Here is a 41,127-nt window from a genome sequence, read left to right as displayed (position 1 = left end):
GTCCGACGGTTTCGACAGGCTCAACCGGCGAGCGGGGCCTTCTGGCTATGTGGGCGTGGCCTGCTCGGCGGCGGCGACGGTCGCGGCCAGCTCGGCGCGCATGGCCTCCGTGCCGGGGTGCAGCTCGAGCGACGCCAGGTGCTGGCGCGCCTCGTGCACCCGCCCCGCGTCGAGCGCCGCGAGCACGAGCTGCCGCCCGACCTCGGGGGTGTGCTCCCGCGCACGCCAGTGCCCGATGCCCAGCCCCAGCGCCTCGGTCGGCATGCCGGCGTCGCGCAGGATCTGCAGCCCGTCGGCGAGCGCCACGCCGTCGGGGTCCCGCTCCGCCGCGGTGGCCAGCCGCCGCACCGCGCCCTCGGGGTCGTCGGAGAGCGACAGGCGGCCGAGCTCGAGCAGCGGCCGCCACCCGCGCGGGTGGCCGGCGAGCTCCTCGGCCAGCGACCAGACCGCCAGGTCGGCGGCACGCTGCTTGGCGACGTCGTCGACGGGCGCGGTCAGCGGGTCGTCGGCGTGCGGCGACTCGGCCGCGCGCCGCCGCACGATCTCCGCCAGCGCGTGGAAGGCGCGCTCGTCGTTCGGGTCGTCGGAGAGCATCGCGCGCAGCGCGTCCTCGTGCACGGTGTCCCCCTGGCGCCGAGCCGTCGAGGGCCGCCGCGCGCCGACCGTCGACGCCGAGAACGGTCGGCGCAACAGCTGGCGGAGTCGCGGCATGAGTGCCATGACCTCGACCCTATCCAACGACCTCGTCGCCGGTGTCGGCGCGACGCCCTTTGTGCACTCTCGACAACCCGGGCCGTATCCTCGGGGCATGGCAACCTCATCCAGCCCGGCCGCGGCGCGCTCCCGGGGCACGTCCTCGGGCGCACGAGGGGCCGAGCCGGTCTCGCGCGGGGAGAACGTGCAGCGCGTCCGGGAGGGCCTGGGGATGCTCACCGCCGCCGCGATGCGGCGCCTCGACGAGGAGGTGCCCTGGTACCGCCAGCTGCCGGCCGAGGACCGCTCGTACGTGGCCCTCGTCGCGCAGTCCGGCATCAACGCGTTCGTGAGCTGGTTCGCCGAGCCGACGACCACGCCGCACGGCGTGGGCGAGATGTTCGCCGCCGCCCCGCCGGAGCTGACACGCTCCATCTCGCTGCAGCACACGCTCCAGCTCGTGCGCCTCATGGTCGACGTGGTCGAGGAGCACTCCGACGAGATCGCCGCGCCGGGCTATGAGCGCGAGCTGCGCGAGGCGGTGCTGCGCTACTCCCGGGAGATCGCGTTCTCGGCCGCCGAGATCTACGCGCGGGCCGCCGAGGTCCGCGGCGCGTGGGACGCGCGCCTGGAGGCCCTGGTCGTCGACGCCCTGGTCCGCGGCGACGGCGACGACTCGCTGCGCTCGCGCGTGTCTGCGCTCGGCTGGAGCGGTCGCGGGCAGGCCCTCGTCGTGGTGGGCGAGGCCGCCTCCCGGCTCGACGACGTCCGGACGGCGGACCTGCGGCGTCAGGCCCGGCGCGCGGCGGGGGACGCGCTCGTCGGCATCCACGGCGACCGGCTCGTGCTCGTGCTCGGCGGCGAGGGTGACCTCGTGTCCGCGGCGACGTCGCTGCTCGACCGCTTCGGCCCCGGACCCGTGGTGATCGGCGCGATCGTGCCGGACGTCTCGGCCGCGGCCACCTCCGCCCGGGCCGCGCTGGCCGGCCTCGCGGCGGCGCCCGCCTGGCCGCACGCGCCGCGGCCGGTGCTCGCCGACGACCTGCTCCCCGAGCGCGTGCTCACCGGCGACGTCACGGCGCGGCGAACCCTCGTCGCGCAGGCGTACCGCCCGCTGCAGGAGGCGTCCGGGTCGGTGCTCGAGACGCTGTCGGCCTACCTGGGCACCGGACGGTCGCTCGAGGCGGCGGCGCGCCGCCTCTACGTGCACCCCAACACCGTGCGCTACCGGCTGCGCAAGGTCTCCGAGATCACCGGCTGGGACCCCCTCGACGCGCGCGAGTCGTTCGTCCTGCAGGTCGCGCTCGCCCTCGGTCAGCTCGACGGCGGAGACCCGGCGCCCTGAGCGATTAGAGGATTCCCACAATCGACCCACGGCAGGTTGGTGCGGGTCACGACGCGCCGCCCACCCGCCGGGATGACACCGTGGGTCCGTGCTCGCCGTCGTCTGCCCTGGACAGGGCTCTCAGACCCCCGGAATGCTCGCCCCTTGGCTCGAGCTGTCCGGCATCCCCGACCTGCTCGACGCGTTCTCCGCCGCCGCCGGTACCGACCTGGTGCAGCACGGGACGACGTCGGACGCGGAGACGATCCGTGACACCGCGGTCGCCCAGCCGCTCATCGTCTCGACGTCGCTGCTCGCGCTGCGCGCGATCCTCGACGGCCGCGAGGTGTCGGACGTCGTGGACGTCACCGCGGGGCACTCCGTCGGCGAGCTCAGCGCGGCCGCCGTGGCCGGGGCGCTCGACGACGCCGGCGCCGTCGGCCTGGTCTCGCACCGCGCGCGGGCCATGGCGGAGGCGGCCGCGGCCGCGGCGTCGGGCATGAGCGCCGTCGTCGGGGGCGACCCCGAGGAGGTCCTCGCCTCGATCGAGGCCGCCGGGCTGTACCCCGCCAACGTCAACGGCGGCGGCCAGGTCGTCGCCGCCGGCGGGCTGGAGGAGCTGAAGGCCCTGGCCGAGCAGCCGCCGGCGCGGGCCCGCGTCATCCCGCTGCAGGTGGCCGGCGCGTTCCACACCCCGTACATGGAGCCGGCCCGCGCCGCCTTCGCCCAGGTCGCCCAGGGCTGGCTCGCCACCGACCCCCGCCTGCCGCTGCTGTCGAACGCGGACGGCGCGTCCTACGACTCGCTGGCCCCCGGCTCGCACGGCCACGGCTCCGCCGCCGACGTGCTGACCCGCCTCGCGGCGCAGGTGACGGCCCCCGTGCGCTGGGACCTGTGCCAGGCGACCCTCGCGGAGCGCGGCGTCACCGCCGTCCTCGAGCTCGCGCCGGGCGGCGTCCTGACCGGGCTGGCCAAGCGCGCGCTCAAGGGCGTCGAGTCGGTCGCCGTGAAGTCGCCCGACGACATCGAGGCCGCGCGGGACCTGATCGCCCGCCACTCGGACGCCGCGCGGGGCGCCGGCGAGGCGTCCGCGTGAGCGCACGCAAGGCGCTGCGGCAGGCCGAGCCGGTCCGCCACTCCCGCATCGTCGCGATCGCGGGCGAGCGCGGCGCGAACGTGGTGACGAACGACGACATCGCCGGCCCGATCGACTCCTCGGACGAATGGATCCGCCAGCGCACCGGCATCGTCACGCGCCGGCGCGCGGACGCCGGCACGGACGTGCTCGACCTCGCGGAGGCGGCGGCCCGCAAGGCTCTCGACGCGGCCGGCCTCGCCGGCGCGGACGTCGATGCGGTGATCCTGTCGACCGTCACGTACTTCCACCAGACCCCCGCCGGCGCGGCCGTGCTCGCCGACCGGATCGGCGCCACGCCGGCCGCGGCCTACGACATCTCGGCCGCCTGCGCCGGCTACGCCTACGGGATCGGCCAGGCCGACGCCCTCGTGCGGGCCGGAGCCGCGCGGCACGTGCTCGTCGTCGGGGCCGAGAAGATGTCGGACTTCGTCGACCCGACCGACCGCTCCATCTCGTTCCTGCTGGGCGACGGCGCGGGCGCCGCGATCGTGGGCCCGTCCGACGAGCCCGGCATCGGCCCCACCGTCTGGGGCTCCGACGGCGCCAAGGCGCCCGCCATCCGCCAGACGCACGCCTGGTCGGACCTGCGCGACGACCCGTCCGCCGGCTGGCCGACCCTGCGCCAGGACGGCCAGTCGGTGTTCAAGTGGGCCGCGTTCCAGATGGCCCCCGTCGCGGCGAAGGCCATGGCCGAGGCGGGCGTGGAGCCCGGCGACATCCAGGTCTTCGTGCCCCACCAGGCCAACATGCGGATCATCGACCAGATGGTCAAGCAGCTCGGCCTGCCCGAGTCCGTCGTCGTCGCCCGGGACATCGCGGACACCGGCAACACCTCCGCCGCGTCGATCCCGCTGGCCACGGAACGGCTCCTCGCCGAGGGCCGGGCGTCGTCCGGCGACCTGGCGCTGCAGATCGGCTTCGGCGCCGGGCTCGTCTACGCGGCGCAGGTCGTCGTGCTGCCCTGATCCACCGCCCCGGACCGGGCCCCCCCGGGCCGGTCGTGGCGGGCGACCCTCGCGGTGCGGGAGAATCGCACCGCAACACCCCATCGGTGCCGGCCGGCCGGTACCCCGTTCAAGGAGAAACGCACCCCATGGCTTACACCTCCCAGGAGATCCTCGAGGGCCTCGCCGAGATCGTCGCCGAGGAGACCGGTCTGCCGACGGACGCCGTCGTCACCGAGAAGTCCTTCACCGACGACCTCGACATCGACTCGCTGTCGATGATGACGATCGTGACCCACGCCGAGGACAAGTTCGGCGTGCGCATCCCGGACGACGAGGTCAAGAACCTCACGACGGTCGGCGACGCCGTCACCTACATCGAGGGTGCGCAGGCTGCCTGACCTCGCGGGGCAGCGTGCTGCCCGCCGCGCGGGCGGGTCGGCGACCCCGGCCCGTCCGCGCACCCCGTCCCACCATTCGACCCACAGGAGTCACCCATCATGAGTGCCGCACCCGCCTCGCGCGACGTCGTCGTCACCGGACTCGGCGCCACCACGCCGCTGGGCGGCGACGCCCCCAGCACGTGGGCGGCGGCCCTGGCGGGCGAGTCGGGGGCCCGGACCCTCGACAACGACTGGGCCGAGAAGTACGGGATCCCGGTCACGTTCGCCGCGACCATCAAGGTCACGCCCGACCAGGTCCTGTCGCGGCCCGAGACCAAGCGCATGGACCCGTCCACGCAGTACGCGATGGTCGCCGCCCGGGAGGCCTGGCAGGACGCCGGCGCCCCCGAGGTCGACGGCGAGCGCCTCGGCGCCGTGGTCTCCTCCGGCATCGGCGGCATTTGGACGACGCTGGACGGCTGGGACACGCTCAAGGAGCGCGGCGCGCGCCGCATGCTCCCGATGACGGTGCCGATGCTCATGCCGAACTCCCCGGCGGCGTACGTGTCGCTGGAGCTCGGCGCGAAGGCCGGGGCGCACGCCCTCGTCTCCGCGTGCGCGTCGGGCGCCGAGGCGATCGGCTACGGCCTCGACATGATCCGCGCCGGCCGCGCCGACGTCGTCGTGTGCGGCGGCACGGAGGCGACGATCCACCCGATGCCGATCGCGGCGTTCGCGGCCTCGCGCACGCTGTCGCTGCGCAACGACGACCCGCAGCGCGCGTCGCGTCCGTACGACGTCGACCGCGACGGCTTCGTCATCGGGGAGGGCGCCGCGATCGTGGTGCTCGAGAGCGCGGAGCACGCCGCGGCCCGCGGCGCCCGGGTCTACGCGAAGATCGCCGGTCTCGGCCTGTCCGCCGATGCCTACCACATCACCTCCCCCGACCCCGAGGGCACCGGGCAGGTCTCGGCCATGCGCCGGGCGCTGCAGGACGCCGGCGTGACGTCGCGGGACGTCGTGCACGTCAACGCGCACGCCACCTCGACGAAGGTCGGCGACCTCACGGAGACCGCGTCGATCCGCACCCTCATGGGCGGCGAGGCCGACCACGTGCGGCTGTCGGCGACCAAGTCGATGACGGGTCACCTGCTGGGCGGCGCCGGCGCGCTGGAGACGCTGTTCACGGTCAAGGCCGTCGCGGAGCGCCTCGCCCCGCCGACCATCAACGTCGACAACCCCGACCCGGACCTGCAGGTGCCGCTCGTGCGCGCCACGCCCGAGAAGCTGCCGGACGGCGACGTGGTCGCGATCAACAACTCCTTCGGCTTCGGCGGGCACAACGTGGCCCTGGTGGTCACGAACGCCTGACCCCCGGGCCCGGAGCCCGAGACGCCGGTTGAGCCTGTCGAGACCCTGTGTGCGGGGTATCGGCGGGCTCAACCGGCGTTCGGGCTCCTGCTCGGGCTCAGCCGACGCGGTGCAGCCAGCGCACCGGCGCGCCGGCGCCGGCGTAGCGGAAGGGCTCCAGCTCGTCGTCCCACGCCGTGCCCAGCGCCAGGTCGAGCGCGTCGCGCACGGCACGGGGGTCGTGGGCCGACTCCAGCGCCGTCCGCACCCGGTCCTCGGGCACCACGACGTTGCCGTGCACGTCGGTCATGGCGTGGAAGATGCCGAGGTCGGGCGTGTGCGACCAGCGGGCGCCGTCGGCGCCGTGGCTCGCCTCCTCGGTGACCTCGTAGCGCAGGTGATCCCAGCCGCGCAGGGCAGAGGCGAGCTGGGCACCCGTGCCCTGGGCGCCCTGCCACGAGTACTCGGCACGGAACAGTCCGCGCGCCGCCGGCTGGGGTGTCCAGTCCGGCGCCACGCGGCCGCCGAGCACGTTGCCCGCCGCCCACTCGAGGTGGGGGCACAGCGCACGGGGTGCCGAGTGCACGAACAGCACACCGCGGGTGATCGCACCAGCCATGTTGTCCTCCCTGGTTCCGAGGTCCGTCTTCCCCTACGTCCTCGAGCACCAGGCGTCACATGGTCTTTGGCGTTCCTGCGGCGTGTCGCGTTGTGTTCTCGTCATATCCTGCCCGACCCGCTCGGCGGGCGCGAGAGGAAACGCGCGAGTTGAGCCAGATCAGAGCCTCTCGCGCAGCTCGCGCATCGCCTTCTTGCGCGCCGAGCGCTCCAGGCGGTCGAGGTAGAGCTTCCCGTCGAGGTGGTCGCACTCGTGCTGCAGGCAGCGCGCCATGAGCTCCGTGCCCTCGACGACGACCTCGTTGCCGTCGAGGTCCGTGCCCTCCACCCGCGCGTACCAGGCGCGCGTGGTCGGGTACCACAGGCCGGGGACGGACAGGCAGCCCTCGTCGCCGTCCTGCGTCTCCTCCGAGAGGTCCACGATGCGCGGGTTGAGCACGTACCCGATCTCGTCGTCGACGTTCCACGAGAACGCCCGCAGGTTCACGCCGATCTGGTTCGCCGCCAGCCCTGCGCGACCGTCCGCGTCCACAGTGTCGACGAGGTCGTCGACCAGGGCGCGGACACGGTCGTCGACCGTGGTGATCTCGTCGCAAGGGGTGCGCAGCACGGGGTCGGGCAGCACCCGGATCTCTCGCATCGCCATGGGCGGCATTCTCCCACGTCGGTGACCGTGTCGACCGCCGCACATCACGGTTTGGTAACGTGCCCGGCGATGCCCTCCCGGACGACGCCACCTGCCCTGACGCCCGCCCAAGCCCTGGGTGGCGGCGCCCCGACGGCGGCTCGGCCCCGCCTCGCCGTCCTCGACGGCCTCCGGTTCCTCGCCGCCATGAGCGTGCTGGCCTACCACTACGTGGCGGTCAACCACGAGGCGTGGGGCGGGCGGACCGTGGAGGAGTTCCCCAACCTGCAGCCGGTGGCCGTGTTCGGCTCGTTCGGGGTCCAGCTCTTCTTCGTGGTCAGCGGCTTCGTCATCCTGCTGTCGGCGTGGGGCAAGGACGTGCGGTCCTTCGTCGCCTCCCGCGTCGGGCGGTTGTTTCCCGCGTACTGGCTGTCGATCGCCCTGGTGCTCGTCCTGCTGCTCGTGGTGGCGCCCGGCAGCAAGGACGTCGGACTGCCCGAGACCGCGGCCAACCTCACGATGGTGCAGCGGGCCTTCGGGGTGCAGGACCTCGAGCCGGTGTACTGGACGCTGTGGGCCGAGCTGCGGTTCTACCTCCTGATCGGCGTGCTGCTCGCGGTGGGGATGACGCGCAACCGGCTGGTCGCCTTCGCCGCCGTGTGGCCGGTGGCGGCCGCCGTCGCCGTCCGGTCGGGCAACGAGCTGTGGTCGACCCTGCTCGTCGGGTCTGACGCCCCGCTGTTCGCCGGCGGCATGGTGCTGTACCTCCTGGTGCGCGAGCGGCGCTCGCCGACGCTGTGGCTCGTGCTCGGGCTGAACGTCGCGCTCGCCGGCGTCGTGTCCGGCCACAGCCAGTCCCTGCGCATCGAGAACAGCACGACGCTCGTCGTCGGGCCGGTGACCTACTGGGCCGCGATCGCCGTGTGCTTTGCGCTCGTCGCCGTCGTGGTGCTCACGCCCGTCGGCCGGCCGTCGTGGCGCTGGCTCACGGTCGCCGGCGCGCTCACCTACCCCCTGTACCTGCTGCACTCGTCGTGGGGGCAGTGGCTCATCGGGCAGACCCACCCCCACCTGCCCCCCGCGGCCACGTTCGCCGTCGTCACGGCCGTCATGCTCGCGGCCGCCTATCTCGCGCACCGGTTCGTCGAGCGGCCGCTCGGCCCGCGCCTGCGCCGCGCCGTCGCGCGCGACCTGGAACGCACCACCCGTGCGGTCGGACGGTCGCCGCAGGGCGTCCGGCCCGCTCAGGCGCCCGAACCGGACGCCGTGTCGTCCAGGTAGCCCCGCAGTACGTCGCGCAGCACGAGGGCGTGGTTGTGCTCGGTGTCACGGGCCGCGTACAACAGCGTCAGCCGGGAACCGTCGACCCCCAGGGCGGCCACCTCCGAGACGGCAGGGTTGCCCTCGAGCTCCGCGACGTAGCGGCGCGCGAACTCCTCGAAGCGGCCGGGCTCGTGACCGAACCACCTGCGCAGGTCGGACGACGGCGCGACGTCCTTGCGCCACTGGTCGACCTGCGCGTCCTGCTTCGTCAGACCTCGCGGCCACAGCCGGTCCACCAGCACGCGTGTGCCGTCGTCGGGGCCGGGCTCCTCGTAGACGCGCTTGACGTCGACCGACATCAGTCCATGACACCGCGCGCGCCGCGGGCGCGCACCCGCTGCGCGCGGGCGGCGGCCGGTATGCTCGCCGCGCGCCCCGTTAGCTCAGCTGGTCAGAGCAGGAGACTCATAATCTCTCGGTCGCGGGTTCAAGTCCTGCACGGGGCACCGTCACCGTTCCGCTCCCCCGGTCCGGGGTCTGCTGGCGCTCCGCCCTGCACCGATACGGTGTGGCCATGTGGTTCCGCCGCTCCCCGCTGCCCGATGACGTCCGCCAGGCCCTGCCGCTCGCACGCGGCGAGCGGGTGCTCGCGTCGGCGGAGCTCGGCGACGGCTCGTGGGCGGTCGCGACGACGTCCGACCTCGCCGTCGTCCCCACCGGGCAGGGAGCGGGCGCCGACGTCCGGCTGCGCCGCCCGTGGGCGGACGTCGACCGGGCCGCGTTCGACCCCGAGCGCGCGGAGCTGACCGTCGAGTGGGTGGACGCGGCCGCCGACACGAGCCTGCACCTGGTCGACGCGGAGCGGACGGTGTTCCCGCAGACGCTGCGCGAGCGGGTGCAGTGGTCCGTCGTGATCTCCGAGACCGTCGCCGTCCCCGGCGGGGGCGAGGTGCGGGTCGCGGTGCGTCGCACCGGCGCCGGCGCGACGTTCTCCCAGGCCGTCGCCGGGCCCGGCGTCGACCTCGCCCGCCCGGACGTCGCCCGGGTGGTGGACGCCGCCGAGTCCAGGGTGCGGGGGGCGTCCGGACTACCCCTGTGAGCCTGGTATTGTTCTTCCCGGTCCAAGGCCCAGCGCCTGGTGACCGCGCGATCCCGCGTAGCTCAGCTGGCAGAGCATCCGACTGTTAATCGGACGGTCGTTGGTTCAAGTCCAACCGCGGGAGCCACAGAGCGAAGGCCCCTGACCTGCGAGTGCGCAGGGCGGGGGCCTTCGGCGTGCCACGACGCGCCGTCGGCGCGCACCTCACCCGCCCAAGGCGCGTCACGATCGTTGCCCGGAGCCGTCCCTCTCTGTGACGGAAGGAATCCGTGGCGATGAGGCCTCTCCTGCTCGGCATCGCGCTCACCCTGTACGCGATCGCGGCGTTCTACCTGCTCACGATCGTCGCGTCGTGGCGGGGCCAGATCGACCCGGCCGACGGCGTCGCCGGGGGCGTCCTCGCCGCGGTCTTCAGCGGGGCCGCCTTCGCCGTGCAGAGGACGTCGCGCCACTTCCGCGAGCCCAGGCACCGGACGACCGGAGCGGGCGCGGCGGCGCACCGTCCGGCCGAGCCCGCTCACGGCAGGTCGTCGACCTCCCACGGGTACGACGGCTGAGCCCCGGACCCACGCACCGCGAACGCACCGACGCGCGCCGCGAACCGCGCCGCGTCCACAAGGCCGGCGCCACCGGCGAGCGCGCACGCGAGCGCCCCGACGAACGCGTCCCCCGCCCCCGTCGTGTCCACGGCCTCGACGCGCGGTGACGGCACGTGAACGACGTCGTCCCCCAGGCCCACCAGCGCGCCCCGCGCGCCGAGCGTGAGCACCACGGACGGCACACCCAGGGCACGCAGCCGGACGACGATCTCAGCCTCGGGCGCGCCGGCGGCTCCGGCACGAGCGCCGCTCTCGCCGTCGACTTCGCCGTCGACATCGCCGTCGACATCGCGGTCGAGCAGTCCCCAGGCCGCGAGCGCCTCGTGCTCGTTGACGACGAGCGGGTCGGCGCGACGCAGCACGGTGAGGTCGACGGGGATCACGGGCGCGAGGTTGACCACGAGCCGGCCGGCGGCCAGCCGGGCGGCCTCCTCGATCCCGTCGCGCGGGATCTCACCCTGCACGACGACGACCGCCGCCCCGCCGACGAGCCCGGCGTGCCGGCGCACGAGCGCCGCGTCCACCGTCGCGTTCGCGCCGGGGATGACGACGATCGAGTTCTCGCCGTCGGCGGCGACGGTGACCACGGCGATACCGGTGCTGCCCCCCGCGCTCGAGAGCGCCTCCAGGCCGACGCCGGCGTCCCGCAGCCCGGAGGTCGCGGCGTCGGCGAACTCGTCGTCCCCGACGGCCCCGACGAACGCCACCGCGGCCCCGAGGCGCGCGGCGGCCACCGCCTGGTTGGCGCCCTTGCCGCCTGGCAGGACGGCGAGGTCGCGGCCCAGCACGGTCTCCCCCGGCGCGGGGTGCACGTCGGCGCGGGCGAGCAGGTCGGCGTTGGCCGAGCCCACGACGACGATCGTCGCGGGCCGCGCCTGACCCGCCTCTGACGTGCCGGCGGGGTCGCCGGGGACGGACGGGATGGGCATGGTGCCTCCGGGTTCGGGTCGGTCTCGGGTGGTCGGCTGCCGGCGGGCACCGCCCGCCGCCGGGCGGGGGCTCAGAGCCGCAGCAGCCTCTCGACCAGGTGCGGCGCCAGCGGCCGGTCGGTCGCCAGCACGACCCGGCAGCGGGCGCCGGCCTGGTCGGGGTGCCCGGCGTACAGGCCGCGCAGGTCGCACAGGGTCTGCCCGCGGCCCGGCCCCTGGGAGACGTCGACCTCGACGTGCACCCGCGGCGCGACGGTCGGCGTCACGCCGCCGACGGCGATCGCCGCGGCGAGCGGGTCGTGCAGGGCCGAGCAGCGGCGGCCGAACGTGGTCACGTAGAACGCGAAGTACAGGTCGAGCAGCTCGCCGAGCCAGGGCGCCAGCGCGGTGCCCGACTCGAGCAGCGTCTTGCGGTCGGACTCCTCGAGCACGTTCACCATCGTCACGTCGAGCGGCACGAGCGTCACGTCCCAGTCGGCGCCGAGCACGGCGGCCGCGGCCTCGGGGTCGCCCGCGATGTTGGCCTCGGCCACGGGCGACACGTTGCCGGGGTGCAGCCCGGCGCCGCCCATGATCGTCACGTCCCGGACGCGGGACGGCAGCGTCGGGTCGGCGCGCAGCGCGAGCGCCAGGTTCGTGAGCGGGCCCACGGCGACCACCCGCAGCTCGCCCGCGTGCTCGTGCGACAGCCGCAGCAGCAGCTCAGGGGCCGTCTCCGGCGCGGGAGTGCGGCCCGACGGCGGTAGCACGACGTCGCCCACGCCGTTGCGCCCGTGGACGTGCGGCGCGCCCCCGTGGAACGGGCCCACGAGCGGTGCCGCAGCGCCGACGGCGACGGGGACGTCGTCCCGGCCCGCGAGCGCGAGGAGGTCGAGGGTGTTCACCGCGCCTTGCGCGGCGTCGATGTTCCCGCTCACCGAGCCGATGCCGACGAGGTCGACCTCGGGCGAGGCGAGCAGGTAGCCCAGCGCGAGGGAGTCGTCGATACCGGTGTCGCAGTCGAGGTACAGCGGCCGGGGTGCGGGAGCGGTGGGGGTGGAGAGCGTCACGGTGGTCCTTCGCAGTTCGTGGGGTGCGGGTTCAGTGTGGTGCATGGGCGTGCTCACGCCCGGCCTCCGGCCTCGCCGCCGGTCGCCGCGGCCGGCCGGGCGACGAGCAGCAGGCTGACCAGCAGCGCGAGGCCGGTGATCGCCACGGAGATCCACAGCGCGGTGGTGTAGCCGCCCAGGGTCCCCTGGGCGACGAAGGGCGCGACCATGCCGATGCCGAGGCCTGCTCCGATGCCGAACGCCGAGCTGTTCAGTCCCGGCAGCGCGCCCGGGGCGTCGGACGGGGACTGGAGCACGCCGAGGCCGTTGGCCGTCGTCAGGAAGAGCCCGTTGTACGTCACGCCGAGGCAGGCGATCATCGCGAGCACCACCCACGGGTCGGTCGGGACGAGGGCCACGACGACGAGCAGCGCGAGGCACAGCGCGAGTCCCCACCGCAGGACGACGACCCAACCGCGCCGCCCGGCGAGCCACCCGGACAGCGGCGCGGCGAACAGCCCGATGAGGGCGGGCGGGGCGAGGAAGGCGAGGGCCGACACCGACGCCGACATCCCGAACCCGACGGTCTCGTCCTGGCTGAGCATGACGACGGTGAAGTTGATGACGGCGAAGACGCCCGACAGCGTGAGGAGCGTCGTGAGGACCAGCGGCCACACCTCCCGCGAGCGCAGGTGCTGCAACGGGAACAGCGGCGAGGCACGACGGCGCTCGACGGCCCAGAAGCATGCCGCGCCGGCGACGGCCCCGGCGACGAGCCCGAGCGTGCCCGGGGCGGCCCACCCCCGGCTCGGCCCGGCGTCGACCGCGAGGGTGAGGCACACCAGCGTGATCGACAGCGCCGCGGCGCCCCACCAGTCCATCGAGCCGGCGTCGGCCGGCCGCAGGGTCCGGGGCACGACCCGCACCACGCACACGAGTGCGACAGCGCCGACGAGGAGGATCACCAAGAAGACCGACCGGTAGCCGAACCTGTCGGTGAGCAGCCCGCCGAGGTATCCGTCTACCCCGCCGACGCCGCCGTTGATCGCGGTCACGACCCCCAGCGCCGTGCCGAACGCCCGGGCGGCGAGGCGCTCGCTGAGGATGATGTACGAGAGCTGGAAGAGCGCGCTGGAGGTGCCCTGCATGACGCGACCGGCGAGCAGGAGGGGCAGGCTCGGCGCGAGGAGGCACACGAGCGTGCCCGTCAGCATGATCGCCAGCGTGAGCAGCATGACGCGACGGCGCCCGACGTAGTCGCTCCACCGGCTCAGGACCACGCCCGCCACGGCCCCGGCGAGGAAGAAGTAGGACGACACGGCGGCGACGTCGTCGGCGCCGACGCCGAGCGTGTCCGCCATCGCGGGCAGCGCGGGGGTGACCATGCTGGCGCCGAGCTGGAACGCGATGACGGCGACGAGCAGCGAGCCGACGAGGGCGGCGGCCTGCCGGCCGACCAGGCCGGTCGCGGGGCCGGTCGCGGCGTCGGACGCGGGCGAGGCAGCGGGCGTCGTCGCGCCGGCCTCGGCTCGTGAGGTGGTTGCTTCCACGGAGACTCCTTCGTCGGGGACCGCAGCCCTGCGGGCCATCAGTGCGACATCATACGACCTTGTATGACGTCCTAGCGCAACGTTCCGACGTGCTTGAATGAGCCGACCGAGCACACCGACCACCGCCGGAGGCCTGCGTGGACCAGCCCGTCGCCGAGCTCCTCAGCCGCCGCGTCGCCGCGCCGGCCGGCCAGCCGATGCGCGTCGCGGTCTACTCGCGGCTCGCGGACGGCATCCGCCGCGAGGTCTTCCCGCTCGGGTCCGTGCTGCCCAACGAGACGGAGCTCGGAACCGCCCTCGGCGTCTCTCGCACCGTGGTCCGCGAGGCGCTCATCCTCCTCGAGGAGGACGGCCTCGTACGGACCCGACGGGGCATCGGGCGGTTCGTCGCCACCTCGCTCCCCCGCGTCGGCCTCGAGCAGGTACGACCCTACGAGGAGGTGTTCGCTGACGCCCGCGGCGACGTCGAGGTGCGGCGGGTCGGCGTGCGCTCCCAGCCGACCACCGACTTCGTCACCGGGGCCCTCGGCCTCGACGCCGACGCCAACACCTGGTTCGCCGAGCACGTCCTGGTGCGCGACGGCGAGCCCGTCGCCCTCGTGCAGGAGCACCTGCCCGCCGGCCGCTACCTCTCCGACGTCAGCCACGACGTCGCCGACGCCCTCCCCCGTGCCGTCGACGGCCCGGGCACGCTGCTCGCCAACCTGGTCGCGATCCTCGGACCCGTGCTCAGCGCCGGCGAGTGCGAGTTCGTCGCGGGCGTGCCCGGTGACACTCGCGCCGGGCACCTCGACGTCGACCCGTCCGATCCCGTGCTGATCCTGACGCAGGTGGGCAAGCACGGCCACCAACCGCTGTACCTGGCGAAGGTCGTCGTGCCGCCGCGGGCCGGGCACCTGCGCGTGATGCAGTCCGTCACGGGCTGAACCTGCGCAGGGTCGGTCACGGGGACGGTGGGGCGCCCCGTCCGGGAATACCCGACGGTTGCTCGCGGCTTGTCCCTGTGTGCCCCGCAACGTCGCCGTCTCTGTCGGCCTGCGCTCCGAGCGCGGTCCGATCCTGCTGTCCCTCATGCTCGCGACGGCGCTCGTCGCGCTCGACGCGACGATCATCGCCACCGCGTCCGCGACCATCGCGCGCGAGCTCGGCGGCTTCGAGCAGCTCCCCTGGCTGTTCTCGACCTATCTGCTCGCCCAGGCGGTCAGCACCCCCGTCTTCGGGCGGCTCGCCGACGTGCTGGGGCGCAAGCGCCTCATGCTCGCCGGGGTCGGCCTGTTCTTCCTCGGGTCGGTGCTGTGCGGCGCGGCGCCGACGATGGAGCTCCTCATCGCCGGCCGGGTGCTGCAGGGCCTGGGCGCGGGCGCGGTGATGCCCGTGTCGATGACGATCGCCGCCGACATCTACACCCTGGAGGAGCGGGCGAAGACCCAGGGCTACCTCGCGTCCGTGTGGGCGATCTCCGCCGTGGTCGGGCCGACCCTGGGCGGCGTCTTCTCCGAGTTCACGAGCTGGCGCTGGATCTTCCTCGTCAACGTCCCCCTGTGCGCGCTGGCGGCGTGGATGCTGGCGCGCCGGTACCACGAGCCCGCGCGCGAGGGCTCCCGCGAGCCGATCGACTACATCGGGGCGGGCCTCCTCGCGGGCGGCAGCACCCTGCTGCTGCTGGGCCTGCTCGAGGGCGGCACCCGGTGGGCCTGGGTCTCGCCCGCGTCCGTCGCGATCTTCGCCGCCGGCCTGCTGCTGCTCGCGACGTTCGCCCTGCACGGGCGCCGCACGCGGCACCCGATCGTGGACGTGTCGATCCTTCGCCGCCGCGTCGTCGGCGTCTCCACCGCGATCTCGCTGCTCGTGGGCGTGGTGGTGCTCGGCCTGTCCACCTACGTCCCGATCTACGCGCAGGGCGTGCTGGGCACCGGGCCGCTGGTGGCCGGCTTCGCGCTCGCCGCGATGACGATCGGCTGGCCGCTGTCGGCGTCGAACGCCGGCCGGCTGTACCTGCGGATGGGCTTCCGGCTGACCGCCGTCGTCGGCACGTGCCTCGTCGTCGTCGGGACGGCGCTCACGCTGCTGCTGGGCGCGTCGTCGTCCGTGCTGGCCGTGGCCGCGGCGTGCTTCGTGATCGGCGCGGGTATGGGCCTCACCGCGGTCCCGACGCTCATCGCCGCGCAGTCGCAGGCGTCGTTCAGCGAGCGCGGCGCCGTGACGGGCACGAACATGTTCGCGCGCTCGCTCGGGTCCGCGGTGGGTGTCGCCGTGTGCGGCGCGATCGTCAACGCCCGTACCACGCTGGGGCCGGACGGGACGCCTGCCGGGCCCGGCCTGATGTCGGCCGTCCACCTGGTGTTCTGGCTCCTCGCCGCCGTGGCCGTAGCGCTCGTCGCGCTGGCCGCGCTCATGCCCGCCGACCGCCAGGCGGCCAGGCAGCGCCGGGCCGAGACCGCCGCGACGCAGGCCGCGGCGGCCTGACGCCAGGCACGGCTCAGGGCAGCGGGGGCGGGCGCCAGCCCATCACGGCGCCCGCGCCCCGGGTGACGGCGGCCGCCGGCATGCGCCGCATCAGCGCGTTGCGCAGCCCCTGCCACCGGGGCCCGAGGTGCGACCCGAACCGGCCCGACGTCACCGACGCCCGGGCGAGCGCGCGGCACCGAGGCCGCCGGGCGGCGTCGAAGGCCGCGAGCGCCTCGGCCAGCGGAGCGCCGGCGCCCGTCCGGGCCGCCAGGATCCGCCCGACGCACGCGCCGTCCTCCAGCGCCGTCGCGGCGCCCTGCCCCATCGTGGGCAGGGTGGCGTGCGCGGCGTCCCCGACCATGACGACCCGCCCGCGGGCGTACCCGGGCAGCCCGCCGGGCAGGTGGTGCACGTCGTGGCGCATCACCGCCTCGGGCGGGGTCGCGGCGAGCACCCGGAGCACCGGCGGGGCCCAGCCGGCGAACCGCTCCCGCGCCGCGGCCAGCTCCGCGTCGGCACCGCCGAGGACCGTCCCCTCCGGCATCCGCACGTACCCGTACCAGTAGGTCGCCGCCTCGCCCACGGGCATGATCCCGAACTCGGCGTGCGGACCCCAGAACTGCAGCAGGCCGGGATCCGCGGCCGCGACGGGCAGGACGGCGCGCCAGCTGGAGTAGCCGGAGTAGGCGGTGCGGGCCCCCGGGAAGAGCGCGGCGCGCACGGCGCTGCGCACGCCGTCCGCCCCGACGACGAGGTCGGCCGCGCGCTCGTCCTCCCCCGCCCCGCCTCCCCCGGTCCCGCGGACGGTGTGCCGGACGACGGCCGGGGCGCCGCCCGGCGCGCCCGGGTCGACGGAGGTCACGCGCGCGCTCGTGACGACCTCGACCCCGAGGTCGCGGGCGCGCTCCAGCAGCGCGGCGTGCAGCCGCCCGCGGTGCACACCGCGCAGCGTCGTCGCGGCACGCACGCCCGGGTCGTCCGGGAGCCGCAGGATGGGGCGCCCGTTCCACTCCCAGGTGCCGGTCGCCCAGGTCTGCGGCCCGAGCCCGGCGACGTCGTCGCCGTCGAGGCCCAGGGCGCCGAGGGCCGCCACCGCGTTCGGCGTGAGCGCGACGCCGGCGCCGACCTCGCCGAGCTCGCGCGCCCGCTCGAGCGTCGTGGTGCGCCAGCCGGCCGACGCGAGCGAGATCGCGGACGCCAGCCCTGCGATGCCTCCGCCGACCACGACCGCCGTGGGTGTCATGCCGTGCCTCCGAGGGGATCGATACCACTACGTGCGTTGTGCTATTCATCTTGTCATACTGACCGCGTGCCCCGGACCAACCCCGAACGACGCCGCGCCCTGACCGACGCCGCGATCGCGCTGCTCGCCGAGGCGGGCGTCCACGGGCTCACGCACCGGTCGGTCGAGCGCGCGGCCGAGCTCCCGGCGGGGACGGCCGCCAACTACTTCAGCAGCCGCGAGGAGCTGCTCGTCGCCGCCGCGGAACGGATCGTCGAGCGGCACCTCGCCGACGCCCGCGCGGCGACGGAGGCGTCCGTCGCCCCGGCCCGGAGCGCCGCCACGCCGGGCGCCGCCACGCCGGGCGCCACGACCCTGGACCTCATGACCGACCTGCTCGCCGCATCGCTGCTCGACGCGGCCACCCGGCAGCGCGAGCGCTACCTGGCGATCGCCGAGCTCCAGCTCGAGGCGCGGCGCCGCCCGGCCCTCGCGGCGACGATGGCGGGCCTGGCCACCCAGGCCTCCGACCTCACGGCCCTCATGCACGCCGACAACGGGCTCGACGTCGACCCGGCGGCCGTGCCGACCCTGGTCGTCCTGTACGGCGGGGCGCTGCTGACCCTCGTCACCGGCTCCGTGCCCGTCGACGACGCCACGACACGACGCCTGGCGCGCGCGATCGTGCACGGCTCGCTCGCGACACCCCCGAGAGAGGATGACCATGGAGCACCGTGAGACCACCGTCACCGAGGAGGACCTCGTCCACCTGCGCCGCTGCGTCGAGCTGGCACGCGAGGCGCTCGACGCCGGCGACGAGCCGTTCGGCTCCGTCCTGGTCGACGGGCGCGGGGTGGTGCGGTTCGCCGACCGCAACCGGGTGGCCGACGGCGACGCCACCCGGCACCCCGAGCTCGAGATCGCTCGCTGGGCGGCCGCTCACCTCACGCCGGACGAGCGCCGCGGAGCCACCGTCTACACCTCGGGGGAGCACTGCCCGATGTGCAGCGCCGCCCACGCCTGGGTCTGGCTCGGCCCGATCGTGTACGCCGTGAGCACCGAGCAGCTCACCGGCTGGCTGCGGGAGTGGGGTGTCGCCCCCGGGGCGGTCGCGCCGCTGCCCGTGCCGGCCGTCGCGCCCGGCGTCGCGGTGCGTGGCCCGGCCCCCGAGCTGGCGGACGAGGTCCGCGCCCTGCACGCCCGGTTTCGCGGCGTCGACGGCGCCTGAGCCCGCCGACCGCCGTCAGGCGCTGTCGCGCAGCGTCCGGCGCTGCTGCTCGACCGCCAGCAGCTGCTCGAACGCCAGCCGGTAGGCGTCGGGGTCGGCCGCGGGGTCCAGCCGCTGCAGGCGGCTCTTGGCGTCGGCCACGCGCCGCGTCAGACCGAGGTCGACCAGCGCCCGCACGACGTCCGCGACGTAGGCCCCGATGACGTTCTCCCGGTCCTCGGGCACCGGCGCCACGGCGAGCTCGGTGACCAGGGGCAGCACCGCCTCCGGCGCCTGCTCCACGACCTCCTCGACCCAGCGGCCGCCGCCCAGCTCGCGGCCCGTCGCGGCGCCGCCGGCGGCCCGCACCGCGGCGTGCACGGCGCGCCACGCGGGCACCCCGAACGCGTCCTCGCCGAGGTCGTCGAACGCCGGCGGGACGTGCTGCGGGTACTGCAGCACGACGATCAGCGCCTGGCGCTCCAGCCGCGCGACCGGGTCGCGCGGGTCGGGCGCGGCCAGCACGGGAACCGTCGACGTCCCGTCCGCCGCGCCCGGGGCGGACGCCTCGCCGGGCCGCCGCTCCGAGCGCCGGTCCGGCCCCGCCGCCCGGGACGGCGTCGACGCCGCGCGCCCGACCTCGCGCCGCACCTCCTCGGTGTCGATGCCGATCCAGCGCGCGAGGTTGCGCGCGTACCCGAGCTGCATCGACCGGTCGCGGATCCCCGCGACCAGGGGCGCGGCCGAGCGCAGCGCGCCGACGCGCCCCTCCACGGTCTCCAGGTCGAACTGGTCCAGCGTGGTGCGGATGACGAACTCGAACAGCGGCACCCGGCCGTCCACGAGGGCACGCACCCCCTCGGGTCCGCGCGCCATCCGCAGGTCGCAGGGGTCCATCCCGCTCGGCTCGACCGCGACGAACGTCTGCGCGTGGAAGCGCTGGTCCTCACCGAACGCCCGTACGGCGGCCTTCTGGCCGGCCGCGTCGCCGTCGAACGTGAACACGACCTCGCCGCCGAGCGACGTCCCGGACGCGAGCTGCAGCCCGCCGCCCGCCGTCGTGTCGCCGAGCAGCCGCCGCACCACCTTCGCGTGGTCGCCGCCGAACGCGGTGCCGCAGGTCGCGACCGCCGTCTCGACGCCCGACAGGTGCGCCGCCATGACGTCCGTGTACCCCTCGACGATCACCACGCGCTTGGACTGCGCGATGGCGCGCTTGGCGAGGTCGATCCCGTACAGGACCTGCGACTTCTTGTAGAGCGTGGTCTCGGGGGTGTTGAGGTACTTGGGGCCCTGGTCCTCGTCGTACAGGCGGCGCGCGCCGAAGCCGATGACGGCGCCGGTGACGTCGCGGATCGGCCAGACGAGGCGGCCGCGGAACCGGTCGTAGATGCCGCGCTGCCCCTGGCTGACCAGCCCCGACGCCACGAGCTCCGCCTGCGTGAAGCCGCGGCCCTGCAGGTGCCGCAGCAGGGCGTCCCACCCGGTGGGCGCGTAGCCGACGCCGAACTTCTCCGCGTCGGCGCGGTCGAAGCTGCGCTCGGCGAGGAAGGCGCGCCCGGCCTGCGCGCCGGAGCCGAACAGCTGCTCGGAGTAGAACTCGGCGGCGACGCGGTGCGCCTCGAGCAGCCGCTGCCGCTTGCCGGGCTCCTCGCGGCGGCCCGGGGCGGACGCCGCGCCCGTGCGGGAGTCCTCGTACCGCAGCTGGACGCCCACCCGGTCGGCGAGGTACTCGACGGCCTCGGCGAAGCCCATGCCGTCGATCTTCTGCACGAACGAGATGACGTCGCCGCCCTCGCCGCAGCCGAAGCAGTGCCAGCGGCCGACGCCGGGGCGCACGTGGAACGACGGCGAGCGCTCGTCGTGGAAGGGGCACAGCCCCTTGAGCGAGCCGACCCCGGCGGGCTTGAGCGTGACGTGCGCCGAGACGATCTCGTCGATCCGTGCGCGGTCGCGCACCGCCTCCACGTCCTCGCGCTTGATCAACCCCGCCACGGGTCGGAGTCTATGCCCGCCCGCCGGCCGGCAGGACGCCGCGAGCGGGGCCCGCGGACGCTGCACCGACGAGCGCCTCGCGGGACGCTGCGCACCGCCGGGCGTAGGCGGCTGGCGTGGAGCCGAGGGCCCGCGCGAAGTCGGTGCTCAGGTGCGCCTGGTCGTAGTAGCCGACGGCGGCCGCCAGCGCCGCGAGGTCGTGTGCCGGGTCGGCGGCGAGGAGGTCGGCGGCCAGGTGCACGCGATGGCGCTGCAGCACCCACTTGGGGCTCACGCCGACCCAGCCGGCGAACAGCCGCTGCAGCGAGCGCGTCGACGTGCCCGCGACCGTTGCGAGCTCGGCGACCCCTGCGTCGGGGCCGAGCTCGCCGGAGACGACCGCGGCGAGAGCCCGCGCCACGCGCGCCAGCGCGTCGGCCGACCGGCGCGTGCGGCGACGCTCGGCCACCGCGCGCAGGAGCGGCGTCACTGCCGCGACCGCGCCGCCGTCGTCGCCCGCCCGGGCCGCGGCCACCGCCAGCCGCCCGGCGTCCTCCACCTCGCCCGCGCCGCCGGCCGCCGTCCCCGCGAACGACTCCGCCGCGGGCACGACCAGGCCCGGCCGCACGGCCTCCGGGTGCCCGAGCAGCAGGCGCAGCGCACCGGGCCGCAGCTTGGTGCCCAGCACCGCGCCGGAGCCGCGCAGCGTGCGTGAGAAGAGCCCGGCCGGGATGCCGTGGACGGCGAACCCGCCCGCCTCCGCCACGATGTTCGCGTTCGGGTGCGGGATGACGACCTGCGTGAACTCGGCCCCGGGCGGCAGGTCCCAGCGGACCACCCAGTGCCACTCGACGAGGTCGGCGAGGTCGGGCGCCGGCGGCAGGCGCACCAGCTCGAACCCGCTGCGCGCCGCGCCCGGGTCGACGAGCCCGCGCGTCGACGCGGTGGGCGCCGGCCCAGACTCCGGTTCGAACACGTGTCGCATTCCTCCAAGACTGGCACCGCCCACCGACACGAGCATGGTGGGTGTCCACCACCAACGCCAGGACGACCCCGGAGGGACCTCATGGACCTGTCACCGCTGCACCCGAACCTGACCGTCGCCGACCCACGCGCCGCGATCGACTTCTACGTGGCCGGCCTCGGGGCCGAGGTGATCGACGAGATCACCGCGGGCGACGCGATCATCCACTCCGACCTGCGGATCACCACGCCGGCGGGGTCGTCCACCTTCACGGTGGCGGCCGCATTCCCTGCCGAGGGCGCGGCGGCCCCGGAGCCCGACGGCGCGACCACGGGCTCGTTCACCCTGAACGTCGACGACGCCGACGCCGCGCACGCCCGCGCCGTCGCCGCGGGGGCGACCAGCACCCAGGAGCCGGGCGACTGGTTCCCCGGCTTCCGGCAGGCGGCCGTGCGCTGCCCGGCAGGGCACCGGTGGTTCTTCGCGCAGGTCGCCGAGCACGTCACCGCCGACGACGTCCAGCGCGCCAGCGACGCCTGGGTGGCGGCTCAGGCCTGAGGGGTCACGGCCGGCGCACGAGGCGCGCATGCACGGGAAGGGTCATGCGCGCCGGCGCACGAGGCGTGAATGCAGCTGCGTGGCCGACACGTCCGTCAGCGACGCGACCTGGTCGACGACGACGCGCAGCCGCGCGCCGTCGTCGGCCGCCTCGCGCCAGTCGGCGGCGAAGGCCGGCTCGAGCGCGACCGGCGCGCGGTCGGCGAGCACGTCGACGAGGTCCGCGATGATCTCGCGCTGCGCGGAGTACAGCGGCTCGGACTCCCGCGGCGCCATCACGTAGGTCACGGCGACTCCCTTGAGCGCGAGGATCTCCTCCGCCGTCTCGTGCGGCACCACCAGCTGCGCGGCGTACCGGGTGAGGGGACCATCGCCGAAGACCTCGCGCGTGGCGTCCTGGGCCGCGCCGCTGAAGCGGCCGATGAGCTGGCTCGTCGCGTCCTTGAGCCGGGCGAGCGCGCGCCGGGAACCGTCGAAGTCCGTGACGAGGTAGCCCGTGTCGCGCAGCCGGACGAGGGCGTCGTCCAGCGCATCCGGGTCGTGCCAGTCGCCGTACCAGGCCCGCACGTGCTCGGCGACGCGGGCCCGCTCCTCGGCGTCGTCGAGCACCCGCAGGTCGAGCCGGCCGCCCACGACGGCGTCCTCGACGTCGTGCACGGAGTAGCTGATGTCGTCGGCGAGGTCCATGACCTGCGCCTCCATGCACCGCAAGGGCCCGGCGGGCGCGCCCCGGCGCAGCCACGCGAAGACGGGGGCGTCGTCGGGGTACACGCCGAACTTGTGCGTGGCCGCCCCGTCCGGGCGCGCGGGGCCGCGCCGGTAGGCCCACGGGTACTTGACGCTCGCGTCCAGGCTGGCGCGCGTGAGGTTGAGCCCGCGCGGGGTGCCGTCGGCGGCGAAGATCTTGGGCTCCAGGCGGGTGAGCAGCCGCAGGGTCTGCGCGTTGCCCTCGAACCCGCCGATCGGCTCGGCGATCTCGGCCAGCGCGCGCTCGCCGTTGTGCCCGAACGGCGGGTGCCCGAGGTCGTGGGTGAGGCACGCGGTGTCCACGAGGTCGGGGTCGCAGCCCAGCGCCCGCCCCATCTCCCGGCCCACCTGCGCGACCTCGAGCGAGTGGGTCAGCCGGGTGCGGACGAAGTCGTCGCTGCCGGGACCGAGCACCTGCGTCTTGGCGCCCAGGCGTCGCAGGCCGGAGGAGTGCACCACCCGGGCGCGGTCGCGCTCGAACGCCGTGCGGTGCTTGGACTTGGGCGGCTCGGGGAACCACCGCGCGGTGTCGGCGTCGGTGTACGACCCGAGCCACTCCTCGCCGGGGCGCGCCATCTGCCCGATCACGGTCGGGTCGAACGCGCCCTGCTCGAAGGTCTGCACGCCTTGAGCCTAGCGACCGCCGCCGACGCCCGGGCTCACGACCCGGCCGGCTGGAGCCCCCGGTACAGGCCCGTGCGGAGCTCCCGCTCCCAGGGTCCGTACTGCGGCATGTCGGCCTCGCGCGCGACGGCGAGCTCCGCCTCGACGTCGTACGGCACACGCACGTGCTGCAGGGCGAACGGCCCCGGGTCGGGCGAGTCGAGCACGCCCTCGAGAATCACGTAGGACGGCACGGGTTCGTCGATCGGGTTGCCGACGCTGCCGGTGTTGAACAGCGTCCGGCCCCGGTAGACGTCCGCGAACGCCTGGTGGATGTCGCCGTACCCCACCACCACCGGCTCCGGGCCGGGGCCGGTGAGCTCCGTCGTCGCGAACATCCCGTGGAACTCCTCGCGCGAGTGATACCGGCGTACCCGCGTGTGCACGTCCGTCGCCGAGGCGTGGAACAGCCGGATGCGCCGGCCGGACAGCAGCAGGTCGTGGCTCAGCGGCTTCGACGCGAGCCACGCGCGCTGGTCCGCGCGCAGCTCGTCGCGCCACCACACCAGCCCGCCGTCCCCGTCGTCTGGGATCGCAGGGAGGAAGTCGTCCCAGTTGCCGCGGACGTCGACGTCGCACACCTCGCGCAGGCGGTCGACGACGGCGCTCCCGCGCGGGCCCTTGCCGGCGTCGTCGCCGAGGTTGATCACCCGGGCGATCCCCCGGGCGGCGACGTCCGCGAGCACGGCCTCGAGCGCGCCGAGGTTGCCGTGGACGTCGGAGATGACGGCGATGCGTCCCAGGTCGCGGCTCACGGGCCCGATGCTGCCATGCCGAACACGGGATCGGGATCGCTTTCCGCCCGCTTTCCGACCCGAACCCCGTGTTCGGCGACCGGGGTGGACGGCGACCGGGGTGGACGGCGCTCAGGAGGGCGGCCGGTCGTCAGGCGAGGCGGAAGACGCCCACGCCCGGGCCGTCACCGGCGACCTCGAGCCCCGAGCCCGTGACCGTCAGCGCGACGTCGCCGTACAGGACCTCCGGGTGCGCGCCCGGCGCGAGCAGGTGCCGCGGCAGCCGGGTGCCCGGCCACGGCGCGCGGGCGAGGACGACGAGCACGCGCTCGCCGGGCGTCTCGCGCAGGTAGGCCACGGCGTCGTCGTGCACGAGCGCCCAGCGCAGGCCGCCCGCGCGCAGGGCGCCCGACGACGAACGCAGCGCCGACAGCCGCCGGTAGACGCCGAGGGTGGCGGCGTCCCAGCGCGGGCCGCCGCCGCGGGACGCCTGGTCCCATGCCATCGTGACCCGGCCGTGCTCGCCGTTCGTGCCGGTCGCGCCGACCTCGTCGCCCGCGAGGACGACCGGCGTTCCGGGGTAGGTGAACAGGAGCGCCGCCGCCACCTCCACCAGGTCGCGGGAGCCGACGAGGCTGCGCAGCCGCGGGGTGTCGTGCGAGCCGAGCATGTTCCACTGCGCGGCCGTGACCTGCCACGGCACGGCCGCGGCGAACTCGCGCATCGTGGCGACCATCGCGGACGCCGGCCGCCGCGGCACGGGCACCGGGAGGTCGAGGGACGGCACCGTGGACGCCGCGGGGACCAGCCACGACCAGGCCGGCCGGGTGAACCCCGCGTAGTTCATGTTGGCGTGCCAGCCGTCGCCCGCCAGGTCGGCGGAGGCGTCGTGGAAGTGCTCGGCGACCAGCGCGCCGTCCGGCCGCTCGGCCACGATCCGCGCGCGCACGGCCCGCGCGACGTCGAGCGCGCGGTCGGCACTCCCCCGCCGGCCGGTCATGTTCGCGACGTCGACGCGCCAACCGTCCAGACCGAACGGCTCGCGCAGGTACCGGGCGACGACGGCGTCGTCCCCCGTGACCATGCGCCGCCACGTCTCCCGGGTGGCCCAGTCCAGCTTCGGCAGCGACCCGTGCCCGAGCCACCCGACGTACGGCGGCACGCCGTCAGCCCTGTGCACGACGTCCGGTCCGGCGTCGGCCCACACGTACATCTCGTGCTCCGGCGACGCCGGGTCGGCGAGCGCGCGGGCGAACCACTCGTGCCCGTCGCCGGTGTGGTTCGTCGTGATGTCGCCCATGAGCCGCATGCCGCGCGCGTGCACCGCCCGGGACAGGGCCCCGAGGGCGGCGTCCCCGCCGAGCAGCGGGTCGACGGCGTCGAAGGTCGCGGCGTCGTACCGGTGGTTGGACCGGCCCGGGAAGACGGGCGTGAGGTACAGGGTGCGCACGCCGAGCGCCTCGAGGTGGTCCAGCCGCTCGCGGATCCCGGCGAGGTCACCGCCGTAATACTGCGTGCCGGCCAGCGGGCCCGAGCCGGCGGGCTCGTCGTCCCACGCGGCGGGCACGGCCCACGACGGGAGCTCGCGCGCGTCGGCGGCGGCCGAGCGCGCGAACCGGTCCGGGAAGACCTGGTACGCGAGCCCCTCGGTGAGCCAGCCGGGCGCCGGGGCGTGCGTGGTGAGGCGGAAGCTCGCGGCGTCGGGCACCTCGCGGTCGTGGACCCCGCGCCCGTCGAGCCAGCGGTACCCGCCGGGCACGTCGAGGAAAAACCGGTAGGAGGTGACCGGGTGGTGCACGACGACGTCGGCGGCGAACCAGTCCTCGTGCGCGTCGCCGCCGTCCGGCCGGGCGGCGGCCATCCGCGGCTCGCCGTCGCGGACGGTGCGCAGCCAGACGCCGCGCGCGCCGGAGCCCTTCGGCACCCGCACGCGCACGGGAACGGGGTCGCCGAGCGCCGGCGTGCCGGGCGTCACGAAGACCTCTGACCCGTCGTGGTGCGGCTGGTCGAGCAGGTGGTCGTGCGTCGTCATGTCGTCCTCTCGTCCGGCGCCCACCCGCCGGACCGACGACCTGACGGCGTCCCTAGCGGCGGCGGCGCCCGATCGCCCACCCGAGGGCGAGCGCGATCGCGATCCCGACGGCCTGTCCGCCGAGGATCACTCTGTTGAGATCCAGCACGGGCTGGAAGCGGGTGCCCTCGGCGGAGACGACGACGACACCCAGCGGCTTGACGCGCAGGCCGTAGCCGCCGCCCCCGCCGCCGCCCTCGCCCTGCCCCTCGCCGTGGAGCTCGGCGTTGGCCTCGCCCTTCGCCTCGCCCTTCGCCTCGCCCTTGGCGTCGCCCGAGGCGTCACCGTGCGCGGAGCCCTGCGGCGCCCCGGCGGCGGGAGACCCCGCGTCGTCCGGGGCCGCGGCCTCGGCGCCCTCCGCGGGCGCCGAGAGCGCCGCATCGCCGGAGCCGAACCGGAAGGAGCGGCTCCATCCGCCGGCGGCGCCCTGGCCGGTCCCCCGGCCGGACCCGCCGGCGGTGCCGCTGCCCGTCCCGCTGCCGGCGCCGGTGCCGGCCCCGTGGCCGGTGCCGGTGCCCGCGCCCCCTCCGGAGCCGGTGCCGATCCCACCCCACACCTTGGCGACGGGGATGACGAGCTGGCCTTGGTGCTCATAGGGCTCGCCGTACGCACGGCGCACGGAGAACGAGTCGTCGGCGGCGTCGGAGAGCCGCGCGAGGTCCGGGGCGTAGGTGCGCGTGTCGTCGGTCATGACGCTCAGGCTAGGACCCGGCTGTGACCGCCGCCACAAGGACGGCGGTCACCTCGGCGCGCCGCCCCCGGCGTGTCGGCGCCCCGGCGGCGCGCCCCGGTCCGTGGCAACGGACCGGGGCTCGGACCAGGGCGCGGGCGTCAGCCCTTGACGGAGCCCGCGGTGAGCCCGCCCACGATGTACCGCTGCAGGAAGAGGAACAGCGCCAGCACCGGGAGCGCGGACAGCACGGCCCCGGCGGCGAACAGCCCCCAGTTGGCCTCGAGCAGCGACGACACCCATCCGTACAGGCCCACGGCCAGGGTCCAGTTCGACTCCGACTGCAGCACCACCCGGGCGATGATGAACTCGCCGAACGTGCTGATGAAGCTCAGCAGCGCCACGACGGCGAGGATCGGCGTCACCAGCCGCAGGATGATCGTCCAGTACACCTGGGCGTGCGAGGCGCCGTCGATCTTGGCCGCCTCGTCGAGCTCCCGCGGGATCGTGTTGAAGAACCCGTACATGAGGAACGTGTTCACCCCGAGCGCCCCGCCGAGGTAGACGCAGATCAGCGCGAGCCTCGAGTTCAGACCCAGGGCGGGCACCACCTGGCCCAGCGAGATGAGCAGCAGGAAGATCGCGACGAACGCGAGCATCTGCGGGAACATCTGGATGATCAGCAGCGACGTGAGCCCCAGCCGCCGGCCCGTGAACCGGAAGCGCGAGAACGCGTACGCCGCCGCCGCGCCCATGAGCACCGTGCCCACGGAGGTGGCGACGCCGATGACCAGCGTGTTGCCCATCCAGGTCCAGAACCTCGTGTCGCCGAGGGCCGCGTAGTTGGTGCCGCTCACCTCGGCGAACAGCTCGTTGGACCCCGTGAGCGTGCCCGTGGGCGACAGCGACGCCGAGAGCACGTACACGAGCGGGAAGACGGCGAACGCCACGGCGAGGACGCCGACCACGTGCCGCCAGCCCAGCTCCCGCGCCCAGCGGCCCGGGCGCATGCGCGTGCGCAGCTGCTGGCTCTGCCCCTGACCGTGACCCGGCAGCGCCGGGGCCTGCGTGTGCGTCGTCATCTCAGCTCAGCTCCTCGAGCTTGCGGGTCTGGCGGAACGCGATCGCCGAGATCGCCCCGACCACCACGAAGATCACGATGGACAGCGCGCTGGCGAGCCCGTAGTCCCGGGGCGCCGAGCCGTCCAGCCCCGACACGTTGTAGACCATCGAGATGAGGATGTCGGTGTGCCCGAGCGGCACGGACGCGTCCTCGAACCGCGGCCCGCCGCCCGTCAGCATCTTGATCAGGGTGAAGTTGTTGAAGTTGAAGGCGAAGCTCGAGATGAGCAGCGGCGCCGTGGCCACCAGCAGCAGCGGCATCGTGAGGGACCGCCAGGTGCGCCATCGGCCCGCGCCGTCGATCTTCGCCGCCTCGTACACGTCGCCCGGCAGGGACTGCAGGGCGCCCGTGCAGATGAGGAACATGTAGGGGAAGCCCAGCCACAGGTTGACCAGCAGCACCGACACCTTGGCGAGCCACGGGTCGGTGAGCCACGGGATGCTCACGCCGCCCAGCAGCACCTGGTTCACCACCCCGAAGCTCTCGTTGAGCATGCCGGCCCACAGCAGTGCCGCGAGGAACCCCGGCATCGCGTACGGCAGGATCGTCAGCGTCCGGTAGATCTTCCGGCCGCGCAGGCGCGGGTCGTTGAACACCATCGCGAGGAACATCCCGAGGGCGAACGTCGTCGCGACCGACAGGGCCGCGAACACGAACGTCCACGCGAGGATCTTGACGAACGGCTCCGCGTAGCGCGGGTCGCCGAACGCGGTCGCGAAGTTCTCGAACCCGACCGTGACGCGCCAGCCCACGGGGAGCGTCGTGCCGTCCGCGGCCTCGAACTGCCCGTCGTCGTTCGGGGTGTAGACCACCCCGGTCGACGTGTCGGTCATCGTGTCGGCGCCGGCGTCGTACTCCAGCACCGACTGGAACACGTACCCCGTGCGGGCGTCCTGCGTGCGCACCGAGCCGTCGGCGGGGTCGTCCGAGACGGGCACGCGCAGCGCGGTGACCTCGTCCTGGCGCTCCAGCACCTGCTGACGGTCCAGCACCGTCCAGCCGGGCAGCGCGGTGACGACGCCGTCGGACACGGTGGCGTCGGGCGCCTCGGCGAGCGGCTCGTCGGCCGTGCCGACCTCGGCCTCGCCGGCCTCGTCCGTGACGGCGAACCCGAGGTCCCCGCCGTCGGAGGCCACCACCGTGAGCGGCGCGGAGGGCGAGCCCTCGACGCGGCGCTCGTTCTGCACGAGCAGCGCCTCGATCGCCTGCTCCTTGGTGGAGTTGTGGCCGTCGCCGTAGTTGGTGAACGCGACGTAGCCGGTGTAGCCGATCACGTAGACCTGGTAGACGAGCAGGAACGCCAGGCCGGGCAGGATGTACTTCAGCGGCAGCGCGCGCTTGGTGAAGTAGACCCAGTTCGCCGCGACGAGCAGCGCGACCATGGCCGCGAGGATCCCCCACGACCCGGCCTTCCAGGCGGCGAGGACGCCGAAGACGCCGAGGGCGTCCACGAGGGCGATGAGCACGAGCTTGACGGCGAAGCCGGCTCCGGAGAAGCTCCCGGAGCCGGCCTCGGCGCCCCTGTAGCGGGGACGGGACATCAGCCGAGCGCGCCCTCGATGTCGGAGACCATCTTGTCCCACGCCGCCACCGGGTCCTTGGCCTTGCCCGAGAAGATGTTCGCCTCGGTCACGCCCCAGAAGGACCAGACCGAGCCCATCTCCGGGATCGACGGCATCGGCACGGCGCTGGCGCCGACCTCACGGAAGCCCGCGACGATCGGGTCGGACGACGCGGCGTCCGCGGCCGCGGTGAGCGCCGGCGGGCGGCCGCCTGCCTCGAACAGCGCGGTCTGGGCCTCCTCGGTGGCGAGGTAGTTCACGAGGAAGTCGTTGGCCAGCAGGGCGTTCTCGCTCTGCGCGCTGACGTAGAAGCCCTGCACGCCGACGAACGGCTGCGCGGGCTGGTCGCCGGGCGCGGGGACCGGGTCGATGGCGAGGTCCAGGTCGGCGAACTTCTCGAGCATCCACGGTCCGCCGATGATGAACGGCGACTTGCCGTTCGCGAACGCGTTGACCGCGATGTCGTAGGTGATGTCGACGCTGAAGTGGCCCGCGTCGCCCTCCTCGGCGAGCCAGGTCGCGAAGGCCTCGCCGTTCTCGCCTCCGAGCATGAGCTCGGGACGGTAGGAGCCGTCGTCGTTCTGCGCGAAGACCGGCGCCCCGAAGGACGTCTGGAACGGGTAGAACGTGTACGGGTCGCCGTTGCCGCCGTCGGACTGGATGAGGAACGGGAACTTGGTGCCCGCCTTCTCGCCCGCGGCGACCATGTCGTCGTAGGTGGCGGGCGCCTCGGGCGCCAGCTCCGTGTTGCGGATGAGCGCGATGTTCTCGATCGCGTACGGCAGGCCGTAGACCTGGCCGTCCTGCGTGAAGGCCTGGACCGAGACCTCCTCGAACTCGGCGGCCTTGTCGCCCAGCTCGATCGGCGCGACGACGCCGTTGGTGGTGAACTCGCCCAGCCAGTCGTGCGCACCGACGGTGATGTCGGGGCCCTCGCCGGTGGGGACCTGCGCGAGGAAGTCGGCGCGGATGTCCTCGTAGTTCTTCTGGACGAGCTCGACGTCGACGCCGGACTCTTCCTCGTACGCCTCCGCGGCCGCCTGGACGGCCGCCTCGCGAGTCTCGTCGACCCAGACGGTGAGCGAGCCGGTCGCCTCGGGCGCCGCGCTCGACGCCTCGCCCGTGGGCTCCTCGGTGGCGTTGCCGCCCGTGTCGCCGCTGCCGCACGCCGTGAGGGCCAGCGTGCTGGCCAGGGCGGTGGCGAGAAGGATGCTCCGTCGCATCGTGAGTACTCCCAGCTGTCATCGGTGGACGGCCCGCCGGCGACGCTTGCCGCCGGGCCCTGCTGGCCACAACGTACGGACCGGCTGCACGGATTGCAAGATCTTGCGATAACTTTTCAGCAACGTGCTTGCAGCATCGCCGGCACCCACGACGACGCGCCCGTCCGCGCGGCGTCGATCATCCAGGACGAGGAGGTCCGGTGTCCCATACGATCACTCGGGTGCGCACCCGACTGAGCGACCTGGCCGAGCAGGCCGGCGTCTCCACCGCGACGGTCTCGCGCGTGCTCAACGGCAAGCCCGGCGTGGCGAGCTCGACGCGCCAGGCCGTGCTCACGGCGCTGGACGTGCTCGGCTACGAACGCCCGTCGGCGCTCCGGGGCCGCTCGGCCGGCCTCGTGGGGCTGATCGTCCCCGAGCTCACCAACCCCGTGTTCCCGGCGTTCGCCCAGGCCATCGAGTCGTTCCTCGCCCAGCGCGGGTACACGCCGCTGCTGTGCACCCAGGCGCCCGGCGGCACCACCGAGGACGAGTACGTGAGCACGCTCGTCGACCACAGCGTCGACGGGATCGTCTTCGTCTCGGGGCTGCACGCCGACAGCCGCGCCGACCACACGCGCTACGAGCTGCTGCGCAGCCAGGGCGTGCCGATCGTGCTGGTGGGCGGCTACGCGGCCGGGATCGACGCCCCGTTCGTCTCCCCCGACGACGCCGAGAGCGTGGACGTCGCCGTCCAGCACCTGGTCTCGCTGGGTCACTCGCGGATCGGCCTCGCGATCGGCCCGGAGCGGTACGTGCCGGCGCAGCGCAAGCTCGCCGCCTTCCTCGCCGCCCTCGTGCGCCACGGGCTGGCCGACGACGAGGCCGCCGCGCGGGAGCACGTCCGCTCGACCCTCTACACGCTGGAGGGCGGCCAGGCCGCCGCGGCGGAGCTCCTCGACGCGGGCCACACCGCCGTCGTCTGCGCGTCCGACCTCATGGCCCTCGGCGCGATGCGCGCCGCGCGCTCGCGCGGCCTGACGGTGCCGGACGACGTGTCCGTCGTCGGGTACGACGACGCGCCGCTGATCGCCTTCACCGACCCGCCCCTGACCACCGTGCGGCAGCCGGTGGAGGCCATGGCCCGGGCGGCCGTGAGCGCGCTGCTCACGGAGATCCACGGCGAGCGGGCGCCGCGCACCGAGCTGCTCTTCACCCCCGAGCTGGTCGTGCGCGGGTCGACAGGCGCAGCGCCCAGGGACTGAGACGTTCTGCAACGGTTGCTGCAAGGCTTACACTCGTCGGTCGTACCAGGACACCGCCCGACCAGGTGAGGAAGCCGCCGATGACCTCCACCCAGCCGACCACCCCCACCCTCGACCCGACGCGCGCCGGCGCCGTCGTGCACGCCGGGAGCGACGCCGCAGGCCAGTGGTGGCGCGACGCCGTCATCTACCAGGTCTACCCGCGGTCGTTCGCCGACGGGAACGGCGACGGCATCGGCGACATCCCCGGCGTGACGTCCAAGCTCGACCACCTCGCCACGCTCGGCGTGGACGCCGTCTGGCTCTCGCCGTTCTACCGCTCCCCGCAGAAGGACGCGGGCTACGACGTCGCCGACTACCGCGACGTCGACCCGCTGTTCGGCACGCTCGCCGACTTCGACGAGATGCTCGCCGGCGCCCACGCCCGCGACATGCGCGTCGTCGTCGACCTGGTGCCGAACCACACGTCCGACCAGCACGTATGGTTCGCCGCGGCGCTCGCCGCCGCGCCCCGCTCCCCCGAGCGCGCCCGGTACGTCTTCCGCGACGGCCGCGGGCCCGCCGGCGACGAGCCGCCGAACAACTGGCAGTCGATCTTCGGCGGCCCGGCCTGGACGCGCCTCGCTCCGCGGGACGACGACGGCCCCCTGGGGCCGCAGTGGTACCTGCACCTGTTCGACTCCTCCCAGCCCGACCTGGACTGGACGCACCCCGAGGTGCGCGCGGAGTTCGAGGAGGTGCTGCGGTTCTGGCTCGACCGTGGCGTCGACGGCTTCCGCGTCGACGTGGCCCACGGCCTGATCAAGGCCGAGGGGCTGCCCGACTGGGACGGGCACGTCGAGATGGTCGCCGGCTCGAGCGAGGGCGGCGCCCCCGCCTCGTTCGAGAAGGACGTCGAGCCCGGCGCGCCGGAGGACGGCTCCACCGGCGCCGGCAACGCGGGGCCGATGTTCGACCAGGACGGCGTGCACGACGTCTACCGCGCGTGGCACCAGGTCCTCGCCGAGTACGACGGCGACCGCTGCCTCGTGGCGGAGGCGTGGGTCGAGCCGCTCTCGCGGCTCGCGCGGTACGTGCGCCCGGACGAGATGCACCAGGCGTTCAACTTCTCGTTCCTCACCACCGGCTGGGACGCGCCCGCGCTGCGCACCGTCGTCGCGGCGTCCTACCGGGCGAACGACGAGGTCGGCGCCCCCACCACCTGGGTGCTGTCGAACCACGACGTCGTGCGGCACCCGTCGCGCCTCGGCGCCGCCGACCCGTCGGTGCGGCCGAACGGCATCTTCGCCACCGACCCGCAGCCCGACGAGGAGCTCGGCCTGCGCCGCGCCCGGGCCGCGACGCTGCTGATGCTGGGCATGCCCGGCTCCGCGTACCTGTACCAGGGCGAGGAGCTCGGCCTGCCCGAGCACACGTCGCTCCCCGCCGAGGTGCGCCAGGACCCGGCGTTCTTCCGCACCGAGGGCGCCGAGGCCGGACGCGACGGCTGCCGCGTGCCGCTGCCCTGGTCGGCGGCCGCGCCGGGCTACGGCTTCGGGGCGACGGCCGAGACCTGGCTGCCGCAGCCCGAGTCGTTCGCGCGGTACGCGGCCGACGCGCAGTACGGCGTCGAGGGCTCGACCTTCGAGACCTACCGGGCCGCGCTCGCGACCCGGCGCGCCGAGGGGCTCGGCCACGGCGGCCTCGCCTGGCTGGACGCCTGGGCCTCGTCGCCGGACGTCGTCGCCTACCGCAACCGCGGCGTCGCCGTGATCGCCAACCTGGGCACCGAGCCCGTGGTCCTTCCGGCCGGCGCCGAGGTGCTGCTCGCCTCCGGGCCCGTACTCTCCGACCGGTCCGCCGTCCCGCAGGCGCGCGTCCCCGCCGACACGACGGTCTGGCTCCGCGCCTGACCCGTTCGTCGGTCGAGCTTGTCGAGACCCACGAACGGAGTCTCGACAAGCTCGACCGACAAGGTCCGGTCAGCCGCCGCTGACGCTCAGCTCGGCCTCGCGCAGCCTCGCCTCGAACTCCGCGTCGAGGTCGCGCGAGTCCAGCCAGCCGTACGGCAGGTGCGGCTGCTTGGGCGACCCGGCGCGCCCGCGCGGGCCCTCGGCGTCCTCGCCGGGGTAGCCGAGCGTGAGGTCCAGGGCGTCGAGGCGCTCGCGCAGCTCGGCGAGCGTGGACACCATCGCCAGCGCGTGCCGGGTCTCTCCCCCGACCGCGTACCCCTTGAGGTACCAGGCCATGTGCTTGCGCAGGTCGCGCATGCCCTTGCCCTCGTCGCCGTCGAAGTAGTCGATCATCAGCTCGCCGTGGCGGTAGATGGTGTCGGCCACCTCGCGCAGGCCGGGGCGCACGCGGGTCTCGGCGCCGTGGAACGCCGCCGCGAGGTCGGCGAACAGCCACGGGCGGCCCTGGCAGCCGCGCCCGACGACGACGCCGTCGGCGCCGGTCTCGCGGACCATCCGCACGGCGTCCTCGGCCGACCAGATGTCGCCGTTGCCGAGCACGGGGACGGTCGTCACGGCCTCCTTGAGCCGCGCGATCGCGGTCCAGTCGGCGGTGCCGGAGTAGTGCTCGGCCGCGGTGCGGGCGTGCAGGGCGACGGCTGCCGCGCCCAAAGACTCCGCGATGCGGCCGGCCTCGAGGTACGTCAGGTGGTCGTCGTCGATGCCCTTGCGCATCTTCACCGTCACCGGCACGCCGTGCGGCTCGGCGGCCTCGACGGCGGCGCGCACGATGTCGGTGAAGAGCTGACGCTTCCAGGGCAGCGCGGCACCGCCGCCCTTGCGCGTCACCTTGGGCACCGGGCACCCGAAGTTGAGGTCGACGTGGTCGGCGCGGTCCTCGCCCGCGATGATCTTCACCGCGGCGCCCACGGTCGCCGGGTCGACGCCGTACACCTGCGCGGAGCGCGGGGTCTCGTCGTCACCGAACGTCACGATGCGCAGCGACTCGACGTTGCGCTCCACCAGCGCCCGGCTCGTGACCATCTCGGCCACGTACAGCCCCGGGTCGAAGCCCTGCGACGCCCCCGCCTCGCGGCACAGGGTGCGGAACGCCCGGTTGGTCACGCCGGCCATCGGCGCCAGCACCACGGGGGTGTCGACGGTGATCGGCCCGATCTGCAGCGGCGGCAGCACCCGGGTCTCGGACGGCGGCACGCCGGGTGCGCGGTCGGGCCGCGGCGTCGTGCTGACGGGATCGAGGGTGGAAGTCACGTCCCCCATTGTCGCAAACCGGCGGGGTCCCCCCGGGGTCAGGTTCGTCACGCCCCGCCGCGGCATCGCCGTGGCCGTCGTGCCGTGCCGGTCCCGGGCCTGGCACCCCTCGATCGAGCCTGCCGGGACCGCGGTCCGGTGCGGCGGTCTCGACAGGCTCGACGGGCGACCCTCGGTCAGCCGAAGTTGACCCCCTGGGCGAGGGGCAGGTCGGTCGAGTAGTTCACGGTGTTCGTGACGCGCCGCATGTACTGCTTCCACGAGTCGGAGCCGGACTCGCGCCCGCCGCCGGTGGACTTCTCGCCGCCGAACGCGCCGCCGATCTCTGCCCCGGAGGTGCCGATGTTGACGTTGACGATGCCGCAGTCGGAGCCCGCCTCGGACAGGAAGACCTCGGCCTCGCGGCCGTCGAGGGTGAAGATCGCGCTGCTCAGCCCCTGCGGGACGTCGTTGTGCAACGCGATCGCCTCGTCGAGCGTGTCGTAGGCCATGACGTAGAGGACCGGGGCGAACGTCTCGCGCCGCACGACGCCCGTCTGCGCGGGCATCCGCACGACCGCGGGCGACACGTACGCCGCGCCGGGCGCCCCGTCCACGGCCACCGCGTCACCGCCCACCACGACCGTGCCGCCGTCGGCCCGCGCCTCGTCCAGCGCGGCCGCCATGCGCTCTCGCGCGCCGGCGTCGGTGAGCGGCCCGACGAGCGTGCCGTCCGCGCGCGGGTCGCCGACCGGCAGCCCGGCGTACGCCCGCTCGAGGCGCGCGACGACGTCGTCCACGACCGAGGAGTGCACGATCAGGCGGCGCAGCGACGTGCACCGCTGCCCGGCCGTCCCGGCCGCGGCGAAGACGATGCCGCGCACGGCCAGGTCGAGGTCCGCCGACGGCGCGACGACGGCCGCGTTGTTGCCGCCGAGCTCCAGCAGGTAGCGCCCGCCGCGGGCAGCGACCACGGGCGCGACCTGCTGCCCCATGCGCTCGGACCCGGTGGCGGACAGGAGCGCCACCCGACGGTCGGCGACGAGCGCCTCCCCCGCCTCGCGCCCGCCCACCACGACGGTGCTCACGGCCGCCGGGTGCCCGGCCTCGGTCAGCGCGCGACGCAGCAGCGCGTTCGACGCGAGCGCGCTCAGCGGCGTCTTCTCGCTCGGCTTCCACACCACCGTGTCGCCGCAGACCAGGGCGATCGCCGTGTTCCACGACCACACCGCGACGGGGAAGTTGAACGCGCTGATCACGCCCACGACGCCCAGCGGGTGCCATTGCTCCATCAGCCGGTGGCCGGGCCGCTCCGACGGCATCGTCCGCCCGCCGAGCGTCCGCGACAGGCCCACGGCCAGGTCGCAGACGTCGATCATCTCCTGCACCTCGCCGAGCGCCTCGGAGGTGATCTTCCCGGCCTCGATCGTCACGAGCTCCGCCAGGTCCGCCTTGTGCTCGACCAGGAGCTCGCCGAGGCGCTTGACCACCGCGCCGCGGGCCGGGCCGGGCACCGAGCGCCACGCGCGGAACGCCTCTGCCGCTGCCGCGACGGCGGCGTCGACGTCGGTCGCCCCCGCCTCGGGGAGCGTCGTGATCGCCTCCCCGGACAGCGGCGAGACGACCTCGAGGGTCGAGCTTGTCGAGATCCCTGGGGTGGTTTCGACAGGCTCAACCAGCGGGAGCGTGACGCCGAGGCGTCCCAGCGCCGCCGACGCGGCGTCGCGCAGCTCGGCGGTGAGCGGGGTGGTGCGGGGCGTGGTGGACGTGTCGGTGCCGGTCATGCCTGGGCTCCCTTGCTGACGGGGGTGGTGTCGAGGGTCTCGGGGTCGACGCCGAGGCGGGTGGCCGCGGCGTCGCGCGACGCCGCCACCTGGGCGGCGTACAGGTCGAAGGGGTCGTGCAGCTCGCGCCCGAGGGCGCCGGACATCCAGTCCGCGTCGCGTTCCGCGCCGGCCTGGCTGGCGTCCTTGGACCCCTCGTCGGTGAGGTTGGACTGGAAGATGCCCGCCGCCGAGCGCGGCAGGAAGTCCTCGTAGACGACGGGCTCCCGGCGCACCATGGTGGACAGACCCGTCGTGGTCTCGACAGGCTCGACCGACGACGCGACCTCGTAGGTGAACCAGCCCAGGCCCTGCTCCACCAGCCCGGCCTCGGTGTCGGGGAACGTCTCCCGCCAGACGCCGGGTGTCGCACCCTGCGCGATGGCGGCGTCGTACCGCGCCCGCCCGGTGCGGGTGAGCGCGATGCCCCGCGCCTCGACCTCGCCGAACCGCACGCGCAGCGAGTCCCGCACGACCTCGCCGGTCGGCGTGCGGAACGTGCGCGGCTCCGCGAGGGCGCGGAACGACGTCTGACGGAGCAGGACGTCGGGCCCCTCCCACAGCGGCGGCCCCTGGATGGCGTCGATCATCGTGATGCCGCGCGCCTCCATGCGGGCGTACAGGTCGTCGATGTCGAGCACACGCGGGGTGAGGTGGTTGATGTGCGTGGACGGCACGCCGCCGATGTCGGCCGCGACGGCGGAGACGGCCTCCAGCTCGCGGTACCACGCCTGGTCGACGGGCTCCCGGCCGAGCTCGAACGCCCCGGTGGCCAGGCGCAGGAACTCCCGCGCCTCGGCGGTCGGCAGCCCGCCGTCGGCCTCGGCGCGGTCGGCGAGCGCCAGCAGCTCGGGCCGGAACAGCGTGCGCGCGCCGAGGAAGTTCTCGAGCCGCGCCTGCAGGTCCGCGCTGAAGAACCGCCGGTCGCCCGGCACCAGCATGGAGGTGAAGACGCGGAACGGGTTGCGCGCCAGCTCGGCGCGGTCGATCGGCCGGAACGCCGTGGAGATCACCGGCACGGACGACGACGAGGCGTCGCGCAGGTCGTAGAAGCCCACGGGGTGCATGCCCATCGCGCCGAAGACCCGTGCCACCTGCGCGATCTCGGCCGGCGTGCCGACGCGGATGGCGCCGTGCCGCTCGGCGGTGACGCGGTCGATGGAGCCGAGCCGCTCGGCGTCGGCGCCGCGGGCGCGCACGACGTCCGCGTTGACCTCGTGCGACACCTCCAGCAGCGTCGTGTAGGCCGGCACCTCGTGGCCGTACATGTCGGACAGGGAGCGCGCGAACGCGGCGCGCAGCTGCCACGGCGCGTAGAAGTCCGGCGCGTCGAGGTCCGGTGTGTCGAGGTCCGGTGTGTCGAGGTCCGGTGTGTCGAGGTCCGGTGGCTGGTCGTTCACGGTCTCTCCGTCGAGTCGCTGGGTCGGGTCGGTCCTGGTCGCGGGTCAGATGATGTTGGCCTCGGCGTGCCCCTCCCCGCCGGCCCCGACGACGGCGAAGCGGTCGGCGGTGAAGGCGGACACGTCGACGGCGGCCGACGCCGGGCCGGCGCGCCCGGCGTACAGGTCGCGCACGGCCTCGCCCACGGCCGGGGCCTGCAGGAAGCCGTGCCCCGAGAAGCCGCACGCGTACAGGACGCGACCGGACGGGGCGGTGGCCTCGCCGATCAGGGCGTCGTGGTCGGGCGTCATCTCGTACAGCCCGGCCCACCCGCCGGTGAGCGGGGCGGCGGCGATGGCCGGCGTGCACCGGGCCGCGGCCGCGCGCAGGGTCGGCTCCCACGCGGGATCGTAGGCGGTGTCGAACCCGACGGGCGTACCAGGCTCCGACATGCCGAGCAGCAGCTCCCCGGGCTCGCGGCCGTCGTGCAGGTAGAACGTCGTGCCGAAGTCGATGGTAAACGGCAGCCCCGCAGCCGGGACGCCGGCCGGGCGCTCGAGCCGCGTGGTGAACGCGATCTGCCGCCGCACCGGGTCGACGGGCAGGTCGAGGCCCGCCATCGCCCCCAGCGGGCGCGACCACGCGCCGGCGCACAGCACCACGGTGCGCGCCCGCACCCGGCCGCGCGACGTCGTCACGACGAGCCCGTCGGTGCCGCCGGGGCCGCCGGGCTCGGCGTCCGGCTCGATCCCGGTCACGGCCGCACGGGTGCGCACCCGCGCCCCGTGCCGCTCGGCGCCGTCCGCGTACCCGGCGACGACGGCGCCGGGATGCGCCCAGCCGTCGCGCGGTGCGTACGCGGCGCCGGCGTACCCCTCGGCCGCGAGGTACGGGTTGAGGCCGCGCGCCTCGGCGAGCGTGAGAAGGCGCGCGTCGACGCCGAGCCCGCGCTGCATCGCCGCGGACGCCGCGAAGAGCTCGACGTCGTCGTCGGTCGGGAGCACGAAGAGGTAGCCCGGCTGCCGGAGCCCGATGTCGGCGCCGGGCCGTCGCCGGAAGTCCTCGAACAGCTCGAGGCTGCGGTGGCCCAGCGCGACGTTCGCGGCCTGCGAGAACTGCGCCCGGACTCCCCCGATCGGCTTGCCGGAGCTGCCGCCGGCCAGCTCGCCGGCCTCGACGAGCAGCACGTCGGCACCGTCCTCGGCGAGGTGGAACGCCACCGACGCACCCATCACCCCGCCGCCGACGACGACCACGTCGGCCCGCGCGGGCAGCGGCAGCGTGCCCCGCGCCCCGCGCTGTGGCGCGCGATGCCGGGGGGCGCCATGTCGCGGGACGCCCAGCCCTGCCGCCACCCGACCTCCTCGTCCGCGCAGCTCGCCCGTGCTGTCGACCGGCGGTTCCGCCGTCGTCGTCATCGTGGCGCGCTCGAGTGTCCAGCACCATCGAAGATTTGTCGCCGAAACCGTTCAGGTCTCCTGAACGGTTGTAGCCTGGCGGGATGGGAATCCTCTCGTCCGACCCACGCACCGACGCACGGTCCGGCGACGGCGCACCCGCGGGATCGGAGGCCGCGCGCGACCTGCCCGCCCGTGACCTGCCGTGGTCGGGCCTGCGGGCGCTGTGCGCGCTCGCGGAGCACCGCACGATGACGGCGGCGGCCACGGCCCTCGGCTACACCACCGGGGCGGTGTCGCACCAGCTCGCGGCCCTCGGGCGGGCGCTCGGCACCGACGTGGTGCGCCCGCAGGGGCGCGGCGTCGTGCTCACCGAGGCGGGCACGGCACTGGCGGGCCGGGCGGAGGACCTGCTGGCTGCGCAGCGCGAGGCGGTCGGCGCCGCGCGGGCCGCGACCGGTCACGCGGCGGGGACGGTGCGGCTCGGCGCCTTCGCGACCGTCGCCGCGAGCCTGCTGCCCCGCATCGTCGCGGAGGTCGGCGCCGCGCACCCGCAGGTCGTGCTCGAGGGCTTCGAGCTCACCGTCGACGACGTGGCCGCCAGCGTGCGGCGCGGGGACGTCGACCTGGGGCTCGGCCTCGACTACCCGCGCGCGCCGATCCCCCGCCTGCCGGGCACGACCCTGCGCCCGCTGCGCACCGAGCGGTTCGCCCTCGTGTCCTCGCCGGCGTGGGACCTGCCGGACCGGCTGCACCTGGCCGACGTCGCCCACCTGCCGTGGATCCTGCCGCCCATGCCGACGCACTACGGCGCGGCGGTGCGCGGGGCCTGCAGGGCCGCCGGCTTCGAGCCCCGGCCCGCGCACGAGGTGAACGACACCTCGACGACCCTCGCCCTCGTCGCCCAGGGCCTGGGCGTGGCCCTCGCGACCCCGGTCATGCGCGGGCTGCGTCCTGGCACCGACGTGTTCACGAGCACGCTGCGCGACGTCGTCGAGCGGGAGATCGTGCTGCTGGAGCCGGCAGCCACCCCGCGCCGACCGGCGCTGGACGCCGTCGCGCGCGTCATCGAGGACGTCGTGCACACCACCCACGTCACCCCCTGAGCCCGGGGAGCGGATTCGCGTGGATCACACCGTTGTGGGAGGTTCGATACACGGCGGCGCCGCACGGGCGCCGCATGGAAACGGGAGGTCACCATGCCCGCATGGCTCATCCTCATCCTCGTCGGCGTCGTGCTCGTGATCCTCGGGCTCGCCACCGAGATCGGCCAGTTCCTCATCTGGATCGGCGTGATCGTGCTCGTCGTGAGCCTCGTGCTCGGGCTGATGCGGCGCAGTCGTACCTGACCTTCCTCCGCGGCGCCCGAGCCGCGACGTACGAGGGGCCCGG

The 41,127-nt window shown here is 74.8% G+C and carries 38 protein-coding genes and 2 tRNA genes; 19 read left to right on the top strand and 21 right to left on the bottom strand.

The genetic code is table 11. The features are described 5' to 3' along the window. Positions 1-45 precede the first annotated feature (45 nt). Positions 46-720 (bottom strand): tetratricopeptide repeat protein, encoded by a 675-nt coding sequence (locus ABD254_RS18900; RefSeq protein ID WP_344250316.1) that lies wholly within the window; start codon positions 718-720, stop codon positions 46-48. An 88-nt stretch (positions 721-808) separates the two neighbouring features. On the opposite strand from ABD254_RS18900, the gene ABD254_RS18895 reads away from it, so the two are divergent. The 5 genes from ABD254_RS18895 (at position 809) to ABD254_RS18875 (ending at position 5,853) form a co-directional block, all read left to right on the top strand. Continuing rightward, complete coding sequence (locus ABD254_RS18895) at positions 809-2,038, top strand: PucR family transcriptional regulator (protein ID WP_344250314.1); 1,230 nt, start codon at positions 809-811, stop codon at positions 2,036-2,038. A gap of 88 nt (positions 2,039-2,126) precedes the next feature. Continuing rightward, positions 2,127-3,113, top strand: coding sequence for an ACP S-malonyltransferase (locus ABD254_RS18890; RefSeq protein WP_344250312.1), 987 nt, complete (start codon positions 2,127-2,129; stop codon positions 3,111-3,113). Continuing rightward, positions 3,110-4,120, top strand: a complete 1,011-nt coding sequence (locus ABD254_RS18885; protein ID WP_344250310.1) for a beta-ketoacyl-ACP synthase III — start codon at positions 3,110-3,112, stop codon at positions 4,118-4,120. Before ABD254_RS18890 ends, ABD254_RS18885 begins: the two co-directional genes overlap by 4 nt. Positions 4,121-4,248: 128 nt before the next feature. Then, the gene (locus tag ABD254_RS18880) at positions 4,249-4,500 is read left to right on the top strand and encodes an acyl carrier protein (RefSeq protein ID WP_344250309.1); all 252 of its coding nucleotides are present in this window, start codon (positions 4,249-4,251) and stop codon (positions 4,498-4,500) included. A 99-nt stretch (positions 4,501-4,599) separates the two neighbouring features. Next, complete coding sequence (locus ABD254_RS18875) at positions 4,600-5,853, top strand: beta-ketoacyl-[acyl-carrier-protein] synthase family protein (RefSeq protein ID WP_344250308.1); 1,254 nt, start codon at positions 4,600-4,602, stop codon at positions 5,851-5,853. 97 nt (positions 5,854-5,950) lie between these two features. Here the strand turns inward: ABD254_RS18875 and ABD254_RS18870 are convergent, their stop codons facing one another. Next, positions 5,951-6,451 carry a DUF3145 domain-containing protein gene (locus ABD254_RS18870; RefSeq protein ID WP_344250306.1) on the bottom strand — a complete coding sequence of 167 codons (501 nt, stop codon included), beginning with the start codon at positions 6,449-6,451 and terminating at the stop codon, positions 5,951-5,953. A 159-nt stretch (positions 6,452-6,610) separates the two neighbouring features. After that, on the bottom strand, positions 6,611-7,096 hold the full coding sequence (gene def / locus ABD254_RS18865) for a peptide deformylase (protein ID WP_344250304.1): 486 nt from the start codon (positions 7,094-7,096) through the stop codon (positions 6,611-6,613). A gap of 69 nt (positions 7,097-7,165) precedes the next feature. Here def and ABD254_RS18860 point away from each other — a divergent pair, with 69 nt between their 5' ends. After that, positions 7,166-8,356 (top strand): acyltransferase family protein, encoded by a 1,191-nt coding sequence (locus tag ABD254_RS18860; protein ID WP_344250303.1) that lies wholly within the window; start codon positions 7,166-7,168, stop codon positions 8,354-8,356. Here ABD254_RS18860 and ABD254_RS18855 read toward each other — a convergent pair. Then, on the bottom strand, positions 8,320-8,697 hold the full coding sequence (locus ABD254_RS18855; protein ID WP_344250302.1) for a DUF488 domain-containing protein: 378 nt from the start codon (positions 8,695-8,697) through the stop codon (positions 8,320-8,322). The two genes, ABD254_RS18860 and ABD254_RS18855, sit on opposite strands and share 37 nt — an antisense overlap. Before the next feature lie 73 nt (positions 8,698-8,770). Here ABD254_RS18855 and ABD254_RS18850 point away from each other — a divergent pair. The 4 genes from ABD254_RS18850 to ABD254_RS18835 all read left to right on the top strand — a co-directional run bounded on the left by ABD254_RS18850 (position 8,771) and on the right by ABD254_RS18835 (position 9,994). Continuing rightward, positions 8,771-8,844, top strand: a tRNA-Ile gene (locus tag ABD254_RS18850). 68 nt (positions 8,845-8,912) lie between these two features. Then, the gene (locus ABD254_RS18845) at positions 8,913-9,437 is read left to right on the top strand and encodes a hypothetical protein (protein WP_344250301.1); all 525 of its coding nucleotides are present in this window, start codon (positions 8,913-8,915) and stop codon (positions 9,435-9,437) included. Between the two features lie 51 nt (positions 9,438-9,488). After that, positions 9,489-9,564, top strand: a tRNA-Asn gene (locus ABD254_RS18840). A 148-nt stretch (positions 9,565-9,712) separates the two neighbouring features. Next, positions 9,713-9,994: a hypothetical protein gene (locus ABD254_RS18835; RefSeq protein ID WP_344250300.1), complete on the top strand. Its 282-nt coding sequence runs from the start codon at positions 9,713-9,715 to the stop codon at positions 9,992-9,994. On the opposite strand, the gene ABD254_RS18830 is transcribed toward ABD254_RS18835, so the two are convergent. The 3 genes from ABD254_RS18830 to ABD254_RS18820 form a co-directional block, all read right to left on the bottom strand. Beyond that, positions 9,955-10,965 (bottom strand): ribokinase, encoded by a 1,011-nt coding sequence (locus tag ABD254_RS18830; RefSeq protein ID WP_344250298.1) that lies wholly within the window; start codon positions 10,963-10,965, stop codon positions 9,955-9,957. The two genes, ABD254_RS18835 and ABD254_RS18830, sit on opposite strands and share 40 nt — an antisense overlap. Before the next feature lie 71 nt (positions 10,966-11,036). Beyond that, entirely contained in the window at positions 11,037-12,014 is a 978-nt protein-coding gene (locus tag ABD254_RS18825; protein ID WP_344250297.1) for a nucleoside hydrolase, read from the bottom strand. A gap of 53 nt (positions 12,015-12,067) precedes the next feature. Continuing rightward, positions 12,068-13,582, bottom strand: coding sequence for an MFS transporter (locus tag ABD254_RS18820; RefSeq protein ID WP_344250296.1), 1,515 nt, complete (start codon positions 13,580-13,582; stop codon positions 12,068-12,070). Between the two features lie 98 nt (positions 13,583-13,680). On the opposite strand from ABD254_RS18820, the gene ABD254_RS18815 reads away from it, so the two are divergent. Next, complete coding sequence (locus tag ABD254_RS18815; RefSeq protein WP_344250295.1) at positions 13,681-14,469, top strand: GntR family transcriptional regulator; 789 nt, start codon at positions 13,681-13,683, stop codon at positions 14,467-14,469. A gap of 79 nt (positions 14,470-14,548) precedes the next feature. Continuing rightward, entirely contained in the window at positions 14,549-16,009 is a 1,461-nt protein-coding gene (locus ABD254_RS18810) for an MDR family MFS transporter (RefSeq protein WP_344250293.1), read from the top strand. Between the two features lie 13 nt (positions 16,010-16,022). On the opposite strand, the gene ABD254_RS18805 is transcribed toward ABD254_RS18810, so the two are convergent. Beyond that, positions 16,023-17,234, bottom strand: a complete 1,212-nt coding sequence (locus ABD254_RS18805; RefSeq protein WP_344250292.1) for an FAD-dependent monooxygenase — start codon at positions 17,232-17,234, stop codon at positions 16,023-16,025. A gap of 66 nt (positions 17,235-17,300) precedes the next feature. On the opposite strand from ABD254_RS18805, the gene ABD254_RS18800 reads away from it, so the two are divergent. After that, on the top strand, positions 17,301-17,951 hold the full coding sequence (locus ABD254_RS18800) for a TetR/AcrR family transcriptional regulator (protein ID WP_344250291.1): 651 nt from the start codon (positions 17,301-17,303) through the stop codon (positions 17,949-17,951). Then, positions 17,938-18,441 (top strand): nucleoside deaminase, encoded by a 504-nt coding sequence (locus ABD254_RS18795; RefSeq protein ID WP_344250290.1) that lies wholly within the window; start codon positions 17,938-17,940, stop codon positions 18,439-18,441. The genes ABD254_RS18800 and ABD254_RS18795 overlap by 14 nt, the downstream gene beginning before the upstream one ends. Before the next feature lie 15 nt (positions 18,442-18,456). On the opposite strand, the gene dnaG is transcribed toward ABD254_RS18795, so the two are convergent. After that, entirely contained in the window at positions 18,457-20,415 is a 1,959-nt protein-coding gene (gene dnaG, locus ABD254_RS18790) for a DNA primase (protein ID WP_344250289.1), read from the bottom strand. 10 nt (positions 20,416-20,425) lie between these two features. Further along, positions 20,426-21,370, bottom strand: coding sequence for an AraC family transcriptional regulator (locus ABD254_RS18785; RefSeq protein WP_344250288.1), 945 nt, complete (start codon positions 21,368-21,370; stop codon positions 20,426-20,428). A 90-nt stretch (positions 21,371-21,460) separates the two neighbouring features. Between ABD254_RS18785 and ABD254_RS18780 the strand changes: the two genes are divergently transcribed. Continuing rightward, positions 21,461-21,916: a VOC family protein gene (locus ABD254_RS18780; RefSeq protein ID WP_344250287.1), complete on the top strand. Its 456-nt coding sequence runs from the start codon at positions 21,461-21,463 to the stop codon at positions 21,914-21,916. Between the two features lie 42 nt (positions 21,917-21,958). On the opposite strand, the gene ABD254_RS18775 is transcribed toward ABD254_RS18780, so the two are convergent. The 7 genes from ABD254_RS18775 to ABD254_RS18745 all read right to left on the bottom strand — a co-directional run bounded on the left by ABD254_RS18775 (position 21,959) and on the right by ABD254_RS18745 (position 30,709). Then, positions 21,959-23,239: a deoxyguanosinetriphosphate triphosphohydrolase gene (locus tag ABD254_RS18775; protein WP_344250620.1), complete on the bottom strand. Its 1,281-nt coding sequence runs from the start codon at positions 23,237-23,239 to the stop codon at positions 21,959-21,961. An 83-nt stretch (positions 23,240-23,322) separates the two neighbouring features. Beyond that, positions 23,323-24,081: a metallophosphoesterase family protein gene (locus tag ABD254_RS18770; RefSeq protein ID WP_344250286.1), complete on the bottom strand. Its 759-nt coding sequence runs from the start codon at positions 24,079-24,081 to the stop codon at positions 23,323-23,325. A 130-nt stretch (positions 24,082-24,211) separates the two neighbouring features. Further along, positions 24,212-26,092, bottom strand: coding sequence for a glycoside hydrolase family 13 protein (locus tag ABD254_RS18765; RefSeq protein WP_344250285.1), 1,881 nt, complete (start codon positions 26,090-26,092; stop codon positions 24,212-24,214). A gap of 52 nt (positions 26,093-26,144) precedes the next feature. Continuing rightward, on the bottom strand, positions 26,145-26,822 hold the full coding sequence (locus ABD254_RS18760) for a hypothetical protein (RefSeq protein ID WP_344250284.1): 678 nt from the start codon (positions 26,820-26,822) through the stop codon (positions 26,145-26,147). Positions 26,823-26,962: 140 nt separating this feature from the next. Then, positions 26,963-27,811 carry a sugar ABC transporter permease gene (locus tag ABD254_RS18755; protein WP_344250618.1) on the bottom strand — a complete coding sequence of 283 codons (849 nt, stop codon included), beginning with the start codon at positions 27,809-27,811 and terminating at the stop codon, positions 26,963-26,965. Positions 27,812-27,884: 73 nt separating this feature from the next. Then, positions 27,885-29,465, bottom strand: coding sequence for an ABC transporter permease subunit (locus ABD254_RS18750; RefSeq protein WP_344250283.1), 1,581 nt, complete (start codon positions 29,463-29,465; stop codon positions 27,885-27,887). Further along, positions 29,465-30,709, bottom strand: a complete 1,245-nt coding sequence (locus ABD254_RS18745; protein ID WP_344250282.1) for a sugar ABC transporter substrate-binding protein — start codon at positions 30,707-30,709, stop codon at positions 29,465-29,467. Before ABD254_RS18745 ends, ABD254_RS18750 begins: the two co-directional genes overlap by 1 nt. 221 nt (positions 30,710-30,930) lie before the next feature. On the opposite strand from ABD254_RS18745, the gene ABD254_RS18740 reads away from it, so the two are divergent. Together ABD254_RS18740 and ABD254_RS18735 are read left to right on the top strand one after the other, a co-directional pair. Further along, a complete protein-coding gene (locus ABD254_RS18740; RefSeq protein WP_344250281.1) occupies positions 30,931-31,953 on the top strand; it encodes a LacI family DNA-binding transcriptional regulator in 1,023 nt (340 codons plus the stop codon). An 80-nt stretch (positions 31,954-32,033) separates the two neighbouring features. Further along, a complete protein-coding gene (locus ABD254_RS18735) occupies positions 32,034-33,845 on the top strand; it encodes a glycoside hydrolase family 13 protein (RefSeq protein ID WP_344250280.1) in 1,812 nt (603 codons plus the stop codon). Positions 33,846-33,914: 69 nt separating this feature from the next. On the opposite strand, the gene dusB is transcribed toward ABD254_RS18735, so the two are convergent. From dusB to ABD254_RS18715, 4 genes are all read right to left on the bottom strand, one after another. After that, complete coding sequence (gene dusB / locus ABD254_RS18730; RefSeq protein WP_344250279.1) at positions 33,915-35,165, bottom strand: tRNA dihydrouridine synthase DusB; 1,251 nt, start codon at positions 35,163-35,165, stop codon at positions 33,915-33,917. Positions 35,166-35,332: 167 nt separating this feature from the next. Next, complete coding sequence (gene amaB, locus ABD254_RS18725) at positions 35,333-36,919, bottom strand: L-piperidine-6-carboxylate dehydrogenase (RefSeq protein ID WP_344250278.1); 1,587 nt, start codon at positions 36,917-36,919, stop codon at positions 35,333-35,335. Further along, positions 36,916-38,358 (bottom strand): 2-oxoadipate dioxygenase/decarboxylase, encoded by a 1,443-nt coding sequence (hglS, locus tag ABD254_RS18720; protein ID WP_344250277.1) that lies wholly within the window; start codon positions 38,356-38,358, stop codon positions 36,916-36,918. The genes amaB and hglS overlap by 4 nt, the downstream gene beginning before the upstream one ends. A gap of 45 nt (positions 38,359-38,403) precedes the next feature. Next, positions 38,404-39,756 (bottom strand): NAD(P)/FAD-dependent oxidoreductase, encoded by a 1,353-nt coding sequence (locus tag ABD254_RS18715; protein WP_344250276.1) that lies wholly within the window; start codon positions 39,754-39,756, stop codon positions 38,404-38,406. 83 nt (positions 39,757-39,839) lie between these two features. On the opposite strand from ABD254_RS18715, the gene ABD254_RS18710 reads away from it, so the two are divergent. Together ABD254_RS18710 and ABD254_RS18705 are read left to right on the top strand one after the other, a co-directional pair. Next, positions 39,840-40,841 carry a LysR family transcriptional regulator gene (locus ABD254_RS18710; protein WP_344250274.1) on the top strand — a complete coding sequence of 334 codons (1,002 nt, stop codon included), beginning with the start codon at positions 39,840-39,842 and terminating at the stop codon, positions 40,839-40,841. Positions 40,842-40,934: 93 nt separating this feature from the next. Then, positions 40,935-41,084, top strand: coding sequence for a hypothetical protein (locus tag ABD254_RS18705; protein WP_344250273.1), 150 nt, complete (start codon positions 40,935-40,937; stop codon positions 41,082-41,084). Positions 41,085-41,127 lie beyond the last annotated feature (43 nt).

This window comes from Isoptericola hypogeus (assembly GCF_039531145.1).
Taxonomy (GTDB): domain Bacteria; phylum Actinomycetota; class Actinomycetes; order Actinomycetales; family Cellulomonadaceae; genus Isoptericola; species Isoptericola hypogeus.
Note: the sequence above shows the minus strand (reverse complement) of the source record. Positions and strands in the feature narration are given on the sequence as shown.

Bases quoted from the DNA above. Each gene is read 5' to 3' on its own strand.
- ABD254_RS18900 (WP_344250316.1), bottom strand. From the start codon at position 720: ATGGCACTCATGCCGCGACTCCGCCAGCTGTTGCGCCGACCGTTCTCG.
- ABD254_RS18895 (WP_344250314.1), top strand. From the start codon at position 809: ATGGCAACCTCATCCAGCCCGGCCGCGGCGCGCTCCCGGGGCACGTCC.
- ABD254_RS18880 (WP_344250309.1), top strand. From the start codon at position 4,249: ATGGCTTACACCTCCCAGGAGATCCTCGAGGGCCTCGCCGAGATCGTC.
- ABD254_RS18875 (WP_344250308.1), top strand. From the start codon at position 4,600: ATGAGTGCCGCACCCGCCTCGCGCGACGTCGTCGTCACCGGACTCGGC.
- ABD254_RS18870 (WP_344250306.1), bottom strand. From the start codon at position 6,451: ATGGCTGGTGCGATCACCCGCGGTGTGCTGTTCGTGCACTCGGCACCC.
- def (WP_344250304.1), bottom strand. From the start codon at position 7,096: ATGGCGATGCGAGAGATCCGGGTGCTGCCCGACCCCGTGCTGCGCACC.
- ABD254_RS18860 (WP_344250303.1), top strand. From the start codon at position 7,166: ATGCCCTCCCGGACGACGCCACCTGCCCTGACGCCCGCCCAAGCCCTG.
- ABD254_RS18855 (WP_344250302.1), bottom strand. From the start codon at position 8,697: ATGTCGGTCGACGTCAAGCGCGTCTACGAGGAGCCCGGCCCCGACGAC.
- ABD254_RS18845 (WP_344250301.1), top strand. From the start codon at position 8,913: ATGTGGTTCCGCCGCTCCCCGCTGCCCGATGACGTCCGCCAGGCCCTG.
- ABD254_RS18835 (WP_344250300.1), top strand. From the start codon at position 9,713: ATGAGGCCTCTCCTGCTCGGCATCGCGCTCACCCTGTACGCGATCGCG.
- ABD254_RS18830 (WP_344250298.1), bottom strand. From the start codon at position 10,965: ATGCCCATCCCGTCCGTCCCCGGCGACCCCGCCGGCACGTCAGAGGCG.
- ABD254_RS18820 (WP_344250296.1), bottom strand. From the start codon at position 13,582: ATGGCCCGCAGGGCTGCGGTCCCCGACGAAGGAGTCTCCGTGGAAGCA.
- ABD254_RS18805 (WP_344250292.1), bottom strand. From the start codon at position 17,234: ATGACACCCACGGCGGTCGTGGTCGGCGGAGGCATCGCAGGGCTGGCG.
- ABD254_RS18795 (WP_344250290.1), top strand. From the start codon at position 17,938: ATGGAGCACCGTGAGACCACCGTCACCGAGGAGGACCTCGTCCACCTG.
- ABD254_RS18780 (WP_344250287.1), top strand. From the start codon at position 21,461: ATGGACCTGTCACCGCTGCACCCGAACCTGACCGTCGCCGACCCACGC.
- ABD254_RS18775 (WP_344250620.1), bottom strand. From the start codon at position 23,239: ATGGCGCGCCCCGGCGAGGAGTGGCTCGGGTCGTACACCGACGCCGAC.
- ABD254_RS18765 (WP_344250285.1), bottom strand. From the start codon at position 26,092: ATGACGACGCACGACCACCTGCTCGACCAGCCGCACCACGACGGGTCA.
- ABD254_RS18760 (WP_344250284.1), bottom strand. From the start codon at position 26,822: ATGACCGACGACACGCGCACCTACGCCCCGGACCTCGCGCGGCTCTCC.
- ABD254_RS18755 (WP_344250618.1), bottom strand. From the start codon at position 27,811: ATGCGCCCGGGCCGCTGGGCGCGGGAGCTGGGCTGGCGGCACGTGGTC.
- ABD254_RS18750 (WP_344250283.1), bottom strand. From the start codon at position 29,465: ATGTCCCGTCCCCGCTACAGGGGCGCCGAGGCCGGCTCCGGGAGCTTC.
- ABD254_RS18745 (WP_344250282.1), bottom strand. From the start codon at position 30,709: ATGCGACGGAGCATCCTTCTCGCCACCGCCCTGGCCAGCACGCTGGCC.
- ABD254_RS18735 (WP_344250280.1), top strand. From the start codon at position 32,034: ATGACCTCCACCCAGCCGACCACCCCCACCCTCGACCCGACGCGCGCC.
- dusB (WP_344250279.1), bottom strand. From the start codon at position 35,165: ATGGGGGACGTGACTTCCACCCTCGATCCCGTCAGCACGACGCCGCGG.
- amaB (WP_344250278.1), bottom strand. From the start codon at position 36,919: ATGACCGGCACCGACACGTCCACCACGCCCCGCACCACCCCGCTCACC.
- ABD254_RS18715 (WP_344250276.1), bottom strand. From the start codon at position 39,756: ATGACGACGACGGCGGAACCGCCGGTCGACAGCACGGGCGAGCTGCGC.
- ABD254_RS18710 (WP_344250274.1), top strand. From the start codon at position 39,840: ATGGGAATCCTCTCGTCCGACCCACGCACCGACGCACGGTCCGGCGAC.
- ABD254_RS18705 (WP_344250273.1), top strand. From the start codon at position 40,935: ATGCCCGCATGGCTCATCCTCATCCTCGTCGGCGTCGTGCTCGTGATC.